55 protein-coding genes and 1 tRNA gene (2 of these 56 running past the window's edge) are annotated in these 55110 nt (G+C 71.4%); 21 read left to right on the top strand and 35 right to left on the bottom strand.

From position 1 onward, the window contains the following. The 5 genes from thiD to serA all read left to right on the top strand — a co-directional run. Positions 1-225, top strand: the end of a protein-coding gene (gene thiD, locus ACFHPP_RS02150; protein ID WP_437161611.1) for a bifunctional hydroxymethylpyrimidine kinase/phosphomethylpyrimidine kinase. The gene continues 618 nt to the left of window position 1, outside the view; 225 of the gene's 843 nt are visible here — the last part of the coding sequence; its start codon lies off the left edge, out of view; it ends in the stop codon at positions 223-225. Continuing rightward, complete coding sequence (locus ACFHPP_RS02155) at positions 204-1067, top strand: PhzF family phenazine biosynthesis protein (protein ID WP_437161612.1); 864 nt, start codon at positions 204-206, stop codon at positions 1065-1067. Before thiD ends, ACFHPP_RS02155 begins: the two co-directional genes overlap by 22 nt. Next, entirely contained in the window at positions 1064-2185 is a 1122-nt protein-coding gene (locus ACFHPP_RS02160; RefSeq protein ID WP_437161613.1) for a hypothetical protein, read from the top strand. Before ACFHPP_RS02155 ends, ACFHPP_RS02160 begins: the two co-directional genes overlap by 4 nt. A 108-nt stretch (positions 2186-2293) precedes the next feature. Continuing rightward, entirely contained in the window at positions 2294-3493 is a 1200-nt protein-coding gene (locus tag ACFHPP_RS02165; RefSeq protein ID WP_437161614.1) for a phosphoserine transaminase, read from the top strand. Further along, a complete protein-coding gene (gene serA / locus ACFHPP_RS02170; protein ID WP_437161615.1) occupies positions 3493-5082 on the top strand; it encodes a phosphoglycerate dehydrogenase in 1590 nt (529 codons plus the stop codon). The genes ACFHPP_RS02165 and serA overlap by 1 nt, the downstream gene beginning before the upstream one ends. Before the next feature lie 72 nt (positions 5083-5154). On the opposite strand, the gene ACFHPP_RS02175 is transcribed toward serA, so the two are convergent. Next, the gene (locus ACFHPP_RS02175; RefSeq protein ID WP_437161616.1) at positions 5155-5469 is read right to left on the bottom strand and encodes a hypothetical protein; all 315 of its coding nucleotides are present in this window, start codon (positions 5467-5469) and stop codon (positions 5155-5157) included. Positions 5470-5668: 199 nt separating this feature from the next. Between ACFHPP_RS02175 and ACFHPP_RS02180 the strand changes: the two genes are divergently transcribed. The 5 genes from ACFHPP_RS02180 (at position 5669) to ACFHPP_RS02200 (ending at position 10537) form a co-directional block, all read left to right on the top strand. After that, a complete protein-coding gene (locus tag ACFHPP_RS02180; protein WP_437161617.1) occupies positions 5669-6283 on the top strand; it encodes a hypothetical protein in 615 nt (204 codons plus the stop codon). A gap of 83 nt (positions 6284-6366) precedes the next feature. Continuing rightward, positions 6367-7512 carry an ATP phosphoribosyltransferase regulatory subunit gene (locus ACFHPP_RS02185; RefSeq protein WP_437161618.1) on the top strand — a complete coding sequence of 382 codons (1146 nt, stop codon included), beginning with the start codon at positions 6367-6369 and terminating at the stop codon, positions 7510-7512. 2 nt (positions 7513-7514) lie between these two features. Next, positions 7515-8804: an adenylosuccinate synthase gene (locus ACFHPP_RS02190; RefSeq protein WP_430672069.1), complete on the top strand. Its 1290-nt coding sequence runs from the start codon at positions 7515-7517 to the stop codon at positions 8802-8804. 63 nt (positions 8805-8867) lie between these two features. Next, on the top strand, positions 8868-9395 hold the full coding sequence (locus ACFHPP_RS02195) for an N-acetyltransferase family protein (protein WP_437161619.1): 528 nt from the start codon (positions 8868-8870) through the stop codon (positions 9393-9395). Continuing rightward, a complete protein-coding gene (locus tag ACFHPP_RS02200; protein WP_437161620.1) occupies positions 9392-10537 on the top strand; it encodes an MFS transporter in 1146 nt (381 codons plus the stop codon). Before ACFHPP_RS02195 ends, ACFHPP_RS02200 begins: the two co-directional genes overlap by 4 nt. On the opposite strand, the gene ACFHPP_RS02205 is transcribed toward ACFHPP_RS02200, so the two are convergent. The 3 genes from ACFHPP_RS02205 to ACFHPP_RS02215 form a co-directional block, all read right to left on the bottom strand. After that, the gene (locus tag ACFHPP_RS02205) at positions 10491-11009 is read right to left on the bottom strand and encodes a VOC family protein (RefSeq protein ID WP_437161621.1); all 519 of its coding nucleotides are present in this window, start codon (positions 11007-11009) and stop codon (positions 10491-10493) included. The genes ACFHPP_RS02200 and ACFHPP_RS02205 overlap by 47 nt on opposite strands. Positions 11010-11160: 151 nt before the next feature. Next, entirely contained in the window at positions 11161-12045 is an 885-nt protein-coding gene (rpoH, locus tag ACFHPP_RS02210; RefSeq protein ID WP_430672073.1) for an RNA polymerase sigma factor RpoH, read from the bottom strand. A 273-nt stretch (positions 12046-12318) separates the two neighbouring features. Next, complete coding sequence (locus ACFHPP_RS02215; protein WP_437161622.1) at positions 12319-13296, bottom strand: RluA family pseudouridine synthase; 978 nt, start codon at positions 13294-13296, stop codon at positions 12319-12321. A gap of 37 nt (positions 13297-13333) precedes the next feature. On the opposite strand from ACFHPP_RS02215, the gene ACFHPP_RS02220 reads away from it, so the two are divergent. From ACFHPP_RS02220 to ACFHPP_RS02230, 3 genes are all read left to right on the top strand, one after another. Beyond that, a complete protein-coding gene (locus ACFHPP_RS02220) occupies positions 13334-13615 on the top strand; it encodes a DUF6476 family protein (RefSeq protein WP_430672075.1) in 282 nt (93 codons plus the stop codon). Beyond that, positions 13615-13812 (top strand): DUF2256 domain-containing protein, encoded by a 198-nt coding sequence (locus ACFHPP_RS02225; protein WP_437161623.1) that lies wholly within the window; start codon positions 13615-13617, stop codon positions 13810-13812. Before ACFHPP_RS02220 ends, ACFHPP_RS02225 begins: the two co-directional genes overlap by 1 nt. Before the next feature lie 40 nt (positions 13813-13852). Beyond that, positions 13853-13928 (top strand) — tRNA-Glu (locus ACFHPP_RS02230). Here the strand turns inward: ACFHPP_RS02230 and ACFHPP_RS02235 are convergent. From ACFHPP_RS02235 to ACFHPP_RS02285, 11 genes are all read right to left on the bottom strand, one after another. Beyond that, positions 13888-14739 carry a sterol desaturase family protein gene (locus tag ACFHPP_RS02235; protein ID WP_437161690.1) on the bottom strand — a complete coding sequence of 284 codons (852 nt, stop codon included), beginning with the start codon at positions 14737-14739 and terminating at the stop codon, positions 13888-13890. The genes ACFHPP_RS02230 and ACFHPP_RS02235 overlap by 41 nt on opposite strands. A gap of 47 nt (positions 14740-14786) precedes the next feature. Beyond that, on the bottom strand, positions 14787-15884 hold the full coding sequence (locus tag ACFHPP_RS02240) for a YeeE/YedE thiosulfate transporter family protein (protein WP_437161624.1): 1098 nt from the start codon (positions 15882-15884) through the stop codon (positions 14787-14789). A 1-nt stretch (position 15885) separates the two neighbouring features. Then, entirely contained in the window at positions 15886-16350 is a 465-nt protein-coding gene (locus tag ACFHPP_RS02245) for a DUF302 domain-containing protein (protein ID WP_437161625.1), read from the bottom strand. A 107-nt stretch (positions 16351-16457) separates the two neighbouring features. Then, positions 16458-17249 carry a class II glutamine amidotransferase gene (locus ACFHPP_RS02250; RefSeq protein ID WP_437161626.1) on the bottom strand — a complete coding sequence of 264 codons (792 nt, stop codon included), beginning with the start codon at positions 17247-17249 and terminating at the stop codon, positions 16458-16460. A gap of 69 nt (positions 17250-17318) precedes the next feature. Next, positions 17319-18296 (bottom strand): SMP-30/gluconolactonase/LRE family protein, encoded by a 978-nt coding sequence (locus ACFHPP_RS02255; protein ID WP_437161627.1) that lies wholly within the window; start codon positions 18294-18296, stop codon positions 17319-17321. Further along, positions 18296-19582 (bottom strand): TRAP transporter large permease, encoded by a 1287-nt coding sequence (locus ACFHPP_RS02260; RefSeq protein WP_437161628.1) that lies wholly within the window; start codon positions 19580-19582, stop codon positions 18296-18298. Before ACFHPP_RS02260 ends, ACFHPP_RS02255 begins: the two co-directional genes overlap by 1 nt. After that, on the bottom strand, positions 19582-20064 hold the full coding sequence (locus ACFHPP_RS02265; protein ID WP_437161629.1) for a TRAP transporter small permease: 483 nt from the start codon (positions 20062-20064) through the stop codon (positions 19582-19584). Before ACFHPP_RS02265 ends, ACFHPP_RS02260 begins: the two co-directional genes overlap by 1 nt. 3 nt (positions 20065-20067) lie before the next feature. Beyond that, positions 20068-21081: a TRAP transporter substrate-binding protein gene (locus tag ACFHPP_RS02270; RefSeq protein WP_437161630.1), complete on the bottom strand. Its 1014-nt coding sequence runs from the start codon at positions 21079-21081 to the stop codon at positions 20068-20070. Between the two features lie 32 nt (positions 21082-21113). Continuing rightward, complete coding sequence (locus ACFHPP_RS02275) at positions 21114-22127, bottom strand: Gfo/Idh/MocA family protein (protein ID WP_437161631.1); 1014 nt, start codon at positions 22125-22127, stop codon at positions 21114-21116. Next, positions 22124-23215, bottom strand: coding sequence for an isocitrate/isopropylmalate dehydrogenase family protein (locus tag ACFHPP_RS02280; protein WP_437161632.1), 1092 nt, complete (start codon positions 23213-23215; stop codon positions 22124-22126). Before ACFHPP_RS02280 ends, ACFHPP_RS02275 begins: the two co-directional genes overlap by 4 nt. Continuing rightward, positions 23206-23892: a GntR family transcriptional regulator gene (locus ACFHPP_RS02285; protein ID WP_437161633.1), complete on the bottom strand. Its 687-nt coding sequence runs from the start codon at positions 23890-23892 to the stop codon at positions 23206-23208. Before ACFHPP_RS02285 ends, ACFHPP_RS02280 begins: the two co-directional genes overlap by 10 nt. Before the next feature lie 104 nt (positions 23893-23996). On the opposite strand from ACFHPP_RS02285, the gene ACFHPP_RS02290 reads away from it, so the two are divergent. The 4 genes from ACFHPP_RS02290 to glpD are packed head-to-tail and all read left to right on the top strand — an operon-like array spanning position 23997 to position 28537. After that, positions 23997-25460 carry a dihydrolipoyl dehydrogenase family protein gene (locus ACFHPP_RS02290; protein WP_437161634.1) on the top strand — a complete coding sequence of 488 codons (1464 nt, stop codon included), beginning with the start codon at positions 23997-23999 and terminating at the stop codon, positions 25458-25460. Next, complete coding sequence (locus ACFHPP_RS02295; RefSeq protein WP_437161635.1) at positions 25457-26167, top strand: TVP38/TMEM64 family protein; 711 nt, start codon at positions 25457-25459, stop codon at positions 26165-26167. The genes ACFHPP_RS02290 and ACFHPP_RS02295 overlap by 4 nt, the downstream gene beginning before the upstream one ends. Continuing rightward, entirely contained in the window at positions 26164-26955 is a 792-nt protein-coding gene (locus ACFHPP_RS02300) for a DUF547 domain-containing protein (protein WP_437161636.1), read from the top strand. Before ACFHPP_RS02295 ends, ACFHPP_RS02300 begins: the two co-directional genes overlap by 4 nt. Before the next feature lie 52 nt (positions 26956-27007). After that, entirely contained in the window at positions 27008-28537 is a 1530-nt protein-coding gene (gene glpD, locus ACFHPP_RS02305; RefSeq protein ID WP_437161637.1) for a glycerol-3-phosphate dehydrogenase, read from the top strand. On the opposite strand, the gene cynS is transcribed toward glpD, so the two are convergent. From cynS to ACFHPP_RS02365, 12 genes are all read right to left on the bottom strand, one after another. Beyond that, positions 28522-28968: a cyanase gene (gene cynS / locus ACFHPP_RS02310; protein WP_437161638.1), complete on the bottom strand. Its 447-nt coding sequence runs from the start codon at positions 28966-28968 to the stop codon at positions 28522-28524. The two genes, glpD and cynS, sit on opposite strands and share 16 nt — an antisense overlap. Beyond that, a complete protein-coding gene (locus tag ACFHPP_RS02315) occupies positions 28965-29819 on the bottom strand; it encodes an ABC transporter ATP-binding protein (protein WP_437161639.1) in 855 nt (284 codons plus the stop codon). Before ACFHPP_RS02315 ends, cynS begins: the two co-directional genes overlap by 4 nt. A 145-nt stretch (positions 29820-29964) precedes the next feature. Beyond that, entirely contained in the window at positions 29965-30816 is an 852-nt protein-coding gene (gene ntrB, locus ACFHPP_RS02320; protein ID WP_437161640.1) for a nitrate ABC transporter permease, read from the bottom strand. Continuing rightward, a complete protein-coding gene (locus ACFHPP_RS02325) occupies positions 30816-32171 on the bottom strand; it encodes a CmpA/NrtA family ABC transporter substrate-binding protein (RefSeq protein ID WP_437161641.1) in 1356 nt (451 codons plus the stop codon). Before ACFHPP_RS02325 ends, ntrB begins: the two co-directional genes overlap by 1 nt. A 130-nt stretch (positions 32172-32301) precedes the next feature. Then, positions 32302-32796, bottom strand: a complete 495-nt coding sequence (locus ACFHPP_RS02330) for a GAF domain-containing protein (RefSeq protein WP_437161642.1) — start codon at positions 32794-32796, stop codon at positions 32302-32304. Continuing rightward, the gene (locus ACFHPP_RS02335) at positions 32793-33695 is read right to left on the bottom strand and encodes a branched-chain amino acid ABC transporter permease (protein WP_437161643.1); all 903 of its coding nucleotides are present in this window, start codon (positions 33693-33695) and stop codon (positions 32793-32795) included. Before ACFHPP_RS02335 ends, ACFHPP_RS02330 begins: the two co-directional genes overlap by 4 nt. After that, complete coding sequence (locus tag ACFHPP_RS02340) at positions 33695-34564, bottom strand: branched-chain amino acid ABC transporter permease (protein ID WP_437161644.1); 870 nt, start codon at positions 34562-34564, stop codon at positions 33695-33697. The genes ACFHPP_RS02335 and ACFHPP_RS02340 overlap by 1 nt, the downstream gene beginning before the upstream one ends. Positions 34565-34734: 170 nt before the next feature. Next, the gene (locus ACFHPP_RS02345; protein ID WP_437161645.1) at positions 34735-35940 is read right to left on the bottom strand and encodes an ABC transporter substrate-binding protein; all 1206 of its coding nucleotides are present in this window, start codon (positions 35938-35940) and stop codon (positions 34735-34737) included. A 30-nt stretch (positions 35941-35970) separates the two neighbouring features. Continuing rightward, the gene (locus ACFHPP_RS02350) at positions 35971-36684 is read right to left on the bottom strand and encodes an ABC transporter ATP-binding protein (protein ID WP_437161646.1); all 714 of its coding nucleotides are present in this window, start codon (positions 36682-36684) and stop codon (positions 35971-35973) included. Beyond that, complete coding sequence (locus ACFHPP_RS02355) at positions 36681-37478, bottom strand: ABC transporter ATP-binding protein (protein ID WP_437161647.1); 798 nt, start codon at positions 37476-37478, stop codon at positions 36681-36683. Before ACFHPP_RS02355 ends, ACFHPP_RS02350 begins: the two co-directional genes overlap by 4 nt. A gap of 82 nt (positions 37479-37560) precedes the next feature. After that, entirely contained in the window at positions 37561-37740 is a 180-nt protein-coding gene (locus ACFHPP_RS02360; RefSeq protein ID WP_437161648.1) for a hypothetical protein, read from the bottom strand. A 141-nt stretch (positions 37741-37881) separates the two neighbouring features. Then, on the bottom strand, positions 37882-38496 hold the full coding sequence (locus ACFHPP_RS02365) for a nuclear transport factor 2 family protein (protein ID WP_437161649.1): 615 nt from the start codon (positions 38494-38496) through the stop codon (positions 37882-37884). A gap of 130 nt (positions 38497-38626) precedes the next feature. Here ACFHPP_RS02365 and ACFHPP_RS02370 point away from each other — a divergent pair, with 130 nt between their 5' ends. Beyond that, entirely contained in the window at positions 38627-39598 is a 972-nt protein-coding gene (locus tag ACFHPP_RS02370) for a Bug family tripartite tricarboxylate transporter substrate binding protein (RefSeq protein WP_437161650.1), read from the top strand. Between the two features lie 13 nt (positions 39599-39611). After that, the gene (locus tag ACFHPP_RS02375) at positions 39612-40214 is read left to right on the top strand and encodes a nitroreductase family protein (RefSeq protein WP_437161651.1); all 603 of its coding nucleotides are present in this window, start codon (positions 39612-39614) and stop codon (positions 40212-40214) included. Between the two features lie 46 nt (positions 40215-40260). Here the strand turns inward: ACFHPP_RS02375 and ACFHPP_RS02380 are convergent, their stop codons facing one another. The 4 genes from ACFHPP_RS02380 to ACFHPP_RS02395 are packed head-to-tail and all read right to left on the bottom strand — an operon-like array spanning position 40261 to position 44265. Further along, a complete protein-coding gene (locus ACFHPP_RS02380; protein ID WP_437161652.1) occupies positions 40261-40590 on the bottom strand; it encodes a DHCW motif cupin fold protein in 330 nt (109 codons plus the stop codon). Next, positions 40587-41243 carry a glutathione S-transferase family protein gene (locus ACFHPP_RS02385; protein ID WP_437161653.1) on the bottom strand — a complete coding sequence of 219 codons (657 nt, stop codon included), beginning with the start codon at positions 41241-41243 and terminating at the stop codon, positions 40587-40589. The genes ACFHPP_RS02380 and ACFHPP_RS02385 overlap by 4 nt, the downstream gene beginning before the upstream one ends. Positions 41244-41248: 5 nt before the next feature. Next, positions 41249-42463: a M24 family metallopeptidase gene (locus ACFHPP_RS02390; protein ID WP_437161654.1), complete on the bottom strand. Its 1215-nt coding sequence runs from the start codon at positions 42461-42463 to the stop codon at positions 41249-41251. Beyond that, positions 42460-44265 (bottom strand): ABC-F family ATP-binding cassette domain-containing protein, encoded by a 1806-nt coding sequence (locus tag ACFHPP_RS02395; protein WP_437161655.1) that lies wholly within the window; start codon positions 44263-44265, stop codon positions 42460-42462. The genes ACFHPP_RS02390 and ACFHPP_RS02395 overlap by 4 nt, the downstream gene beginning before the upstream one ends. Before the next feature lie 104 nt (positions 44266-44369). Between ACFHPP_RS02395 and ACFHPP_RS02400 the strand changes: the two genes are divergently transcribed. After that, positions 44370-46046: a methyltransferase domain-containing protein gene (locus tag ACFHPP_RS02400; RefSeq protein ID WP_437161656.1), complete on the top strand. Its 1677-nt coding sequence runs from the start codon at positions 44370-44372 to the stop codon at positions 46044-46046. Here ACFHPP_RS02400 and ACFHPP_RS02405 read toward each other — a convergent pair. From ACFHPP_RS02405 to ACFHPP_RS02415, 3 genes are all read right to left on the bottom strand, one after another. After that, entirely contained in the window at positions 46043-47266 is a 1224-nt protein-coding gene (locus tag ACFHPP_RS02405) for a methyltransferase domain-containing protein (protein WP_437161657.1), read from the bottom strand. The genes ACFHPP_RS02400 and ACFHPP_RS02405 overlap by 4 nt on opposite strands. Positions 47267-47390: 124 nt before the next feature. Continuing rightward, positions 47391-51257: a translocation/assembly module TamB domain-containing protein gene (locus ACFHPP_RS02410; protein ID WP_437161658.1), complete on the bottom strand. Its 3867-nt coding sequence runs from the start codon at positions 51255-51257 to the stop codon at positions 47391-47393. Beyond that, positions 51232-53085, bottom strand: coding sequence for an autotransporter assembly complex protein TamA (locus tag ACFHPP_RS02415; protein WP_437161659.1), 1854 nt, complete (start codon positions 53083-53085; stop codon positions 51232-51234). The genes ACFHPP_RS02410 and ACFHPP_RS02415 overlap by 26 nt, the downstream gene beginning before the upstream one ends. Positions 53086-53183: 98 nt before the next feature. Between ACFHPP_RS02415 and ACFHPP_RS02420 the strand changes: the two genes are divergently transcribed. Then, complete coding sequence (locus ACFHPP_RS02420) at positions 53184-54332, top strand: amidohydrolase (RefSeq protein ID WP_437161660.1); 1149 nt, start codon at positions 53184-53186, stop codon at positions 54330-54332. A gap of 58 nt (positions 54333-54390) precedes the next feature. Here the strand turns inward: ACFHPP_RS02420 and ACFHPP_RS02425 are convergent, their stop codons facing one another. Then, on the bottom strand, positions 54391-55110 hold the 3' portion of the coding sequence (locus ACFHPP_RS02425) for an alpha/beta hydrolase (RefSeq protein WP_437161661.1). 234 nt of this gene lie beyond the right edge of the window; the window shows 720 of its 954 coding nt (coding positions 235-954); its start codon lies beyond the right edge, outside the window; the stop codon is at positions 54391-54393.

Raw genomic sequence — 55110 nt, forward strand, 5'->3', positions numbered from 1 at the left:
CGCAGCACGCACGGCACAGGCTGCACCCTGGCCTCCGCCATCGCCTGCGGCCTGGCGCAGGGGCTGGCGCTGCGGGAGGCGGTGCGGCGCGGCCGCGCCTATGTCCGGGCCGCCATGCTGGCCGCGCCGGGCCTCGGGAGCGGGCATGGACCACTCGGCCATGGCGTGACATTTGACCCCGCGCGACTGCGGGAGTTGGACGGGTGCGACGCTACGACTTCGTGACGGTGGACGTGTTCACCGATCGCCGCTTCGGCGGCAATCCGCTGGCCGTCTTCCCCGATGCGCGCGGCATGACGACCGCCGAGATGCAGGCGCTGGCGGCCGAGTTCAACCTCTCCGAGACCACCTTCGTCCTGCCACCCTCGGACCCGGCCAACACCGCGCAGGTCCGCATCTTCACCCGCACGCGGGAGATGCCCTTCGCCGGCCACCCGAATGTCGGCACCGGCTTCGTGCTGGCGGATCGCGCAGTCGGTGGCGTGCTGCGTTTCGAGGAGATCGCCGGGCTGGTCGAGGTCCGGCTGCAGGATGGCGTCACCACCATCGCCGCGCCGCAGCCCCTGACCCTCGGCGCCGAATTCCCCGCCGCCACCATCGCGCTGTGTGCCGGGCTGGAGCCGTGGGAGGTGGTGACGGACCGCCACGCGCCGGTGCTGGCCTCGGTCGGCAACCCCTTCGTGCTGGCGGAGGTCGAGCCCGCCGCGCTCGGCCGCGCCGCGCCCGACTTCGCCGCCTTCCGCGCCGCGCTGGCCGCCGCGCCGGCGCTGGAGGGGCGGCTTGCCCTGTACCTCTACGCCCGCGACGGCGCCGGCGTGCGCACCCGCATGTTCGCGCCGCTCGGTGGGACGCTGGAGGACGCGGCGACCGGCAGCGCGGCGACGCCGCTCGCTGCCCTGCTGCTGCATCTGTCGGGGGATGCCGAGGGCGCCTGGGACATCACCCAGGGCGTCGAGATGGGCCGCCCCAGCCTGCTGCGCACCACTGCCCGCCGCGGTTCCGATGGTATCCGCGCCACCGTCGGCGGCGGCTGCGTGCCGGTGCTGCGCGGGGAAGCGCTGCTGTGAGCGGCACGCGCAAACCGCGCGGCGCCAAGGCCGGCTCCAAGGCGGGCGCGAAGCCGCCGAAGCAGGCTGTGGCCATCCCGGCAGAGGCCGCGCCGCTCGACCCCGGCGCCCGCCCCGCTGTCGCCATGCCGACGCCGACCCTGCCGGCGCCCGCGCCGATCGCCGCGGTTCCCGTGCCCGCCGCCCCGCCCGGCCTCGCCCACCTGCCGATGCCACTTCTGGTGCTGCCCATGGGCCTCGGCGGGGCCGGCCTCGCCTGGCGCGCGGCCGTGCCGACGCTCGGCGCGCCGGGCTTCGTGGGCGAGGCGCTGCTGCTGCTGACGGCGCTCGCCTGGGTGGTGCTGGTCGGCGCGCAGGTGCTGCGCGGCCTGCGCCATCCACAGGCGGTGCTGGCCGAGACGCGGCACCCGGTGCGCGTCGCCTTCGCCGCCGCGCCGACCATCGGCCTGATGATCCTGGCCTCCGCCGCCTTCCCCTACTGGCCCGAGCTGGGTGCCGTGCTGTGGTGCATCGCCGTGCCGCTGCACCTGGTCTTCGCGATGCTGCTGCTGCGCCGCCTGCTGGCGGGCCGTGGCGAGGCGGCAATGCTGGCGCCGCCGCTGCTGATCCCCTTCGTCGGCAGCATCCTGGCCCCGGCGCTCGGCGTGCGGATGGGCTTCGTCGAAGCCTCCTGGATGATGTTCGGCGTCGGCCTGGTGATGTGGCTGGTGCTGCTGCCGCTGCTGCTGCACCGACTGGTGGCCGGGCCGCCATTGCCGGGGCCGATGCGGCCGAGCCTCGCCATCTTCCTGGCGCCGCCGGCCGTCGGCGCGATCGCGCTGCTGGAATTGACCGGCCAGGCCAGCGGCTTCGCACTCGCCCTGGTCGGGGTGGCGCTGCTGGTGGCGGCGACGCTGCTGTCCCTGGCGCGGGAGATCGCGGCGACGCCCTTCAGCCTGTCCTGGTGGGGCGTCACCTTCCCGAGCGCGGCCTTCACGGTGATGGTGCTGGACTTCGGCTTCCACCCGCTGCTCGGCTGGCTGGCGCTGGCGCTGAACGCGGCACTGACGATCTGGGTCGCCTGGCGCACCTTGCGTGCCGCGGGGACGGGCGTCTTCCTGCGGCCCGAGGCGCCCTGACCGGGTGGCTTCACCGGGCGGCTTGCAGGTTCCGTGAGGCAGGTCTAACCCTTCCGGCGGGCCACGCCCCCCCACCGGGGCGCATCTGCTTCTGGAAGGGAGCCGCACATGACCGCCAAGCCGGACCTGCGTCCGCACAATCCCCGTCCGGCCGAAGGGCCGGCAAACCCAAGATTTTCCTCTGGTCCCTGCGCCAAGCGTCCCGGCTGGACGCTGGCGGCGCTGGAGGGCGCAGAACTCGGCCGCAGCCATCGCGCCGCCAACCCCAAGGCGCGGCTGAACGAGGTCATCACCCGGTCCAAGGCCATCCTCGGCATGCCCGCCGACTGGCGCCTCGGCATCGTCCCGGGCTCCGACACCGGCGCGGTCGAGATGGCGATGTGGTCGCTGCTGGGCGCGCGTGGCGTCGAGATCCCGGCCTGGGAATCCTTCTCCGCCGATTGGGCGGCCGATGTGGTGAAGGAGCTGAAGCTGGCCGATGCGCGGGTGCTCAAGGCGCCCTACGGCCGGTTGCCCGACCTCAAGGCCCTGGACTGGTCGCGCGACGTCGTCTTCGTCTGGAACGGCACCACCAGCGGCGTGCGCGTTCCGGACGCCGACTGGATTCCGGCGGAGCGCGCGGGCCTCGCCATCTGCGACGCCACCAGCGCCGCCTTCGCCATGGACCTGCCCTGGGACAAGCTGGATGTGGTGACCTGGTCCTGGCAGAAGGTGCTGGGCGGAGAGGCCGCGCATGGCATGCTGGCGCTGTCGCCGCGCGCCGTCGCCCGCCTCGAATCCCACACGCCGTCCTGGCCGATGCCGAAGGTGTTTCGCCTCGCCAAGGGCGGCAAGCTGGCCGAGGGCATCTTCAAGGGCGAGACCATCAACACGCCCTCCATGCTCTGCGTCGAGGATGCGCTGGACGGGCTGCGCTGGGCGGAGGGCGTCGGCGGCCTGAAGGGGCTGGTCGCACGGTCGGAAGCCAACCTCGCCGCGATCGCCGGTTGGGTCGCGAAGACGCCATGGGTGGATTTCCTGGCCGAGGATGCGGCGACGCGGTCCTGCACCTCGATCTGCCTGAAGATTACAGCACCCTGGTTCCAGGCACTGGACGCCGAAGGGCAGGCGGCGGCGGCGAAGAAGCTGTCTTCGATGCTGGAGAAGGAGGGCGTGGCGCTCGATGTCGCGAACTACCGCGACGCGCCGCCGGGCCTGCGCATCTGGGGCGGCGCCACCGTCGAGACCAGCGACATCCAGGCGCTGCTGCCCTGGCTGGACTGGGCGTTCGGCGAAGTGGAAGCCGCGCAGCCGAAGGTCGCTGCCTGATGCCACCCAAGGTCCTGATCAGCGACAAGCTCTCGCCCGCCTCCATCGCGATTTTTCGGGCGCGTGGGATCGAGGTCGACTTCAAGCCCGGCATGAAGCCTGCCGAGTTGCGGGAAATCATTGGCGGCTATGACGGCCTCGCCATCCGCAGCGCCACCAAGGTGACGCGGGAGGTGCTGGATGCCGCGCCGCGCCTGCGCGTCGTGGGCCGCGCCGGCATCGGCGTCGACAATGTCGATGTCTCCTCCGCCACCGCGCGCGGCGTCGTGGTGATGAACACGCCCTTCGGCAACGCCATCACCACCGCAGAGCATGCGATTGCCATGATGTTCGCGCTGGCCAGGCAGATCCCGGAGGCCTCGGCCTCGACCAAGGCGGGCAAGTGGGAAAAGAACCGCTTCATGGGTGTCGAGCTGTCCAGCAAGACGCTCGGCCTGGTCGGCGCCGGCAACATCGGCAGCATCGTCGCCAACCGCGCCATCGGCCTGCACATGAAGGTCATCGCCTTCGACCCCTTCCTGTCGGAGAAGCGGGCGCTGGAGATCGGCGTGGAGAAGGTCGACCTCGACGCGCTGGTGGCGCGCGCCGACTTCATCAGCATCCATGCCCCGATGACGGAGCAGACCCGGAACATCCTGTCGCGGGATCGCATCTTCGCCATGAAGAAGGGCGCGCGGCTGATCAACTGCGCCCGTGGCGGGCTGGTGGACGAGGCGGCGCTGCATGAGGCGCTGGTGCAGGGCCACCTGGCCGGCGCCGCGCTCGACGTGTTCGAGACGGAACCCGCCACGGACAGCCCGCTGTTCGCACTGGAGAACGTGGTCTGCACCCCGCATCTGGGTGCGGCCACGGCCGAGGCGCAGGAGAACGTGGCACTGCAGGTCGCCGAGCAGATGAGCGACTTTCTGCTGTCCGGCGCCGTGTCCAACGCCATCAACATGCCCTCCGTCACCGCGGAGGAAGCGCCGCGGCTGCGACCCTACATGGATCTGGCGCGGCAACTCGGCGCGCTGGCCGGGCAGCTCACGGTGGAACAGGGCGCCGCCATCAAGGCGATCCGCGTGGAGTATGAAGGCCAGGCGGCGGAGCTGAACCAGCGCCCGCTGACCGCGGCGGCGCTGGCCGGCGTGCTGACGCCGATGATGGGCGCGGTGAACATGGTGAACGCGCCGGTCGTGGCGCGGGAGCGCGGCATCGAGGTGGCGGAGACGGTGACGGAACGGCGCGGCGACTACGCCACGCTGGTCCGCGTGACGGTGGTGACGGAGGGGCTGGACCGCAGCGTCGCCGGCACGCTGGTCGGCACCGGCCGCCCGCGCCTGGTCGAGATCAAGGGCATCGCGGTGGAGGCCGATTTCGCGCCGCACATGCTGTACGTCACGAACCAGGACAAGCCCGGCTTCATCGGCCGCTTCGGCACCACGCTGTCGGAAGCCGGCATCAACATCGCCACCTTCCACCTGGGCCGCGACAAGCCGGGCGGCGATGCCATCTGCCTGGTCGGGCTGGATGCCGCCGTGCCGGATGCCGTTCTCGCCACGGTCCGCGCGCTGCCGCTGGTGGTCCGCGCCGTTCCGCTGGCCTTCTGACCGAAAGCCCTCTCCCCCCACTTTGGGGGAAGAGCGCCGTCGCAGTGCGACGTCGGGGTGAGGGGGGCCCTGTCAGGCCGCCGCGGAATTCAGCGCCTCGCCGAGCTCCTTGATCTTCTCGGCCTTGGCGCCTTCGCTGCGACCGGCCATCGTCACCGTCTCCTTGCCCAGCTTGGCGACCACCGTCTTCACCGCCTCGCCGTCGATCTCCTCGGCCTGGATCAGCTTCTTCAGGCGCTCCAGGTCGCGCACCATGGTCTTGGCGCCGGTGACCTCCAGCTTGCCGAGCGTCTCCTCCCAGCCCTCGATGTTCTTCACCGCGGCGCTGATGGTGAAGCCCTTCACGCCTTCCTTGATGTGCTTGATGGTCGCTGCGAATTGCGGCATCTGCGTTCCTCTCCGTCTGACGCGGGCTGCGTCGTCCTGCCGGGCAAAGCGCCGCGCTGCCGGGCTGGTTGCGGAAGTTTATTTCGCAACGCGCCACCTTGCGGGATGCCGGGTCGAACAACGCGAACGAACGTCACGCTTCGTGACGTGACGCGCGGCGGCGCCCGCGCGCTGATGCGCCGCAACCCGGAGGCTTCGCATGTTCCGTATCCCGCGCCGCGGCCTGATCCTCGCCGCCCCCACCCTGCTGCCCGGCCTCGCCTGCGCGCAGCCGCTGGGGCAGGGCACGCCATCGCAGACGGAGGGTCCCTACTACCCTGCCGCCATCCCCGAGGACGCCGATGCCGACCTGCGCCGCGTCGCCGGTGCGGCGCGGCAGGCGTCCGGCCGGCCGCTGCTGCTGACGGGGCTCGTGCGGAACCTGGACGGCGCGCCACTGCCCGGCGCCCGGGTCGAGATCTGGCAGGCGGACGAGGCCGGCATCTACCTGCACCCGCGCGACGGGCGCCAGGCGCAGCGCGATACCGGCTTCCAGGGCTATGGCCGTGCCACCGCCGATGCCGAGGGGCGCTACGCCTTCCGCACCATCCGGCCCGGTCGCTACCCCGGCCGCACGCCGCACATCCACCTGCGCGCCCACCCGCCGCGCGGAACCGCGCCCCTGACCACGCAGGTGTATTTCCCCGACGAGCCGCTGAACGCCCAGGACGGCCTGCTGCGCCGCGTGGCGGAGGCGCGGCGGGCCCTGCTGCTGGCGCGGCTGTCCTCCATGGATGATGGCCAGCGCGCGGAATTTGACGTCATCCTGGCCTAGGCGGCCCCACGGGTTGCCCCCCAGGGGTTGCTCCAGGGGCGCCCCCCTGCCACACACGCGCCCGTCACGCGCCCCAGAACCGAATGACCGACGATCCTCCGAATCCCGCCCTGCTGCCCGCCGGCCTCACCGATGTCCTGCCGCCCGAGGCGGAGCGGGAGGCGATGCTCGTCGAGGTGCTGGCCGAAACCTTCGCCCGGCATGGCTATGAGCGGGTGAAGCCGCCGCTGCTGGAATTCGAGGATTCGCTGCTGGCGGGTTCCGGCGCCGCCGTCGCCGACCAGACCTTCCGCCTGATGGACCCGGTCAGCCACCGCATGATGGGGCTGCGCGCCGACACCACGCCGCAGGTCGCCCGCATCGCCGCCACCCGTCTCGCCCGCATCCCCCGCCCGCTGCGCCTCAGCTATGCCGGCCAGGTGCTGCGCGTGCAGGGCACGCAACTGGCACCCGCGCGGCAATTGCCGCAGGCGGGCATCGAGCTGATCGGCCCGCAGAGCGCGGATGCGGATGCCGAGGTCGCCACCGTGGCGGCGGAGGCGCTGGCCGCCGTCGGCATCACCGAGGCCTCGCTGGACATCACCCTGCCACGCCTGGCGCCGGCGCTGCTGGATGCCGCCGGCGTGCAGGGCGAGGACCGCCGCCGCCTGGCCCGCGCGCTGGACCGCAAGGATGCCGCCGCCGTCGCCGAACATGCGACCGCCGCGGGTGGCGCCGCGCTGCTGCTGCCGGCCCTCCTGGCTGCCGCTGGTCCTGCCGATGCGGCGCTGGCGGTGCTGCATGCGGAGGCGCTGCCGGCCGTCGCCCGGACCATCGCCGACCACGCCGCCGCCGTGGTGGCCGCCATCCGCGCCCGTGCACCCGGCCTTCGCATCACGCTGGACCCGCTGGAGTTCCGCGGCCTGCGCTATCACACCGGCGTCGCCTTCACGATCTACGGCACCGGCCGCACCGGGGAACTGGCCCGCGGCGGCCGCTACCTGTCCGGCGAGGAACCCGCCACCGGCATGACGCTGTATCCGGACGCCGTGCTGCGCGCCGTGTCGCCGCTGCCGCAGCGGCTGCGCGTGTTCCTGCCGGAGGGCGCCGATGCCGCCCAGGCCGCGGCACTCCGCGCCGCCGGCCACGCCACCCTGGCGCGGCTCAGCCCCGCCGATACCGCGCACGCCCTGCGCTGCACGCATGTCATGGACGGCACCGGCGCACCGGTCCCGGTTGAGGAGCAGTAGCGATGGCCAATGTCGCCGTCATCGGCGCCCAGTGGGGCGACGAGGGCAAGGGAAAGGTCGTGGACTGGCTTGCCAGCCGGGCCGACATCGTCGTGCGCTTCCAGGGCGGCCACAATGCCGGCCACACGCTGGTGGTGGGCAACCAGACCTACAAGCTGTCGCTGCTGCCCTCCGGCGTGGTGCGCGGCAAGCTCGGCATCATCGGCAACGGGGTGGTGCTGGACCCCGACGCGCTGCTGTCCGAGATCGCCCGCGTCACTGCGCAGGGACTTTCGGTGACGCCGCAGAACCTGCGCATCGCGGAGAACGTGCCGCTGATCCTGCCGGTGCACCCGGCGCTCGACATCGCGCGGGAGAAGGCGCGCGGCGCCAGCGCCATCGGCACCACCGGGCGGGGAATCGGCCCCGCCTATGAGGACAAGGTCGCCCGCCGTGCCATCCGCCTGTCCGACCTGGCGGAGCCGGAGGTGCTGGCGCACAAGCTGGATGAGCTGCTGCTGCACCACAACACCCTGCTGCGCGGTCTCGGCGCCGAGACCTTCGAGAAGCAGGCGCTGCTCGACCGGCTGCTGGAACTGGCGCCGAAGCTGCTGCCCTTCGCCGAGCCGGTCTGGCAGTTGCTGGACGCCGCGCACCACGAGGGCAAGCGCGTGCTGTTCGAGGGCGCGCAGGCGGTGATGCTGGATGTCGACCACGGCACCTACCCCTATGTCACGTCATCGAACACCGTCGCCGGCAATGCCGCGGCGGGGGCAGGCGTCGGGCCGAAGCAGATCGGCTATGTGCTGGGCATCGCCAAGGCCTACACCACCCGCGTCGGCAGCGGCCCGTTCCCGACCGAATTGTCGGACGCGACCGGGCGCTTGCTGGGCGAGAAGGGACGGGAGTTCGGCACCGTCACCGGCCGTCCGCGCCGCTGCGGCTGGTTCGATGCCTGCATGGTCCGCCAGGCGGTGAAGGTTGGCGGCGTGGAGGGCCTGGTGCTGACCAAGCTCGACGTGCTGGACGGGCTGCCGGAGCTGCGCATCTGCACCGGCTACCGGGTGGATGGAGAATTGCTGAACCGCCTGCCGGCCTCGATCGCCGCGCAGCAGAAGGCGGTGCCGGTCTATGAGGTGCTGAACGGCTGGCCCGGCTCCACCAAGGGCGCGCGCAGCTATGCCGAGTTGCCGGCCGAAGCGGTGAAGTACGTGCGCCGCATCGAGGAACTGGTGGAGGCGCCGGTGGTGCTGCTGTCCACCAGCCCGGACCGCGACGACACCATCATGCTGCGGGATCCCTTCGCCGGGTGAGGCCACCGCTAAACGTCTAGACGTCTGGTTGTCGGACAAGCTCCAGCCTGTCGCAGTCGTGACATGCCGAAGCTCCGCGACAGCCGCCCGGACGATATTCCCGCCATCACGGCCAGCTACGGCCATTGGGTTACCCATGGCCTGGCCAGCTTCGAGCTGACGCCGCCCGGCGCGCCGGAGATGGCGCGGCGGCGGCAGGCGGTGCTGGCGGCGGGCTACCCGCACCTGGTCACGACGGACACGGACGGCCGGGTGCTCGGCTATGCCTGTGCCAGCGCCTACCGGCCCCGCCCGGCCTACCGCTTTGCCGCCGGGAACAGCGTCTGTGTGCCGCCGGATGCCGGGCGCGGCGGGATCGGCCGGGCGCTGCTGGTCTGGCTGATCGAGCGCTGCACCGCCAGCGGCCACCGGCTGATGGTCGCGGTCATCGGCGATTCGGCCAATGCGGCCTCCATCCGCCTGCACGAAGCCGCGGGCTTCACCCGGGCCGGGCTGATCCCCGCCATCGGCTGGAAGCACGAGCGCTGGGTCGACAGCGTGCTGATGGTGCGCCCGCACGGCGGGGGCGCCGCGACGCCACACCTGCCATGACCCGCATCGAGGCCGACCGCGCCTCCCGCGATGCCGCCATCGTGCTCGGCCTGACCCTGCCGGGCGATACGGTGCTGCACCTGCTGCTGCCGCTGCATGCCGCGGCCTTCAGTGTCTCGCTGGCCGAGGCTGGGCTGCTGCTGGCGGCGAACCGGCTGGTGCGGATCATCGGCTATGGCTGGGTGGCGCGCGGCTACGAGTATTTCGGACCACGCCGTGCCTGCCTGGTGGCGGTGCTGGCGGCGGCCTGCGCCACGGCGGGCTATGCGGTTTTGCCGGGGGGCTGGTGGCTGCTGCCGGCCCGCCTGCTGTGGGGTCTCGCCTTCGCCGTGATGAACATCGCCACCCAGGCGCTGGCGACGGCCTACACGGGCGGCGCCGCGCGCCGCAGCGGCACCTCCCGCGCCATCATCGCGACCGGGCCGATGCTCGGCCTGCTGGCCGGGGCTGTGCTGGTGGAATATGCCGGACCGCGCCTGGTGTTCCTGTGCCTCGGCGTGGTCTCGCTGCTGGCGCTGCCCTTCGCCTGGCGACTGCCGGACGGGGAGGGGGCGCGGCTGCGCTTCGGCGGACCGCGCTTCGCGCTGCCGAAGCCGCTGGATGTCTGGTCCTTCGTGCAGGGGCTCGCACTGGACGGGCTGTTCGTGCTCGGCCTCGCCTTCCTGGCGGCGGCCGCCCTGCCGGACGGTGCGGCACTGGCGGCCGGCGCGGCGCTGGCCGCGCGCTACCTGGCGGAGGTGCTGCTGGGCCAGCCGGCGGGACGCCTGGCGGAACGCTTCGGCGCCGCGCGCGTGCTGCTGCTGGTCTCGCTCGGCTCCGCGGTTGGTCTGACGGTGATTGGCGTCGGGTGGCTGTGGGTCGGCAGCCTGCTGGTGGTCGGGCTGCGCGTGCTGCTGCAGCCGCTGCCCGCGCCGGTGGCGGCCGCCCGCGCCCCGGTCGAGGAACGCGTGGCGGCACTGGCGCGGCTGGCGACCTGGCGGGACATCGGCGCCGGGGTCGGCCCGCTGGTCGCGGGCGTGATGCTGCCGCTGGTGCCGGCGGTGGTGCTGTATTGCGGCGCCGCCGCCCTGCTGGCGGCGGCTTCGGTCGCGGCGCTCAGCCCGCCTCGGCCAGCAGCGCCCGCAGGTCCAGGCGCTTCGTGATCATGGCCAGGGACCCGTCCGGCTGGCGCGGCCAATCGGCGCGCGGCCGGTCGCGGTACAGCTCCACCCCGTTGCCGTCCGGGTCGCGCAGATACAGCGCCTCCGACACGCCGTGGTCGGAGGCGCCTTCCAGCGGCCAGCCAGCCTCCGCCAGTTGCTTCAGGGCGCGCGCCAGGGCCGGGCGGTCCGGGTACAGCAGCGCCACATGGTAAAGGCCGGTGGTGCCGAAGCCGGGCGGGCTGCCGCCTGCGCTTTCCCAGGTGTTCAGTGCGATGTGGTGGTGGTAGCCGCCGGCCGAAAGGAACACCGCCTGGTCGCCGATGCGCTGCTGCACTTCCAGCCCGATCAGGTCGCGCCAGAACGCCAGGCTGCGCTCCAGCTCCGCCACCTTCAGGTGGACATGGCCGATGCGGGTCTCGGCGGCGATGGCGTAGGGCGCGGCGCGGGCCGGCGCGTCGATGGTGGCGGACATGGCGAGTCTCCTCGTGTTCGTGCCACCAAGATGCGGATTCTCGCCGGACGGTTCCAATCCGTGCTCCGGATGCGCCTCATGCCCCAGGCTGATGACGCGGAAAGGGCGCCCACCCTGCGGTGGACGCCCTTCCAGGTTCAGGCCAGCGCGATCAGGCGACGCCGAGGCGGCGCTCCACGATCTGCGTCTTCATGCTCTTCTGCAGCTTCTCGAAGGCGCGCACCTCGATCTGGCGCACGCGCTCGCGGCTGATGTTGTACTGCTGCGACAGCTCCTCGAGCGTGGTCGGCTCGTCCTTCAGGCGCCGCTCGATCAGGATGTGGCGTTCCCGGTCGTTCAGCGTCTTCAGCGCCTCGCCGAGAAGCTCGCGGCGGTTGGTCATGTCCTCCCGCTCGGCCAGCTCGGTTTCCTGGCTCTCGCCATCATCCACCAGCCAATCCTGCCACTCGCCGTCGCTGTCGGCGCGGACCGGCGCGTTCAGGCTGTTGTCGGGCGAGGCGAGGCGGCGATTCATGGAGATGACGTCGGCTTCCGGCACGGCCAGGACGCGGGCGATCTTCTCGACCTGCTCCGGCTTCAGGTCGCCTTCCTCCAGCGCCGCCATCTGGCCTTTGAGCCGGCGGAGGTTGAAGAACAGCTTTTTCTGAGCAGCCGTCGTCCCCATCTTCACGAGGGACCAGCTGTGCAGGATGTATTCCTGAATGGCGGCACGGATCCACCACATGGCGTAGGTCGCCAGGCGGAAGCCACGGTCCGGGTCGAAGCGTTTCACGGCCTGCATCATGCCGACATTGCCTTCGGAGATCAGCTCGCCGACCGGCAGCCCGTAGCCGCGGTAGCCCATGGCGATCTTGGCAACCAGGCGGAGGTGCGACGTGACCAGGCGGTGGGCGGAAGGCTCGTCGCCCTCGTCCTTCCAGCGCTTGGAGAGGTTGTACTCCTCATCCGGCGTCAGCATCGGGAACTTGCGGATTTCCTGCAGGTACCGGGACAGGTTGCCTTCGGGAGCCATCGGGATGGACATGGTGGAAGCCATGATGAGAACTGCCTCCTTCGTCGCCTGGTGCCCCCCGTGACGGCGGAGCCCATGGCGGCTGTGCTGTTCTGCCAACGTCGACCGGGCCCTCCCTTTCCATGGACACCCCGGTCACGACGGCGTGAGGCATGGTGGGCGCTCTCGTTCCGGATCTTGAAACCCGGGGAGCGAGGGTGCGAAGCGGCACCCGACCGATTCTGGCTTAAGCTTTTCTAGGACCAATCCGGGCCGGGATCAAGAGAAACCCGACCTGCAAGGTAGGTTTACGTTTGGTTACCTCGCTGTAACACTCGGCTCCAGGAGCCGCAGCAACGCTGCCATGTCGGGCGGCAACTCCGCCGAGAAGGATAGCGCCTCACCCGTTACCGGATGGCGAAATCCCAGGGTTGCGGCATGCAGCGCTTGCCTGGGGAATGCGAGGAGTGCTTCGCGCGGGGCCTCGGCAAGGTTACGCGCGGCGGCCGGCGTGCGGCGCAGATACACCGGGTCGCCGACCAGCGGGTGGCCCAGATGTGCCAGGTGGACACGGATCTGGTGGGTCCGCCCTGTCGCCAACCGGCAGCGCAGCAGGGCGCAGGCGGCGCCGAAGCCGCGTTCGGTGCGGTAGCGGGTCAGGGCGTGCTTGCCGTTGCGCGTCACCACCGCCATCCGCTTGCGGTCCATCGGGTGGCGGCCGATGTCGCCCTCAATCTCGCCGGCCGCCGGCGCCGGCAGGCCCCAGACCAGCGCCAGGTATTCCCGGTCCAGGTCGCGCGCGGCGAAGGCCTCCGACAGCGCCGTATGCGCCCGCTCGGATTTCGCGACGACCATCACGCCGGAGGTGTCCTTGTCCAGCCGGTGGACGATGCCCGGACGCTTCTCCCCGCCGATTCCCGTCAGATCCTCGGCCGCATGCGCCAGCACCGCGTTCACCAGCGTGCCGTCCCGGTTGCCCGGCGCGGGGTGCACGACCAGGCCGGCGGGCTTGTCCAGCACGATCAGGTGCCGGTCCTCGAACAGCACCGTCAGCGGGATGTCCTGCGGCTGCGGTACCGCATCTTCCGGCGGCGGCAGGTGCAGGGCGTACAATTCGCCCGGCCGCACCGGCTCCGCCGGGTCGTGCACCCGCACGCCGGCCCGGCTGGCCTGGCCGGCTTCGATGAGAGCCTTGACCCGGGACCGCGACAGCCCGCCTATCGCATCCGTCAGGAAGCGGTCGGCGCGCAGGCCGGCGGCCTCGGGCGGGGCGAGGATTTCGCGGGTTTCGCCCAAGGGGTGGTCCTGTGCATCGGCGGAAAGGGGAGTTTGCGTGGCGGCGCTCAAATGGTTGGTTGGCGTGATGGGGGTCCTGATCGTGCTCGGCACGGTGGGCCTGGTTTTCGTTCTCGTCCAGCGCCTGGGTGGTGCGGCGGGCGAAGTGGCGCTGCCGCCGGCCTCGCTCGGGCAGCCGGCGGGGACGCGGATGCTGTCGTTGGCGACGGTCGAGGGCCGACTCGCGGTGCTGGTGGCGCGGCCGGATGGCACGGAACGCGTGCTGCTGCTGGATGCGCGGCGCAGCCGGGTGGTGGGCGAAGTGCGGGCGGCGGATTGATGGCACACCACAAGGCGACGCTGCCCGAGAAGATCTGCGCCGCCTGCGCCCGGCCCTTCGCCTGGCGCCGGAAATGGGCGCGGGACTGGGACCAGGTCCGCTTCTGCTCCGACGCCTGCCGCAGCGGCCGCCGCGATGCGACGCTGGCCGAGAAAAGCGGCAAAGGGCGTCTTGATCCGCCGGCCCGGGGGCGCTAATCAGCCGCCTCGCGACGTTCCAACGCCGCGGGTTGTCTGGGTCCCCTTCGTCTAGAGGCCTAGGACACCGCCCTCTCACGGCGGTAACAGGGGTTCGAATCCCCTAGGGGACGCCATCCGTTTCCGATCATGATCTCGAAGTGGCTGAGTCAGCATCCGGTCAATCCGCAGTTCCCGCGGATCACGGAACTGCGCCACGCCCACCGTCATCGCCTGGTGCCCCGCGGCCGGCTGTGCCCGGTAGGTGCCGAACAACCGGTCCCAGAAGGCCAGGTTGAAGCCGAGTTTGCTATTAGTCTCTTGCGGCACCACGGAATGGTGCACCCGGTGCATGTCCGGCGTCACCAGGATCATTCGCAGCCCGCGGTCGAGCCAGGCGGGCAGGCGCAGGTTGGCGTGGTTGAACATCGAACTCGCGTTCAGCAGCACCTCGAAGATCAGCACCGCGACCGCCGGTGCGCCGAGCGCCACCACCACCATCAGCTTGATGACCATGGACAGGATGATCTCGACCGGGTGGAAGCGCAGCCCTGTCGTCACGTCGAAGTCGAGATCCGCATGGTGCATGCGATGCAGGCGCCACAGCGCCGGCACGGCGTGGAACAGCACGTGCTGGAGGTAGATGGCGAGGTCGAGCAGGATCACCGCCACCAGCACCGCGATCGGCTGCGGCAGGTTCAGCCAGGGCAGCAGGCCGAAGCCCTGTGCCTCCACCGCGAGGGCGACGCCGACCGCCGCGGTCGGGAAGAGAAGGCGGACGACCAGCGCGTCCAGGGCAACCACGCCGAGGTTGCTCGGCCAGCGCCGCAGCCGGGCGAAGGCGCGGGCCCGGCGTGGCAGGCCGGCTTCCAGCCCCGCCATCACGGCCAGCACGCCGGTGAAGACGCCGAGGCGGATCAGCGGTTCGTTGGCAAGCAATGCGTCCATGCTGCGCGTCCCGCGGCTTGATGTGAGGTGTGGCTGACGCTGTCGGTTCAGCGCAAGCCGAACAGCGGCCGCAGAAGGATACCGGCCCAGCACCCCGGAATCACGGCCAGGATCCAGACGAAGCCGTGCAGGCTGCCGGAGGACGCGCCGCCGAGGAAGGCGCCGACATTGCAGCCAAAGGACAGCCGTGCGCCCACCCCCATCAGCAGCCCGCCGAGGGCCGCACCGGCCGCGCCCCGCCATCCGATCGGCGAGCCGTGGCGCAGGCGCCCCTGCGCCGCCGCCGCCAGCAGGGCGCCCAGCACCAGGCCGATGTTGGTCAGCGAGCCGTGCAGCGCCAGCAACGGGCCCTCCAGCGCCTCCCGCGTCCAGCCGCCCGCCCAGAATTCGAAGCGTGTCAGGTCAAGGCCCAGCGCCTGCACCGCCTGCCCGCCCCACAGCGTCAGCCCCATGGTGATGCCCCAGGGCATCCCGGAGACCAGGAACAGCAGCGCCACCACGACGCCGACCGCAAGCCCGGCCAGCAGTTTCTCCCGCTGCGGCCGCGCCCCGCGCAGGATCAGCAGCGCGCCCGCCAGCAGCAGCCCCTCGGTCACGGCAAGCCCGCCCCAGGTGCCGAACAGTGCCGGCAGGTCGACCGCGCCCAGGTTTGGCAGCCGCAGCGCGGCCGGCAGCATCAGGCTGCCCAGCACGCCGCCCAGGCAGAAGAACGGCAGCGCCACCCACATGCGGCGCGACCCCTGGCCCATCGCGACCAGGGTGCCGGAGCCGCAGCCACTGGTGATCTGCATGCCGATGCCGAACAGCGCCGCGCCGACCACCAGAGGCGGCCCGATCGGCGCGACGAAGCGGCCATAGCCCTCGACCAGCGTCCCGACCGGCAGGATCACCAGCGCCGCCACCGCCGGCACGACGAAGCCGGCGCCGAGGGTGCGGCCATCCCGGTCTACCAGCAGGCTGCGGAAGCCGCCGGTGAAGCCGTAGTCCAGCACCACGAACATCGCCCCCAGCAGCATCGCCACCGCCAGCAGCGGCAGCAGCGCCACGTCATTGAGGGCCAGCATGGCCAGGGCGGTCCCGCCGAGGCCAAGCATCAAGCCCGGCACGTGCGCCCGCGGCGGAGCGGCCGCGAGCGTGCCCGCCATGCTATTCCGCCGCCTTGCGCACCAGCCCGGCCAGGAAGGTCTCGGTGTTGCGCTGGCCCTCCGGCGGCACCGTCACGCCGTGGCGCGCAAAGACCCGCGCGGCGAGGTCGGCGCCGGTGCTGCGGGTGAGGAAGGTGCGGCCCTGGTCATCCTCCCACACCAGGATGCGCATCGGCAGGTCCAGCGCCAGCGTCGGGTTGGCGACCATGCCCGGGGTGCCGGCGCGCGGGCTGCCGAACAGCAGCACGGTGCGCGGCCGCAGCGTCAGGCCGACCTCGCGGGCGGCGGCGGCGTGGTCGATCTCGGTGAAGACCTGCCAGCCGGCCTCGCGCAGCGCGGCGGCGAGGCGGTCCAGCGTGGCGCGCACCGGATGGGCGCTCGGCACCGTCACCAGGCCGTCCTGCTGCGCCAGGGCGGGCAGCGCCGGCAGGGCCAGGGCGGCGGCGAGAAGGATGCGGCGGCGCATCAGCCGGCCCGTCCCGGCGGCGCAGATGTACGGGGCGGCTTCGGCATGGTGGGGTCCTCCTCGGGATACAGGCGCTGTCGGTTGCTTCGCCACCAGCGCCGCAAAGGTTACGGCACCTCGCCCGGAACCGGCACCAGGAACGGCATCACCTCCACCGCCGCACCTGGCCGCGCCACCAGCACATGGTTCGCCGCCACCGGCTGCCAGCCGGCGTTGCGCTCATCCACCGGCTCCGAAACCACCAATACGTTGCCGACGACGCGGCGCCGGTACAGCGAAGGCGGCCTGCGGTCGGAGGACCAGCGGAAGCAGGTCAGCGTGGTGCCGTCGCTCTGCGCCGCCGCGAAGCGCAGCGGCTGGGTGCTGCCGGCCTGGCGCATCAGCGCCAGCACGCGGCCCAGCGTGCGCGACAGCGCGCCGACCGGGTCCTCCGCCAGCCCATCCGCCATGGCGGCCAGGAAGATCGCCTCCGTGTCGCCGGTGCCGAGGCGATGCTCGTACAGCCGGTCCGGGATCAGCTCCTCGATCCGCCGCTTGACGCCGGCGTAATCGCCCACCTGGCCGTTGTGCATGAACAACTGCCGGCCAAGCCCGAAGGGATGGCAATTGGCGCGGGTGGTGGAGGTGCCGGTGGAGGCGCGGACATGGGCGAAGAACAGGCGCGAGCGCACCTGCTCGCACAGCGAGCGCAGGTTCTCGTCCGACCAGGCCGGGCGGATTTCCCGGTACAGGCCGGGCTCCTCACGCTCGCCGTACCAGCCCAGGCCGAAGCCGTCGCCATTGGTCGGCGCCTTGCCCTCGTCGGCATGGATGGATTGGTGGATCAGCGAATGCGCCGGGGCGGAGACCACGTCCGACAGGAAGATGGGTTCGCCGAGATAGGCGAGGAAGCGGCACATCGTGGCGTGGTCCGGAGGGTGGCAACGACGCAGGTTGCGACCGCCCCGTGGCGGCGGCAAGGCCCCGGGTCAGCCTTGGCGCAGCGGCCAGTGCCAATGCGGCGGCGGGTGGCCGGCGACCGGCATCGGCGTGTGCATGATGCGGTCCGCCAGCAGGCAGCCCAGCCAGGCCTCCCGCCGCCCCGGCCCGGCGAAGGCGAGGGAGGAGACATTGGCGAGCGGGCTGCCGCCGGCCTCCGCCATGTCATGCGGCACCAGCGTGCCGGCGGCGCTGCCACGCGCGATGCGCGCGATGTGGTCCGGCACGCCGGCATCGAGGTGGCGGGTGACGCGGCGGGTCGCGGGGTCCACCCGCAGCAGGCGGTTGGCGACGATGGCGGTGACCCAGACCTGCCCTTCCTCGTCGAAGGCGAGGCCGTCCGGGTACTCGCCCGGCCCGAACTCCGCCACCACCTGCTTCGGGCCGAGCGTGCCGTCCGCGCCCAGCGGGAAGCGAGAGAGACGCTGCGTGTAGGTCTCGTTCACATACAGGAAACGGCCATCGGGGGAGGGCATGCATTCATTGGTGTAGCCCAGCCCATCCGCCACGATGCGGCTGCCGCGTTCGTCCTGCAGCACGATGAAGCCGGTGCAGGCCCGCGGGGTCCAGTCCAGGTGGCGCGGCGACAGGCGGGTGGAGACGGTGGCCCAGAGCCTCCCGGCCGTGTCGCGCACCGCATAGTTGGTCGGCGGCAGCGCCACGCCATCGACCTCGCGCAGCAGGGGCATTACCTGGCCATCGCGGGCCAGGCGGAACACGCCGCCCTCCGCGCTGCCGAGATGCGACAGGATGAAGGCGCCATTGGGCTCGAAGGCGATGCCGTTCGGCTTCAGGCCGTCCGGCAGCTCCGCCGTCTCGCCCCGGATGAGGCGATGCGATCCATCCGCCGCCAGCGCCGCGACGCCGCCCCGAAAATCCGCGCTGAACACCGCGCCGTCCGGCGCCACCAGCACGCATTCCGGGCGCACCAGGCCGCTCGCGTGGAAGGAGACATCCTGCATCTGCATCAGCGGAACCATGCGACGGGGGCCATGACGAAGGCGGGGAAGTAGGTGACGATGACCAGCACCAGGCAGCACAGCGCGAACATCGGGCCAAGCTCCTTGGTGATGCCCCACATGCGCGCATCGGCGATCTTCGCCGAGACGAACAGCGTGCCGCCGACCGGCGGCGTGAACAGCCCGATCGCCAGGTTGCACACCATGATGAGCCCGAGATGCACCGGGTCGATCCCGAGGTCGCGGGCCACCGGCAGCAGTAGCGGCGCCGTCAGGATCAGCGCCGGCACCGGCTCCAGGAAGATGCCGAGCAGCAGCAGCGCGATGTTCACCACCAGCAGGAATTCCCACTTGCCGAGGTCCCAGGCGCGCAGGATCGCGACCAGGTCCATCGGCACACCCTCCATCGTCATCACCCAGGCAAAGGCGGTGGTGGCGCCGATGACGAGCATGACGGTGGCGGAGGTGATGAAGCTGTCGCGCAGGATGCGCGGCACGTCGGCCAGGGCGAGTTCGTTGTAGACGAAGCGGCCGACCAGCAGTGCGTAGAACACCGCGACGGCGGCGGCCTCCGTCGGCGTGAAGACGCCGCCGAAGATGCCGCCCAGGATCACCACCGGGAACAGCAGCGCCGGAATGCAGCCCTTGAAGGAGGCGATGAGGTCTTCCGCGGAGGTGCGCTGCCCGCCCGGATCCCAGCCGCGCGCGCGGCCGACATGCATGCACCACAGGATCAGCGCGCCGCCGAACAGCAGGCCCGGCACGAAGCCGGCCAGGAACAGCTCCTTCACCGAGACATTGCCCATGAAGGCGAAGATCACCATCGGGATGGAGGGCGGGATGATGATGCCGATGGTGCCCGCCACCGCGACCAGTGCCGCGGCGAACTCCTTCGTGTAGCCGCGCTGCTTCATGCCCGGGATCATCACCGAGCCGATCGCCGCGCTGTCCGCGACCGCGGAGCCCGAGACGCCCGAGAACAGCATGGAGGAGGACACCGTCACCACGCCCAGCCCGCCACGCAGGAAACCCAGCGCCTTGGAGGCGAAGTCGATCATCCGCCGGCCAACGCCGCCGGCCACCATGATCTCGCCGGCGACGATGAACATCGGCACGGCGAGCAGGTGGAACGGCTCGACGCCGCCGATGAAGGACAGCAGCATGCCCTCCATCACGTAGAAATTGTCCGACATCTGCATGTAGGCGAAGGTCGCGATCAGCATCGCCCAGACCAGCGGCACGCCGAACATGGCGATCGCCATGAACAGCGCGAAAATCGTCAGGAACAGCGACATCAGGCGACCCTTTCCCGCACCGGGCCGCACAGCACGCGCTGCCCGATGAACAGCAGGCCGAGCACCGATCCCACCGGCATCGCGGCATAGGCCAGGCCCATCGGGATGTAGGTGACCGACAGCGTCTGCTGCATCATCTGCGCCGACAGGCTCCAGCCATAGACCAGCAGCGTCACCAGCACGCCGGCCGCCGCGGCATCGGCGATCCAGCCGAGGATGCGGCGCAGCCTCGGCCCGGCGGCATCGACCATCTCCGTGATCGAGAGATGCGCGCCGAGTTGCAGCGCCCGCGCGCCGCCGAGGAAGGTGAGCCACAGGAAGACGAACTCGCCGATCTCGTTCACCCAGGCGAGCGACAGGTTGAAGACGTAGCGGGCGATGACGTTGACCAGCACCACCAGGCACAGCCCGCCGCCGCCGATGGCGAGGAACAGGTCCAGCGCGCGCCCGAGCAGGGCACAGCCGCGGTCGAGCGCGCGCATCCCTCAGGCCCGCGCGCGCAGGGCGGCGGCTTCGGCCATGAAGGCGTCCACCTGTTCCTGCCCGTATTCCTGCCGGGCCCGCGCGATGGCGCCCTGCGAGGCATCGCGCCACGGGCCGAGCTCCGGGCGTGCGATGGTGGCGCCCTTTTCCGTCATCTGCCGCAGCAGCGCCTCGTCATTCGCCGCGACCTGCTGGCGGTTGTGCTGGCCGCTCTCGCGCCCGGCCTGCATCAGCGCCTCGCGCGCCTTTTCCGGCAGCGACTGCCAGACGCGTTCCGATGCGCAGAGCCAAAGCGGGGAGTAGATGTGGTTGGACAGGGTGATGTGCTTCGCGACCTCGTGGAAGCGCTGGCTGAAGATGGTGTCGATGGGGTTTTCCTGGCCATCCACCGTGCCCTGCTGGATCGCGAGGTAGACTTCCGTCACCGGCAGCACCACCGGATTCCAGCCCTGGCTTTCCATGATCCAGCGGATCATGTCGACCGGCGCGATGCGCAGCTTGCGGCCGCGCACCGCAGCCGGGGAGGGCAGGGCGAAGGTGGTGGAGAAGCAGCGGAAGCCGGCCTCCCAATCGCCCACCACCCGCATCCCGCGGCCGATCAGCGCCTGCTTCTGGGATGCGATGAAGCGGCTTTCGTCATACAGCCGCCAGCCCTGCTGGTAGTTCTCCGCCAGGTAGGGCAGCGCGATCAGGTTCAGCGGGCGGGTATGCGTGGCGTAGGTGACGACGCCGGTGATGGCGAGGTCGATGGAGCCCACCGCCACCTGTTCCAGGCTGCGTGCGTCGTTGGCGAGCTGTCCCGAATGGAACACCTGCACGCGGTACTGCCCCTCCGTCAGTTCCTGCACGCGACGCCCGAACAGCAGGGCCGCTTCCTGGCGCGCGCCGATGTCGGTATCCGTGTGGTTCAGGCGCAGCGTGCGGACACGTCCCTGCGCCGTGGCGATGGCGGGCGCCGCGAGCAGCCCCGCGGTGCCGAGCAGCGCGACGCGGCGCGTGGTCCTGATCTGATCCATTCTTGCTTCCTCCCCTTCTGTTGCGTGGCAGGCTAGACAGGCACGAGGCGACCCTCCGCGGCGGAGCGGTAGATGGCCTCCTCGATCTCCATGTTGCGCAGCCAGGCGCGGCCGGTGTTCGGCACCGGCGCCTGCTGCGTCACATGCCCCAGTGCGGCGCGGGATTGGCGGAACACGCAGTCTCCGCCATAGCCGCGGCGTTCCCAGGTGTAGGCGTGCTCGGCCTCCGTGCCGCCATGCGGGCGCAGGAACAGGCGGCCATGGCCATCGAGCCTGAGCTGCCCGCCAGTGCCCTCGACCATCAGCACGCCATTGGTCATGCGCGGATCATCGCTCGGGTGGTCGATTTGGCGGTTGCCGTCGACGATGCCGCTGCGGCGGGCGTCCGCGAAGCTGAACAGCACTGTCGCCGCGTCCTCGCCGACGATGGCCGGGTTCAGCGTGCGCAGCCGCGCGAAGACGCCGGCGACCTCGCCGAACAGCAGGCGGAACACGTCGATCAGGTGGATGATGGTCTCATGCACCAGGAAGCGCGGCATGGTGCGGAAGTAGGGCTGGCGCGAGAGGTAGGCGTCCGGTCCCTGTCCGTCGCCGGAGCGCAGCCGGAAGGACAGGTCCAGCGGTTCGCCGATGGCACCCGCCCGCACCAGCCGCGCGGCTTCCTCGAACCACGGCATGAACCGGAAATTCTCATGCACGATCAGCGGAATGTTGGCCTGCTCCGCCTGCTGCACGATCGCCACGGCGGTAGCGTAGTCCGGCGCCAGCGGCTTCTGGCAGATCGCCGGGATGCCGCGTTCAGCGCACAGCGCGACCAGCGCCGCATGGGTTTCGGGCGGCGTCACGATATCGACCAACCCGGGCCGCACCGCATCCAGCATCTGCGCCGCATCGGTGAAGTCGCGGGCCGGTGGAAAGCGCGCCGCCGCTTCCTCTGCCTTGGTGCCATCCCGGTCGCAAATCGCGGCAAGCTCCACCGGCAGCCGCGACCACGCATCGTGGTGGAACTGCGCGAAGTAGCCCGCCCCGATCACGGCGACCTTCATGCCGGAATCTGCGCCGCCACGGCCCTCGCCACCTCCACGGTGCCGACGCCGCCGAATTCCGCGGTGCGCAGACCGTTGGCGAAGGCGGCATCCACCGCCGCCTCCAACTCCGTCGCCGCATCGGACCACGCCTGGCCGGCACCGCGCGTGCCCAACCAGTCGAGCATCAGCGCGGCCGACAGCAACATGGCGGTGGGGTTCGCCACGCCCTGGCCGGCGATGTCCGGCCCGGTGCCGTGGCTCGGCTGGAACACGGCGTGCGTGTCGCCGATATCGGCCGAGGGCGCGTAGCCCATGCCGCCGACCAGCCCGGCGCCGAGGTCGGAGATGATGTCGCCGAACATGTTCTCCATCGGCAGCACGTCGAAATCCCAGGGCCGCCGCACCAGGTCGAGCGCCATCGCATCGATGTAGTGGTGGCCGGAGGGCACGCCGGGGAACTCGGTCGCCACTTCCTCGAAGATCCGGCGCATGAAGGCCATGCTGAGAAAGACGTTCGCCTTGTCCACCAGCGTCACCTTCTGCGGCCGCCGCAGCCGCTCCGCGCGGCGCTGCGCCAGGCGGAAGGAAAAGCGCGCCAGGCGCTCGGTTGTCGCGCGGGTGATGACCATGGTGTCGCGCGCCTCGCGATCCTCAATCATCTCGCCGCGGCCGCGCGCCCAGAACAGGCCCTCCGTGCTTTCGCGCAGGATCACCAGGTCGATCTTCTCTGCGCGCGGGTCACGCAGGGCCAGCGGTACGCCGGGAATGGCGCGGATCGGCCGCACGCCGGCATAGAGGCCTAGCCGGAAGCGCAGATCGAGCTGCGGCGCGATCTCGGTGCCGTCCGGGTAGCGGATGCCGGGCCAGCCCATGGCGCCGAGCAGGATGGCGTCCGCCGCCTCCGCCTGCCGGAACACCTCCTCCGACATCGCGGTGCCGGTGTCCTTGTAGACGAAGGCGCCGGCGGCGAGCGTTTCCGTCCGCAGGCCGAGGCCGTGGCGGCGCACCAGTTTTTCCAGCACGGCGGTGGTGGCGTCCGTCACTTCCACGCCGATGCCATCCCCCGGCATCACGGCGATGCGGACGGCGTTCGAGTTCATAGCCATGCAAGGCCGCTCCGTTCGATCAGGGCAATCAGTTCCGCACCGCCACGGCGGCGGTGCTGGCGGTACAATTCGCGGGCGCCATCGGCATCCCCGGCGCGGATCGCGACCAGCGTCGCGCGGTGTTCCGCGGTGGACCGGGCGGGCAGGGGGCGCATGTTCAGCGTGAACATCCGCGCGCGGTGGGACTGGTCCCACACCTGCATGACCATGGCCGACAGCCGCCGGTTGCCGCAGCTTTCGGCCAGGCCGAGGTGGAACGCCTCGTCCGCCCGCGCCCAGCCGGTGCGGTCCCCGGCGGCGATCGCCGCCTCCATCGCATCGCAGGCCTCCGCCAGCGGGCGCAGGGCGAGGTCGGACAGGCGGCGGCGGGCGAGCAGTTCGGCCGCCGTCGGCTCCAGGCTTTCCAGCACGTCGTAGATGTCGCGCATGTCGCCAGTCGAGATCGGCTGCACGCGCATGCCGTGGCGCGGCGTCACCGTTACCAGCCCATCCTGCTGCAGGCGCAGCATCGCCTCCCGCACCGGGGTGCGGGACAGGCCGAGCTGGACAGCCAACTCCGCCTCCAGCCGCTGCTCGCCCGGCGGCAGCAAATTGTCGAGTATCATCGCCTTCAGCCGCAGATAGGCGGTCTCGGCGGCGGTCACCTGGCGCGGGGGAGAGGCTTTGAGGGCGTTCACCCATGCATTAACGCATACGCTATTGCGTGCGGCAATAGGCATCCTGGCGCCGTAACCGCAGGCATGGCCCCGGCGAAACTCCCGCAACAGCCACAGGACTACCCATGACCAGCCAGACGGGGCATCCGCCCGCCCGACGGCCCGAACTGCGCGACGGTGTCCTGCACACCGACCTCTGCATCATCGGCGCCGGCTCCGCCGGCCTGTCGGTCGCCGCCGGCGCCGTGCAGATGGGCGCCTCCGTCGTGCTGGTCGAGAAGCACTTGATGGGCGGCGATTGCCTGAACACCGGCTGCGTGCCGTCCAAGGCGCTGCTGGCCGCCGCCCACGCCGCTTCGGTGGTGCGCGAGGGCAGCCGCTTCGGCGTCAGCGGCCATGAGCCCGCCATCGACTTCGCGGCCGTCCACGCGCATGTGCATGGCGTGATCGCCGCCATCGCGCCGCATGATTCGGTGGAGCGGTTCGAGGGCCTCGGCGTCACCGTGCTGCGCAGCGCCGCGCATTTTACCGGGCGGGACGAGCTTGAGGCCGGCGGCCAGCGCATCCGCGCGCGCCGCTTCGTCCTCGCCACCGGCTCCTCCGCCGCCGTGCCGCCGGTACCGGGCCTGGCCGAGGTGCCGTTCCTGACCAACGAGACGATCTTCGGCCTGACCGACCGGCCGGACCACCTGGTGGTGCTGGGCGGCGGCCCGATCGGCGTGGAGATGGCGCAGGCCTTCCGCCGCCTCGGTGCCGCCGTCACCCTGGTGGAGCGCGAGCACATCCTGCCCAAGGACGAGCCGGAGGCGGTCGCCATCCTGCGCGCGGCCCTGCTGCGGGAAGGTGTGGCGCTGGAGGAGAAGGCCGCCGTCACCCGCATCGACCGCGCCGGCAACGGCGTGGAACTGACGCTGGAGGGCCGCCCGCCGATCCAGGGCAGCCATTTGCTGGTCGCCGCCGGCCGCAAGCCGAACACCAGCGGGCTGGGGCTGGAGGCAGCCGGCATCGAGGCGACGCCGCGCGGCATCACCGTGGATGCCGGGCTGCGCACCAGCAATCGCCGCGTCTTTGCCATCGGCGATGTCGCGGGCGGCCCGCAATTCACCCATGTCGCCGGCTACCACGCCGGCCTGGTGATCCGCGCCGCGCTGTTCGGCCTGCCGGTGAAGACGGATTACGCCGCGCTGCCCTGGGTCACCTATGCCGACCCGGAACTCGCCCATGTCGGCCTGACCGAGGCCGAGGCGCGGCAGGCCGGGCACAGCGTCTCCATGCTGACGCAGCCGCTGTCCGGCAATGACCGCGCCCAGGCGGAGGCGGCGACGGAGGGCTTGATCAAGGTCGTGCTGGGCCGCCGCGGGCGCATCCTGGGCGCCACCATCGTGGCCCCGCGTGCGGGCGAGATGATCGGGCTATGGGGCCTGGCGATCCAGAAGAAGCTCGGCATCGGCGCCATCGCCGCCTCGCTCGCGCCCTATCCGACCATGTCGGAAATCTCCAAGCGCGCCGCCGGCGGCTACTACACGCCGAGCCTGTTCGGGCCGCGCACGCGCCGGCTGGTCGGCCTGATCCAGAGGGTGCTGCCATGACCCTGTCCCGAATCCTGGGCGACCGGCGCCTGTGGATCCTGCTGGCCGTGATCGGCGTGATCCTGGCGATCCGCGCGACCGGCCTGTCCGGGCACCTGTCGCTCGACACACTGGCCGCGCACCGGGAGACGCTGGTCGCGCTGGTGGCACGGCATGCGCTGCTGGCCGGGCTGGCCTATGTGGCCGTCTATACGGCGGCGGTGGCGTTCTCCCTGCCCGGTGCCGTGTTCCTGACGCTGGCCGGCGGCTTCCTGTTCGGCGCCGCCCTCGGCACCGCGCTGACCGTCATCGGCGCCACGCTCGGCGCCACGCTGGTCTTCCTGTTCGCACGCGCGATCTTCGGCGCCGACGCGCTGGACCGGCTGGGCGCCACCGCCCAGAAGCTGGCGGAGGGCATAAGGCGCAACGCGGCCTCCTACCTTCTCGTGCTGCGGTTGGTCCCGCTGTTTCCGTTCTGGCTGGTCAACCTGGTGCCGGCCTTCGTCGGCGTGCGGCTGCCGGTCTATGTGCTGACCACGCTGTTCGGCATCCTGCCCGGCACCGCCGTGTTCAGCCTGGCCGGCGCCGGCCTCGGCGACGTGCTGGCGGTGGGTGGGGCGTTCGAGGTGCGGTCGGTGCTGACGCCGCAGATCCTCGGTGCCCTGCTGGGCCTGGCGGCGCTGTCACTGGCCGCCATTCCCCTCAAGGCGAGGTTCGCCCGCGCATGATCACCCGCCGCTTCCTCCTCGCCACCCCCGTGCTTGTCCTTGCCCCCGCCGCCGAGGCCGCGGAGCCGGCCCTGGATGCGCTGCTCGCCCGCCATGTCGTGCCGCATCGGGATGGCGTGAACCGGGTGCGCTACGCCACCTGGAAAGCCGCGCCGGCCGACCTTGCGGCGCTCGAAGCCTGGATCGCCCAGGCCGCCGCGCGCCGGCCCTCCACCCTGCCGCGGGACGAATCCTTCGCATTCTGGGCCAACCTGTACAACGCGCTGACCCTGAAGGTGGTGCTGGAGGCCTATCCGGTGCGGTCGATCCGCGACATCCGCTCCACCGGCGTGCCCTTCGACCCGAAGGGCTGGTTCGGCCCGTGGCGCACCCGGCTGGTGACGGTGGAGGGCCGCCGCCTGTCGCTGGACGACATCGAGCATGAGGTGATGCGCCCGACCTTCCGCGACCCGCTGGTGCACTACGCCGTGAACTGTGCCTCCATCGGCTGCCCGAACCTGCCGCCGCGCGCCTGGCGGGCGGCGACGCTGGCCGCCGACCTCGCCGCCGCCGCCGACGCCTATGTGAACCACCCGCGCGGCGCCACGGTGCTGCCGGATGGGTCGCTGCGCGTCGCCTCCATCTACACCTGGTTCCGCGAGGATTTCGGCGGCACCGAGGCCGGGGTGGTGGCGCATCTGCGCCGGCATGCCGCGCCGGCGCTCGCCGCCCGGCTTCGGCCCGACGCACGGATTGCCGAGGATGCCTATGACTGGGGGTTGAACGACGCGGTCGCCTCCACCGGCTGAACCACGCGTCCGGGGGCTTGCCAGCGCCCCCGCCGCCTTACATGACAAGTCCATGTCACAAGCATTCGACCTGCTGGTCATCGGCGGCGGCATCAACGGCGCCGGCATCGCGCGGGACGCGGCGGGCCGCGGGCTGACCACCTGCCTGGTGGAGCGCGGCGACCTCGCCGGCGGCACCTCCTCCAACTCCTCCAAGCTGGTGCATGGCGGGCTGCGCTACCTGGAGCATTACGAGTTCCGCCTGGTGCGGGAGGCGCTGGCCGAGCGCGAGGTGCTGCTGCGCATCGCGCCCCACATCGTCTGGCCGATGCGCTTCGTACTGCCGCACCGGGCGGAGATGCGGCCACGCTGGCTGATCCGCGCCGGGCTGTTCCTGTACGACAACCTGGCGCGCCGGGTCAGCCTGCCGGGGGCGGAGAGCCTGGATTTCCGCCGGCACCCCTTCGGCGCGCCGCTGTCGCCGGCCATTGCCAACGGCTTCGCCTATTCGGATTGCTGGGTCGAGGATTCGCGCCTGGTGGTGCTGAACGCCAGGGACGCGCAGCGCCGCGGCGCCGAGATCCGCACCCGCACCGCCTTCATCGGCGCGGATCGCCGGCCGGATGGCTGGGATGTGCGCCTGCGGACCGACTCCGGCGCCGAGACCACCCTGCGTTGCCGTGCATTGGTCAACGCCGCCGGCCCCTGGGTGCTGGCGGCGCAGGATTCCGCGCAGGCCAGGCGGGCCGGAAGCGTACGGCTGATCCGCGGCAGCCACATCGTGCTGCTGGCGCTGTATGAGGGCGACCAGGCCTACATCCTGCAGAACGACGACCGCCGCGTGGTCTTCGTCATCCCCTACCAGGGCCGCTTCTCCCTGGTCGGCACCACCGACGTGCCGCATGAGGGTGATGCCGCGACCGCCCACTGCACGCCGGAAGAAGCGGCCTATCTCTGCGAAGCCGTGTCCCGCCAGTTCCGCAGGCCGGTGACGCCGGACCAGGTGGTGTGGTCCTATTCCGGCGTCCGGCCGCTGTACGATGATGGCTCGGACGATCCCTCCGCCATCACCCGCGACTACGTGCTGAAGCTGGACGAGGCGGCGGCGCCGCTGCTCAGCATCTATGGCGGCAAGATAACCACCTATCGCCGCCTGGCGGAGGAGGCGGTGGAGCGGATCGGCCGCGCGCTGGGGCGGGAGGCGCCGCCCTGGACCGGCAACGCGCCGCTGCCCGGCGGCGAGTTCGGCGGCCGCGACCTGCCGGGCTACGAGGCCGAGTTCGCCGCCCGCTTCCCCTGGCTGCCCGCGCCGCTGCGCGCCCGGCTGCTGCGGGCCTACGGGTCGGAGACGGCAGCGCTGCTCGGCGACGCCGCCTCGCTCGCGGACCTTGGCCGCGACTACGGCGCCGGGCTGACGCAGCGCGAACTCGACTGGCTGGTGCGGGAGGAATGGGCGCGCACCGCGGACGACGTGCTGTGGCGCCGGTCCCGCCTCGGCCTGCACATGACGCCGGCGCAGCGGGAGGCCGTGGCCGTGGCGATGGGCGAGGAACCCGGCCGCACGCCGGCGGGGCCGGGCGCCGTGGCTCAGTACCTTTTGTAGGACAGGAACTTCCCGGACATGGTGATCTTCACGCGGTCGCCCTTCTGGTCCGGCTGGCGTTCCAGAGTCATGTCGTAGTCGATGGCGGACATGATGCCGTCGCCGAATTCCTCCTGGATCATCTCCTTCCATGAGGTGCCGTAGACCAGCACCAGCTCGTAGAAGCGGTAGATCAGCGGGTCGGTCGGCGGCATCACCTGCGCGCCACGGTAGGGAATTTCGCACAGCGTCGCCGCTTCCTCCCCGTCCAGGCCCAGGATATCCGCGAGGCCTTCGGCATGGTGCGGCTCCGCGCTCATCTGGCCCATGCAGAGCGCGCAGGTCCAGGTCGGCGACATGCCGATGCGGTTGGCGAGGTCGCCCCACTTCAGGCCCTTCGCCTTCTTGATCTTCAGGATCTTCTTGCCGAGATCGGTCTTGGCGTCGTTCACGAGGCACTCTCCAAGTTTGCTGGGGCCCAGACTGGAACCGCGCGCGCGGACCATCCGGCAGGCGGCGTGCTCGCGCGGAATTCGCGGGAGCGGGTGATGAGGAAATCCAGCACGTGGTCGCGCAGCGCGTGGTAGCCGGGCATGTGGTGCAGGCTGGCGCGGGTGCGTGGCCGGGGCAGGGGGTTGCGCACGACTTCCGCGATGCGGGCACCGGGGCCGTTCGACATCAGCAGGATCCGGTCGGCGAGCAGGATCGCCTCGTCCACGTCATGCGTGATCATGAAGCCGGTCTGGCCGGACTCCGTGACCAGCCGCGCCACCTCCTCCTGCAACGCGCCGCGGGTCAGCGCATCCAGCGCGCTGAACGGCTCGTCCATCAGCAGGATCTTGGGCCGTATCGCCAAAGCGCGGGCGATGCCGACGCGCTGCTTCATGCCGCCCGAGAGCTGCGCCGGCTTGCGGTCCGCAGCATTATCCAGGCCGACGCGGGCCAGCGCGACGCGCGCCTCGGCATCGCATTGCGCGCGGGACCAGCCCGGGTTGCGACAGGACAGCGCGAAGGCGACGTTGCCGGCCGCCGTCAGCCAGGGCAGCAGCGCATGCGACTGGAAGATCACCGCGCGGTCCAGCGAGGGGCCGGACACTTCCTTCCCATCGACGATCAGCGCCCCATCATCAGGCGCGTCGAGGCCCGCCAGGATGTTCAGGATGGTGGTCTTGCCGCAGCCGGAATGCCCGACCAGGCAGACGAACTCGCCCTGGCCCACGGTGAACCACACATCCTCGAAGACGGCGGTGCCGCCGAAGCGACGCGCGATGCCCTCGACCGAGACGTCGGGGCGCGCGGTCATGGCTGAGCCCCTGTGGCGCGACCTGCGCCTGCCGAAGGCAGGCGAGCGCCCGAACGGGCGCCGCCGCTCCTGCGGCGCAGCCAAGCCCACGGATGCGGGCGCCGGCGACTGAGGGCGGATCCGCCAGGATCCGCAGGGAAAGACTTCATTCGGCCCATCCCACGGCGCGCTGCAGCACGCCCAGCAGCCGGTCCAGCAGCAGGCCGACGACGCCGATCAGCAGGATGGCGATGACGATGTCGGCGATGGACAGGTTGTTCCACTGGTTCCAGACCCAGTAGCCGATGCCGGTGCCGCCCACGAGCATCTCGGCGGCGACGATCACCAGCCAGGCAATGCCGATGGAAATGCGCATGCCGGTGACGATGGTCGGCGCCGCCGCCGGCAGGATGATCCGCGTCGCCGTGCGCCAGGCGCCGGCTTCCAGCGTGCGGCCCACATTCAGCCATTCCCGCCGCACGCTGGCGACGCCGAAGGCGGTGTTCAGCAGCATCGGCCAGATCGAGCAGATGAAGATCACGAAGACGGAGCTGATGGTGCTGTCCTTGATGGAATACAGCGCCAGCGGCATCCAGGCGAGCGGCGAGACCGGCCGCAGCACCTGGATGAAGGGGTTCAGCGCCGCGTTCAGCAGCGGCGACATGCCGATGGCGAAGCCGAGCGGGATGGCGACCAGCGCCGCGATGCCGAAGCCGACGCCGACGCGCGCCAGGGAATACGCGATCTGCACGCCGATGCCCTGGTCGTTGGTGCCGCGGACGTAGAACGGGTCCCGCGCCAGCTCGACGATGCGCCAGAAGATGGCGGTGGGCGTCGGCATCGCCGTCTGCCCACCCTGCGCCGCCGCTTGGCCGAGCAGCGCGGCATATTCAGGGTCGAGCGCCGGGCCGACGGGCCCGGTGATGGCGCGGATCGCCAGCTCCCAGGCGCCAAGGAACAGCGCCAGGATCAGCAGCGACAGCGTTGCCGATTGCCAGAACGGGACGGATTTCTGCATCAGGCGCGGATCGCGCGTTCCGTCCAGGCGGCGGGATTGGCCGGGTCGAAGACGCGGCCCATGATGGTCTCGGTCCGCATCGCGCTCGCCGGGACCGGCAGGCCGAGCTCGCGCATCGCGCGGCCGGCATCGAGTGCGAGGAACACCTGCGAAGCGACCTGCGCGTAGTCCACGTCGGTGCGCAACTGCCCCCAGCGGCGCATCTGGGTGATGATCCAGATCGCCATCGAATGCCACGGGAAGGGGTCGAAGCCGATGCGGTCCGGCACGCGCTTCACCTGGCCCAGGCCATCCGCATAGGTGCCGGTCAGCACCTGGTTCACCACCGTCTCCGGCTGGTTCAGGTAGTTCTGGCCGGAGATCGCTGCCGCGACCTCCCGCCGGTTCTCGGCCTTCTGGCTGTAGGCGGTGGCCTCGACGATGGCGCGCATCAGCGCGGCGAAGGTGTTCGGTGTCTCCGTGATCATCGCCCGCGGCACGGCGAAGGCGCAGCAGGGATGGCCCTCCCACAGATCCTTGGTCAGCAGGTGGATGAAGCCGACGCCATCGAAGACGGCGCGCTGGTTGAACGGGTCCGGGCCGAGATAGCCGTCGATGTTGTCGGCGCGCAAATTGGCGACCATCTCGGGCGGCGGGACGGAGCGGATCTGCACGTCGCGATCCGGGTCGACGCCGTTTTCCGCCAGATAGTGGCGCAGCAGGTAGTTGTGCATGGAGAAGTCGAAGGGCACGGCGAAGCGGAAGCCCTTCCAGTCGCGCGGGTTGCGCTTGTCCCTGTGCTTCGTCGCCAGTGTGATGGCCTGGCCGTTGATGTTCTCGATGGCGGCGACGGCGAAGGGAATCGGCTGCGCGACGCCGACGCCGAGCGACATGGCGACGGGCATCGGGGACAGCATGTGCGCCGCGTCGAATTCCCGCGCGATGGCGCGGTCCCGGATCACGGCCCAGCCGGCCGTGCGGATGACCTCCACGTTCAGGCCGTGGCGCTGATAGAAGCCCATCGGATGCGCCATGATGATCGGCGTGGCGCAGGTGATGGGGATGAAGCCCACCTTCAGGTCGCGCTTCTCCGGCGCCCCCGTGCCTTGCGCCATCGCCTCCTTCGCCGCGTCGATCGGGAAGACGCTGGCGACGGCGGCCAGCAGCGTCGCCGCGCCGAAGCGCTGCGCCAGCGCGCGGCGCGTGGTGGCCTCGGGGAAGACGGCGCGCAGCACGGCGGCTTCCGCGACTTCCGCCATAGCGTCCTCCGCGCCTGGCATCTCGGCCGAACAGGCGAGGGGCGAGGCGTGCCGTCCGCAACCGCAGCCCGCAAGGCTGGCGTTCGGATCGAGCGGATCGGCGGTCAGGCGGGCCATCGGATCAGTCTCCCGGTCTTGGAGACGATCCTTGCAACACCCGTGCCGCGGCCATGGCGGCCGGCCCCGCCGCCGCCGCGCCGCCGGATCGACCAAAGCTTAGGCGCGGCGGCGCAAAGCCTGGGCAGAATTACGGCTGCGCGATCACCTGCAGCACGCCCGGCACGGCGAGGGCCGCGAAATGCTGCGCCGTGGCGATGTCGCCCTCATCGTACCAGCCAGCTTCGTGCAGCAGGTTGATGGTGCCGATGCTGCTGCCGTTCCAGCGCACCGGCACGTTCAGCACGCTTTCGCAGCCGAGGCTGCGGATCAGTTCATGGTCGTAGAAGACATCGGCGATGTCGGCGTAGTCGCGGCCGATATAGGGCACGCCGTCGCTCAGCACCTTCTGGAACCAGTGCGTCGGGTTGATCGGCTTGCGACCGCCGACCGGGTATTCGGCCGGCATGTTGGAATAGTACCGCTGGCTTTGCTGGGCGCCGGGATGGACCACCAGGATGGTGAACAGCTTGTGGCCGATGGCGTGGCCCATCGCGGCATCGAGCGCGGCGAACAGCGCCTGCGGCTGGCCGGGCGCGGCACTGGCTGTGACGACGGGGGCGAAATCAGGGGTGGGGCGGTTCATGGGGTCGCCTTGGTACGGGTTTTCTCGGGGATCAGGCCCTGCGGCCGGAAGCGCAGCAGCAGGATCAGGCTCAGCGCGATGGCGCCCTCGCGCAAGGCCGCCTTCTGCACCGGGCTGACGCCGGGGATGGTGGCGGACAGGAAGCGCGTGCCTTCCAGCAGCGCGATGACGAAGATCGCGCCGACGATCGCACCGCGCATGGCGCCGACGCCGCCGGCGGTCAGCGCGAGGACGATGTAGATGGTCAGCAGCGGCGCGAAGCCATCGGGGGCGATATAGGCGTTGTAGTGCGCGTACAGCGCGCCGGCCCCGCCGAGCACCGCGGCGCCGATGGTGAAGGCGCGCACCTTGAACCACAGCACCGGCTTGCCGGCGACGGCGGCGATGTCCTCATCCTCCCGGATCGCGCGCAGCACGCGGCCGAAGGGCGAATGGGACAGCCGCGCCAGCAGCACGAAGGCCACCGCCACGGCGGACCAGACGATGCCCAGGTAGATCAGGTTGAAATCCTGCGGCGAAACCTCGCCGCGCCACGGGCCGGGGATGCCGGAGATGCCGTCCGTGCCGTTGGTCAGCCAGATCTCGTTGGCCGCGACCAGGCGGATCACCTCGGCGAAGCCGAGCGTGACGATGGCCAGGTAGTCGCCGCGCAGCCGCGCCACGATCAGGGCCATGATCCCGCCCGCCGCCGCCGCCAGCACCGCGCCGGCCGCCCAGCCCAGCGGCATCGGCCAGAACAGCTTCGTGGTCAGCAGGGCGGAGCCATAGGCGCCGACGGCGAAGAAGCCGACCAGGCCGAGGTTGACCATGCCGGTCAGCCCCCAGATCACGTTCAGCCCCAGCGCCATCAGCGCATAGATGCCGGCGAAGACCAGCATGGCGACCAGATAGGCGTCCATCAGCTACGCGCCCCGAGCAGGCCCTGCGGGCGGAACATCAGCACCAGCAGGATCGCCAGGAAGGCCGTGACGGTGCGGTAGGCGGGCGAGAGCAGCACGCCGGCAAATTCCTCCCCCACCCCCACCACCATGGCGCCCAGCGCCGCGCCGGGGATCGAGCCCAGGCCCCCAACGACGGCCGCCGCGAAGACCGACAGCACCACGCGGAAGCCGGTCAGCGGATCGATCGAGGTGTCGATGCCGATCAACATGCCGCCGCAGCCCGCCAGCCCGCCGCCGATGAAGACCGCAACGCGGGCGATGCGGTTGGGGTCCACGCCCTTGATGTCCGCCAGTACCGGATTGTCCGCCACCGCCCGCATCGCCCGGCCCAGCCGGGAGAAGCCAAGCAGAAGAAAAAGCCCGCCGGCCGCGACGATGGCATAGCCGGTATTGGTCAATTGCTGCGGGTTCACGCGGATGCCGTCGAACCGCCAGTCGCGCAGGATCGGCAGGTCGTAGCCGCGCAGATCGTTGCCGAAGCCGAACCGGATCACGTTCTCCAGCAGGATGGTCATGGCGACGGAGGCGATGGCGACCGTCAGCGGCCCGGCCGGGCGCAGCGGCCGGAAGGCCACCTCCTCCGCCGTCAGCGAGACCAGCCCCGCCACCAGGAAGGCCAGCGGCAGAGCCAGGCCCACCGGCCAGCCATAGACCACATTCGCCACCCAGCCGGCGAAGGCGCCGATGGTGGCGAAGCCGGCGATGGCGAAGTTCGGGTAGCGCAGGACGGCGAAGATGCAGTTGAAGCCGATGGCGGGCAGCATCAGCACGCTGCCCGCCATGACCCCGTTCAGCAGAACCTGCGCAAGGTCGCGCCAGTCTTCCATTCAGAAGGATGCCTTGAAAGCCCTCTCCCCCCTACAGGGGGGAGAGGGTGGGGTGAGGGGGGCGTGCGGGGGAATGGTGGGTCGTTGGACACCCGCGGGTCCCCCGCACCCCGGCGGCGCACTGCGCCGACGCTCTCCCCCATGAGAGAGGGAGAGGGCTCCACTGGTCCCTACGCCAGTTCGAGCATCCGGAAGCGCCCACCCTCCGCGATGTCGTAGCGGAACTTGGTGCCGCGGATGTCGCCGCGCTCGTCGAACTCGCAGGGGCCGGAGGCGCCCTCGAAATTCACCGGGCGCCCGGCCGCGATCAGGCGCAGGCCGTCCGTCACGTTGTCCACCTTCTCGCCGTCGCCCTGGCAGATCTTGCGGACGTTGTCGCGGATCGCGGTGCCCGTCACCTCGCCGGCTTGCGCCGCCGCCAGGATCGCCATGCTGGCGTGGTCGTGCACCTGGGCGGAGTAGGGGTCCACCTCCGTGCTGCCGAAGGCGGCCTTCAGGCGGTTGAAGGCGGGGCTGTCCAGGTCCGGGCTCGGCTGGAAGGTGGTCAGCCCGTTCGTCACCTCGTTGGGCAGGGACTGGAAGACGCTCGGCGGCGCGGCATAGGCGAAGGTGAAGCGGCGGCCGTCGAAGCCGGCGCGGAACAACTCCCGCAGCAGGATCGTCACGTCCGGCAGGTAGCCGTTCAGCATCACAGTGTCGGAACGCGAGCGCATGATCTGGTCGACCTCCGACCGGAACGCCGTCTTCTCCCGCTCATAGACGATGAAGCCGGACACGGCGCCGCCGCCGGCGCGGAAGCGCTCCGTCATCACCTCCTGGCTGGACTGCGCGAAGGGGCTCTGCGCCGCCATGTGGAAGACCCGCTTGGCACCCTTGCCGAGCAGCCAGTTGCTCGCCGTCTCGATCTGCAGGCGGCTGTTCGGCTGGGTGCGGAAGATATGGCCCTGGTGCGGCAGCAGCGTGATGCTGTCGGCACCCGAGACGGTGAACAGCGGCACCCGGTTCTCCCAGCACAGCGGGGCGACCGCTGTGGTGACGGAGGACGCCCAGGTGCCCATCAGCGCGGAAACCCGGTCCACGTCGATCAGCTTGCGCGCGCCGCGCACGCCGGCATCCGGGTTTGTCTGGTCATCCTCGAACACCAGGCGAATCTGGCGGCCCTTGATGCCACCGGCGGCATTGGCCTCTTCCACCACGCCCTGGATGGCGCGCAGCATGGCCGGGCCGTAGGGCCCGCCGGCGCCGGTCAGCGGCGGCAGTGCGCCGAACACCACCGGGTTGGACTGTGAGAACGCCTTGCCGCCGATGGCGAAGCTGGAAACCACGCCGGCCGCGCCGAGCAGGGCGCCGCGGCGCCCGATTGTGATGCCTGTCATTTCCTTGAAGCCCCCATTGTTGGTCACGAACTACCCGCCGAGAAACAACCGGCGCACCTCGGGATCGCCGGCCAACTCTGCCGCCGGCCCGGTGCGGGCGACGCGGCCATCGACCAGCACGATACCGTCCTCCGCAATCGCCAGCGCCTCCAGCGCATTCTGCTCCACCATCAGGATGGCGGTGCCTTCGGCGTGGATGGCGGCGATGCCGTCGAACAGGCTTTCGGCCGCCTTCGGGCTGAGCCCGGCGGAGGGCTCGTCCAGCAGCAGCAGCCTCGGCTCCACCATCAGCGCCATGCCCATCGCCAGGATCTGGCGCTGGCCGCCGGACAGGGTGCGCGCGGCGCGGCGGCGCTTTTCGGCCAGCATGGGGAAGCGGGTGAACAGGCCCTCCACCCGCTGGCGCACCGTGGCGCGGGGCTCCAGGTAGCCGCCCATCTCCAGGTTCTCCCGCACCGAGAGGCTCGGGAAGATGTTCGCCTCCTGCGGCACGAAGGCGACGCCGCGGGCGGCGACGCCGCGCGGCGGCAGCCCGGTCAGCAATTCGCCGGCCATCCGCACGCTGCCGGATTTCGGGCGGAGCAGCCCGGCGATGGCCTTCAGCAGCGTGGATTTTCCAGCGCCGTTCGGCCCGACGATCGCCGCCATGCGGCGCGGCGCCAGCGCCACGGTGATGCCCTTCAGGATCTCGTCCGCCGCGCCATAGCCGCCGACCAGGGCATCGACTTCGAGAAGCGCGGTCACGCGTGCACCCTGCGGCCCATATAGGCCTCCTGCACCTGCGCATCCTCCGCGACCTCGGCGAAGCTGCCCTCGACCAGCTTGCGGCCCTCCGCCATCACGATCACCGGGTCACACAGGGAGGCGACGAAATCCATGTGGTGCTCGACGATCAGCACCGTCATGCCCTCGTCGCGCAGGCTCGCGATGTGGCTGGCGATCTCGGCGGACAGGCTGGGGTTCACGCCGGCCACGGGCTCATCCAGCAGCAGCAGGCGGGGTTCCGCCATCAGCGCGCGGCCGATCTCCATCAGCTTCTTCTGCCCGCCGGACAGCGCGGCGGCCTGGTTGTCCAGCACGCGCGTCAGGTTCAGCCGCGCCGCGACCTCCATCGCCCGCTCCCGCAGCACCTCCTCCCGCGCCCGCATCTGGCCGGGGCGCAGGATGGCGGGCAGCACGGATTCGCCGGGCTGCGCCTGGCCGTACAGCAGCAGGTTCTCCAGCACCGTCAGGCGGGGGATGCCGCGGGCGATCTGGAAGCTGCGCACCAGGCCGGAGGCGGTGATGCGGTCCGGCCGGCGGCCGGTGATGTCGCGCCCGGCGAAGGTCACCTGGCCGGAATCGGGTGCGATGACGCCGGAGATGCATTGGAACGCCGTGGATTTCCCGGCGCCATTCGGCCCGATCAGCGCCGTGACGGTGCCCGGCCGCACCGCCAGGTCCAGCCCATCCAGCGCCACCACCCCGCCGAAACGCCGCCGCAGGCCCCGGACTTCGAGGATCGGCGCGCTGGTTGCGGCGGTGGGCGGGGCGTTCATCCGCGAAACGCTACACCGCGCGAAGCGGCGCCGGAAGCGGCTTGTGGCGCGGGATTATTGCGTCGCAGCAGATAACGAAAGGCTATCCAGCATGGCTGGGGGCCAGGGGCGGGTGGGCGATGATCGGGCGGCGGACCGCGGCACGCTGCTCCGCCGCGCGTGCTTCCATCACCCGCGCCAGCGCCGCCGCCTCCTCCGCCGAAACCTCCCGCAACAGGCCCGAGGCGAGCAGTCGCTCGCGCCGGAACGCCTGGTCCTCCATGACCAACCTCCAATGATCCCGAAAGGGATGACCCTCGCCCGTCCTGGGCACGCTCTTAGCTGGCCATCGCGTCAGCCATCGGGCAGGGGCATGACGTACAGGTGACAGCTTCTCGGTTAACGCCGGATGAAGCGGCGCGACCTATTCCGACCAGGCATGCGGCGCACCGGCCAGCCAGCGGCGGCCGGCGGCGTACAGCGCCTGCACGCGGTCGCCTTTCAGACCCGGCATGTCCGTCTTCACCTCGTAGCCGATGCCGGTCTGCAGGTAGGCCAGGTGGCGGTAGCCCTCCGGGAAGCGGGCCAGCAGATCGGGGTCGAGCTCCAGCTTCGCGGCCGGGTCCACGGGGTCCATGCGGTCCTTCTCGTAGATCGGCTGGCGCAGCACGATGCCCCACTTGCCGTCGCGCTGCTCGATGAAGTCGTGGAAGCGGCCGGTGCAGACCACGTCCACCAGCACGCCATGCACCTCCGCCCGCTGGCTGATCGTCATCTTGGTCTGGGCGATGGCGCGGTTGCCGGCAAGGTCCACCGCGCAGCCGCCGAGAAAATGCAGGATGGAAACACCGCGCGCCCAGCCGGCCTTCGACGCCGCGATGAAATCCGTGGCCGAGGCCTGGCACCAGGTGGCCATCATGCGCCCGTCCTCGTGCCAGCAGGTGGCGAAGCGGTCCCAATCCCCGGCGTCGCGCCACACCGCCCAGTTCTGCACGAGCTCGGAGACCTGGAGGCGGCGGAGGAACTCGGCGTCGGACATCGGGATTCCCGTTTCTTTCTCGGATTTGCGCGGCGGGTAGACCAGCCGGCGTCGCGCCGCAAGCAGGCTTGACCTGCCGCGCACCTGCCGTCAGGGAGAACGCAACAAAGCAATGCAACGGGAGAACGTCATGATGCCAGCCCTGACCCGCCGAGGCGCGCTCGGCGCTGCCCTTCTGCTGCCCATCGCCGCGCAGGCCCAGCCGGCCTGGCCCGACCGCCCGCTGCGCTTCATCCAGGGCTTCGGCGCCGGCGGCACCACGGATATCGTCGCCCGCCTGATGGCGCCGCAGATGTCGGCGGCGCTCGGCCAGCCCGTGGTGGTGGAGAACCGGCCGGGCGCCGGCGGCACGCTGGCGGCGAACACGCTGGCGCGCGCCAATGACGGGCACACGCTGATGCTGCTGAACAACGGCTTCGCCGTCGCCGCCGCGCTGTACCGCACGCTGCCCTACGATCCGCGCGCGGACATCCTGCCGGTGGCCATGGTCGCGCAGACCGGCCTGGTGATCCTGGCAGGGCCGGAGGGTCCGAAGGACATGGCCGAGCTGGTGGCGCGCGCGAAGGCGCAGCCCGGCGCCATCAACTTCGCCACCGTCGGCGTCGGCAGCACGCAGCATTTCGTGGCGGAGGCGGTGCAGACTGCCGGCGGCTTCCGCATGACCCACATCCCCTATCGCGGCACGCCCGCCGCCATCATCGCGCTGCGCAACGGGGAGGTGCAGGTGGTGGCGGAGACCGCCTCGGCCGTGCTCGGCCAGATCCGGGGCGGCGAGGTGCGGGCGCTGGCCATCACCTCCGGCACCCGGTCGCCGCTGCTGCCGGAGGTGCCGACGGTGGCCGAGGCGCTGGCCCAGCCCGGTTTCGATATCGTGACGTGGTATGCGATAGGCGTCCCGGCCGCCACGCCGCCCGCCGTCGTGGCGCGCATCACCCAGGTGGCACAGGCGATGCACGGCAATGCGGAATTGCAGGGCCGCCTCGGCGCGCTCGGCCTGACGCCGCGCGCCCCCGGCACGCCGGACGAGACCCGCACCGCCGTGCATGGCGAGATGGCCCGATGGGCCGAGATCGTCGAGCGGACCGGCATGGAACGCCAATGAAGGATATGTGCGAGTGACCGAGAAGACCGCGCCCACCGCCCACCCCATCCACCCGCTGCTGGCCGCCCGCTGGAGCCCGCGCGCCTTCACCGGCGCACCGGTGACGGCCGAGCAGGAAGCCAGCCTGCTGGAGGCTGGTCGCTGGGCCGCCTCCTGCTTCAACGAGCAGCCCTGGGTCTTCATCACCGCCCGCAAGGACGCCGAGCCGGAGGCCTTCGCGAAACTGCTGTCGCTGCTGTCGGTGAACAACCAGGGCTGGGCACCGGCCGCCGGGCTGCTGGTGATCGGCTTCGCGCGCACGAAGTTCGCGGCCAATGGCAACCCGAACGCGGTGGCGTATTACGACCTCGGGCAGGCGGTGGCGCAGATGGCGTTGCAGGCGGTGGAGCTTGGCCTCGGCAGCCACCAGATGCGCGGCTTCGACGTGGAGCGGGCACGGGTGGAACTCGCCGTGCCGGCGGACCACGACCCGGTGGTGGCGGTGGCCTTCGGCGTGACCGGCGCGCCGGACCTGCTGCCGGAGGCGCTGGCGGCACGCGAGGTGGCGCCGCGGGTGCGCAAGCCGATCACCGAATTCGCCCATGTCGGCGCCTTCGGTACACCTGTGAAGCTGTGACCAAAACCCTCTCCCCCTTGGGGGAGAGGGTAGGGTGAGGGGGTCCTCAGTCGACGATGAACAACCTGGCCCCCGTCTCCGTCCGGCTGCGGTGCGGCTCCGCGTTCTCCGCCACCTGGTAGGAACAGCCCTGGGTCATGGTGAAGACCCGCCCATCCGCCAGCTCCGTCTCCAGCGTGCCCTCCAGCACCAGCAGCACATGGCCGCGGGAGCACCAGTGGTCCGCCATGTAGCCCGGCGAATACTCCACCATCCGCACCCGGATGTTGCCGACCTCCAGCGTCCGCCACAGCGCGTGCCCGGTCTCGCCTTCGTGACGGGTTTCCGGCCAGCCGGACCAGTCGGCGACCTGGAACGGGACACCCTGGATGATCACACGGGTTCGCGGTCCCGATCCGCCATCATCCGCTTGTAGGCCGGCCGCGCATGGCAGGCGGTCAACCAGGCCTTGAGGTTCGGGGTGTCCGCGAACAGTTCCGGCGCCGGCAGGGCATAGCGCACCACCTCCGCCACGTTGATGTCGGCCACCGTGAAGCGCCCACCGACCAGGAAGCCATTTTCCGCCAGCGCCTGGTCCAGGACCGCGAAGGGCGCGCGCAGCGCGGCGATGGCCGCGTCGGCCTTCGCCGCGTCGCGCTCCGCGGGGGGCTTGCCGACGCGGTTGTACAGCACCTCGATCGTGTGCGGCTCCGCCTCCGTCGCCGCCCACAGCGCCCACATGCCCATCAGCCCGTCCTCGGCCTGGTTCGCCGGGCCGAGGTCGCCGCCATAGGCGCGGGCCAGATACAGGTTGATGGCGAGGCTTTCGTGCAGCACCAGCGCGTCATCCACCAGCGTCGGGATGTGGCCGTTCGGGTTCACCTTCAGGAACTCCGGCGACCGCGTGTGCATCGGCACATCCGCCACGGCCGGGTCGGCCAGGCGATAGGCCTGGATCACCGGCACGTGCCGGAAGTCCAGCCCCGCCTCATGCGCCAGCCAGACATTGCGCGAGGCCCGCGAGCGCAGGCAGCCATAGATCGTCAGCATCGGATTCAGTCCCTCCCGAAGGGATCATCGACGGATTTCGCCGGGGGTGTAAGCCAGGCGGCACCGGTTTCCGTGATGACGATGTGGTCCTCCAGCCGGATGCCGAACTCGCCATAGATGGCGATGGTCGGCTCGATGCTGCCGGTGACGCCGGCGGCCAGCACCTCCGTGCCGCCCTTCACGAAATAGGGCGCCTCATGCACGTCCATGCCGATGCCGTGCCCGGCGCGATGCGGCAGGCCGGGCACCTTGTGGCCGGGGCCGAAGCCGGCCGCCACCACCACGCCGCGCACCGCATCGTCGATCGCGCCGCCGGTAATGCCAGGCTTCGCCACCGCGATGCCGGCCGCCTGCGCCGCATGGTCCAGGTTCCAGATGTCGCGCTGGCGCTGGCTCGGCGTCCCGAACACATAGCTGCGCGTGATGTCGGAGACGTAGCCGTGCAGCGGCGCGCCGGTATCGATCAGCACCACGTCGCCATCGCGCAGCGTCTGCGGATAGGGCACGCCATGCGGATAGGCGCTGGCCTCGCCGAACAGCACCAGCGAGAACATCGACCCGGTGTCGAAGCCCGCCTTGCGATGCGCGGCGTCGATGAAGGCGGAAACCTCCGTCGTGGTGACGCCTTCGCGCATGCACCGCGCGGCAGCGGCCTGGATCTCCAGCGTCATGCCCATCGCCTGGCGCAGCAGCGCCACCTCATGCTCCGACTTGCGCTGGCGCAGATGCGACGTGACCGGGCCGCTGGCGATGAAGTGGTGGTTCGGCAGCGCCGCGCGCATCCCCTCCGCCACGAACATCCGCGCCATGTCGTCCAGCGCCACGGTGCCGCCGGCGACGTCGGTGGAGCGCAGGATGTCGGAGAACAGCGCGTAGGGGCTTTCATCCTCCTCCCAGCCGCGAACCTCGCCGGGGATCGCCAGCATGGTCTTCAGCTTCTCCACCTCGAATTCCGGGCAGAGATAGGTCAGCGCGCCGCGCACCGGCAGCACCGCGCCGACGGGACGTTCGGACTGGCCGTGCCGCAGCCCGGTCAGCCAGGCGAGGTTGGTGGTGCCATCCAGCCACAGAGCGGCGATGCCGAGTTCCGCCATGCGCGCCTGCGCCGCCGCGACGCGCCGTGCATGTTCCTCCGCCCCGATCGGCGGCACCGCATCCCGCTGGCTGCGGATCGCCGCGAGTTCCGTGGCGAAATCCGATCCGCCGACGCCGATGGTCATCCCTCGATCTCCTCCCGCAGCATTTCCAGGCGCAGCCAGTCTTCCTCGGCGGCGTCGCGTTCCGCCTGCTTCTTCGCCAGCAGGTTCGACCGCGCGGTGAAGCCGGGCGGGTCGCTGGTGTACAGGTTCGGGTCGGCCAGCGCCTTCTGCAGCACGGCGATCTCGCGGTCCAACTGCGTGATCCGCTTGGGCAGCGTCTCCAGCGTATGCTTGTCCTTGAAGGACATCTTCGCCCGCGCCTCGATCCGCGCACCGGCCGGCCCGCGCTCGGCAACCGCCGCCGCGGCACGCGCCTTGGCCTGCACGCCGCGGCCACGCTGCGCCACCATGTCCGAATACCCGCCGGCATAATCCTGCCAGTGGCCGTCACCTTCGGAGGCGATGATATTGGTCGCGACGCGGTCGAGGAAGTCGCGGTCGTGGCTGACCACGATGACGGTGCCGGAATACTCGGACAGCAGTTCCTGCAACAGGTCCAGCGTCTCCAGGTCCAGGTCGTTGGTCGGCTCGTCCAGCACCAGCAGGTTGGACGGTGTCGCCAGCGCGCGCGCCAGCATCAGCCGGCCGCGCTCGCCGCCCGACAGGGCGCCGACGGGCGTCCGCGCCTGCTCCGGCAGGAACAGAAAGTCCTTCATGTAGCCGACGACGTGCTTCGCCTCCCCGCCGATCCGCACCACGTCGCCGGACCCGCCGGTCAGCGCCGATTGCAGCGTCGTCGTCGGGTCCAGGCTTTCGCGGTTCTGGTCCAGCGTCACCATCTGCAGGCTGGCACCCAGCCGCACCGTGCCGGAATCCGGCGGCAGCGCGCCGGTCAGCAGGTTCAGCAGCGTGGTCTTGCCGGCGCCGTTCGGCCCGACGATGCCGACCCGGTCGCCCCGCATGATCCGCGTGGTGAAGTCGCGCACCACCGGCTCGGCCCCTGGATAGCCCTTGGTCACACCCTCCAGCGCCGCGACCAGGCTGCCGGAGGCATCGCCCTCGCTCGCCGCCATGCGCACGGTGCCCGGCGCCGTCACCCGTTCCTTGCGCCGCTTGCGGAGGTCATGCAGCCCGGCCAGCCGCTTCACGTTGCGCTTGCGCCGCGCCGTCACGCCGTAGCGCAGCCAATGCTCCTCCCGCACGATCTTGCGCGAGAGCTTGTGCGCCTGGGTTTCCTCTTCCTCCAGCACCTGGTCCCGCCAGGCCTCGAACTGGCCGAAACCCTGTTCCAGGCGGCGGGTGGTGCCGCGATCCAGCCAGACCATCGCCTTCGACAGCCGCTCCAGGAAGCGCCGGTCGTGGCTGATCAGCACCAGCGCGCTGCGCAGCGGGCCGAGTGCCTGTTCCAGCCATTCGATCGCCGGCAGGTCCAGGTGGTTCGTCGGCTCGTCCAGCAGCAGGATGTCGGGCTCCGGCGCCAGGGCGCGGGCCAGCGCCGCCCGGCGGGTCTCGCCGCCCGAGAGGTTCTCCGGCTGCTCCTCCCCGGTCAGGCCCAGGCCTTCGAGCAGCACCCGCGCCCGGTGCGGGTCGTCGCCCGGGCCGAGGCCGGCGGCGACATAGGCGCCGGTGGTGGCGAAGCCGGAAATGTCCGGCTCCTGCGCCAGGTAGCGGATGGTGGCGCCGGGCTGGATGAAGACGCTGCCGGCATCGGCCTCGATGATCCCGGCCGCGATCTTCAGCAGCGTGGATTTGCCCGAGCCGTTGCGCCCGACCAGCGCCAGCCGGTCCCCGGCCGAGACGGCGATTTCGGCGCCGTCCAGCAACTGGGTGGAACCGAGGCGCAGGCGAATGTCACGCAGGTGCAGCAGAGGGGGGAGGGCCATGGTCTGGGGATTGGGGGCGGCCGGGTCCGGCGTCAAGCCGGCATGGCTTGCCCGCCGGCCGCATCGCGTGTCCCTTCGGACGGCGATCGCAACGGACCTGATGGATGACGCAAGCGGATTACGGCGCCGGGGCCAATCCGGACCTGCTGTCCCGCATCCCCCTGGATGCGCGGCTGGTCCTCGATGTCGGCTGCGGCGCCGGCGGGCTGGGCGGGGCGTTCCGGCGCCGCAATCCGGCGACGCGCCTGCTGGGGATCGAGCCCGATCCGGCGCTCGCCGACCGCGCCGCCGCGCATTACGACGAGATTTACCGCCTGGACATCGAGGCGACGCCGCCGCCGGTCGCACCCGGCAGCCTGGATGCAATGCTGTTCGGCGACGTGCTGGAACACCTGCGCGATCCCTGGGCCGTGCTGGCGCGCGATGCGCCGCTGCTGGCCGAGGACGGCGTGCTGCTGGCCTGCGTGCCGAACCTGGAGCACTGGTCCTTCACCGCGCGGCTGCTGACCGGCCAGTGGCGCTACGAGCCGACCGGACTGTTCGACCGCACCCACCTGCGCTGGTTCACCCGCGACGGCATGCGGCAGGCGCTGGAGGGCGCCGGGCTGATCCCGCTCGACTGCACGCCGCGAATCTTCGGCCCCGACAAGGCCGAGGCGTTCGCCCGCCGCATGGAGCCGGCGCTGGCCGCGATGGGCGTGACGCGGGAGGATTGGCTGCGCCGCTCCGCGCCGCTGCAATATGTCTGGCGCGCCACGCGGCGCCCGCCGCGGACGCTGCTGCTGGCGGCGCGCACGCTGCGGCCGGTCGGCGGCGTCAACGATGTGCGCGTGCTGCAACCCCTTGCGGCGCTGGCGACCCGGCCTGGCGTGGCGGCCCTTGCCGGCCCGAACGTGCAACTGCCGCAGGCCGTGGTTCCGCGCGTGCTGATCCTGCAACGCCGCCTCCTCGACAGCCCGGAGAGCCTCGCCTGGCTGCGCGCGCTGCGCGCCACCGGCGCGGTGCTGGTGCAGGAATTCGACGACGACCCCGCGCGCTGGCCCTCCATCGCCGGCAATGGCGACCTGGCCTTCCGTGGGGTCCACGCCGTGCAGACCTCCACCGCGCCGCTGCGCGACCTGCTGGCGCCGTTCAACGACGAGATCGCCATCTTCCCCAACGCCCTGGCCGCGCTGCCCCAGCCCGTGAACTTCGCCGATCCGGGCCGCCTGACGCTGTTCTTCGGCGCGCTGAACCGGGAGGCCGACATGGCGCCCTTCCTGCCGGTGCTGAACCAGGTGCTGGCCGAGGCCGGCGGGCGCCTGGCGGTGGAGGTGGTGCATGACCGCCGCAGCCATGATGCGCTGGAGACGCCGCACAAGCGCTTCACCCCGACCGCCGACTATGCCGGCTACCGCGCCGTGATGGTGCGCTGCGAACTCGCCTTCCTGCCGCTGGCCGAGACGCGCTTCAACCGGATGAAGTCGGACCTGAAGGCGGTGGAGGCCGCCGGGCATCGCCTGTGCTGCCTGGCCAGCCCCGTGGTCTATGCCGGCAGCCTGCGGCACGGCGAGACCGGCCTGATCGTGCCGGACCCGCAGGCGCTCGGTGCCGAACTGCGCGGCCTGCTGGCCGAGCCGGCGCGGGCGCTGGTGATGGCGGAGGCCGCGCGCGGCTGGGTCCGTGCGGAGCGCCTGCTGGCGCGCCAGGTGGCGCCGCGGCTGGACTGGTACCGAAGCCTCTGGGCGCGACGCGCGTCGCTGGACGCGGCGCTGCTGAAGCGGGTCCCGGCGCTTGCCTAATCCCGCAGGGCGGTGAGGATGGTGAAGTCGCTGCCGATGGTGCCGTTCGCCATCATCTCGTCCTCGAGGTCGAAGAACCGACGCAGATGGGCGACATCCTCCGCATTGTTCACGTCGAAGTTCTGCGCGATCTCGGCCAGGCCCATATGCAGCAGGGTGCCGCCATACGGGCGCTCCTCGATGATGGTGAAATGCCGGCCGAGAACCTCCCGGATGTCGGCGGAGCGGACCGCTTCGGTCGGGTCCATGGCCAGCATGTGTTCGATGCTGGGTCGCACGACCGGATATTTCCGGCCGGCGGGTGTCTGCCTCAAATGATCGGGCAGGGAGTCCAGGTAGCCGTTGATCAACCGTAGCTGGTCGTCGGTCCACTGGAACCGGTTCGGGCCGACATATTCGTTCAGGTGGAACAGGCCGCCCGGGCGCAGGGCGCGCCGCACGGTGGCGAACAGCTCGTCCAGCCGCTCGACATGGTGGACCGAGCTGTGGGCGAACACCACGTCATGGCTCGCCTCCCCGAGATCCCGGGTCTCCAGGTCGGCGACGTGGTAGCGGATCCAGCCGCAGCCGGCTTCCTCGGCCAGCCGCCGCGCCTCCCGGATCGCGCCGTCCGCCAGGTCGTAGGCATCCATCGCCGCGATCATGCCGCGGCTGGCGAGATCACGCTCCAGGCTTCCGAAGCCGCAGCCGAGCGACAGGGCGCGCTTGATCGGGATCGTCTCCCCGCGCTCCCGGAGCAGTTCCGCGAGGCGTGCATAGCCATCTACCGTGGGCCTGCCGGAGACGAGGATGTTGATCCTTTCGCGCACCATCGGATGCGCCATCCAGTACCAGCCCGCGGCCTCGGCCTTCGCCTCGGGCGAGACCGACCAGACCTCGTTGACCTTGTCGTGGCGGGTGTCGGCAGCGGGCGCGATGGCGCGGCTGCGCGTCCCGCGAACCGAAGCCAGCAGGCGCCGCAGGGGGCCGGTGACCCGCCAGCTCGTGCTGTTCCGGACCGCCTGCAGCTGCGCTGCCGTCGCCTCGAGCTTCTCGCGGTACTCCGCAACCGTCGCGGCGGCCTGCGCAAGCTGCCTGGCGTAATCCTCGTTGCGCATTGCAAGCTGCTGGACCTGGCGCTGGAGAGCCTGGATGTCCTGCGCCGCACCGGAAGCGCCGTGCAGCGCAGACCCATCCGTAGCGGAGCCAGGGTTCCGCACAACCGAATCCCGCTCGGGCATTGGCCAGAAGTCCTTCAGCGCTGGATCAATTGGGCAGGTGCCAAATCCGTGCCGGATCGGATTAGACCAGTTCAGCCCCTGCACGCCACTGCCGGGTCATTTCCGGACCGTGTTTTGCGCTTTACTAGCGACCCCACTGGAATTCATAGGACAGGCCCAGCCGCTCGCCCGCCTCGCGATCCCCGGTCTCGGCTTCCAGCTTCAGGCGCGGCGTGAGGTCCACCCGGACGCCGACGCGGGATGAGCCGGATTCGGTGCCCTGCCGCACGCCGACATAGACGCCATCGGCGACGTAGCTGCCCGCCTCCAGGCTCGGCCCCGCCCGTTCCCGGGCTGCCGTGCCGCGCCCCGCGGATTCGCCGCCGCCGCCGACCGCAAGTCGGTCCAGACCCAGCCCCTGCCGCACCCGGTCCAGCACGCCCGTCGCGCCACCGCCGACCAGGCCCGTGGCGCCGGCGATGGCCTGGGCGATCTGGGCGATCTCGAAGGGCGAAAGCTCGCTCACCGGCCGGTCGAACAGCAGCCGCGCCAGCACCTCGTCCTGCGGCAGCTCGGGCGTGGAGGAGAAGGTGATGACCGGCTGGCTCGGCGGGCCGCTGACATTCGCGCGCACGGTGGTGCCGCCGGTCTGGCTGGTCGCTTCGAAATCCAGGTCGGGGATCAGGCCACCGGTGAAGTCCAGCCGGCCGCGGCTGAAGGTCAGCCGGCGGGCCAGGATCTGGAACTCGCCGCGGATCAGGGCGAGACCGCCGGTGATATCCGGCGCGTTCAGCGTGCCGCCGATCTGCAGGTTGCCGCCCAGTTCCGCATCCAGCCCGCGGCCACGCACGAAGACGCCGCGCGGCGCTTCCAGCCGCAGGTCGAGGGCGATGGGGGCCGAGGGGCTGGCGGTGGCGGGCTGCGCCGCCGGACGTGGCGCGGCGGCACGGCGCGGCGCCGGCCTGCCGGGTGCGCGACCGACTTCCGTCACCTGGCCCAGGCTGCGGACCGAAGTCGGCAGCTGTTCCGGCACGCGGATATCGGCCCGACGCAGCCGCACCACGCCGCCGAGGCGGGCGCCGGTGCCGATGGCGCCGGTCAGCGCCAGCTCGGCATCGACCGTCGCCCGCACCAGGTCGGAGGACACCGGCTGCGCGCCATCCGCCCGCAGCGCCAGGTCCACCGGGATGCCGGCCGTCAGCGGGTCCACCGTGCCGGTCAGCGCGATGCGCCCCTGGCCGCCGGTCTGCCCGGTCAGGTTCACCCGCAGCCGAGGTCCTTCCGCCGAGAGCGTCCCCGCAAGTTGCGACAGCGCCACGCCGAGCACGGCATTGCGATAGGATCCATTTGCAAGCCGTGCCTGCCCGCCCAGCACCGGCGTCGCCACCGTACCGGTGGCCCGCAACGCGACGTCCAGGCGCCCCGTCACGCGGTCCGCGCCCGCCGCCAGCAGCGGCGCGGTCAGCGCGCCAAGGTCCGCCTGGCCATCCAGGGCGCCCTCCAGCGGACCATCCGGCCCGCGCGGCAGGTTCGCGGTGGCAGTCAGGCGGGTGGCGGCGCCGGCATTGGCGGTGGCGCGTCCGGTGATGGCGCCATCGCCGGCGCGGCGCCCCTCCGCCTGGATGTCCAGCGCCGGCAGCCCGCGCGCCCAGGCGGCGGAGGAGCGCAGTTGCGTGGCGCTCAGCGTCGCCGCGATTTCGGGCGCGGTGCCCGGGCCGGTGATGCGCGCCTCCGCCGTCACCCGGCCGGTCGGCGCCACATCCGGCAGCAGCGGCGCCAGCCCGGCGAGGTCGGGCAGCGAGAGATTGGCGCGCAAATCGGCCCGCGCGCTGGACCAGCTTCCGGCGACGGTCAGGTTGCCGCCGCGGCCGCTGGTCAAGGCCAGTTGTTCCACCTGCACCGCGCCATCGGCCCGAAACACCACGCGGGCCGGCGCCGTCAGGCGGATGCTCTCGCCCTGGCCACTGGCGCGCAGCGTGGCGAGGTCGAGCCGCCGGGCGCCCTCGGGCTGGTCGGCCAGGCTGCCGCGCGCCTCGATCTCGTTGCCCGCCACCAGGCCGGTGAGGGCAAAGTTCAGCGCCGCCAGGCTGCCCTCGACCGTGGCCGCGATGTTGCGCAGCTCGGTGCCGGAGGCGACCAGCCGCGGCGTGGTGAGCCTGATATCGGCGCGCTGCTGACCCTCCCGCCCTTCCAGCGTCGCCTCCAGCCGCAGCGAACCGGCGAGCGGCGTGCCGGCGATGGCCGAAAGCGGCGCCAGGTTCGGCACCGCCAGGCGCGCGGCGCCATCGAAGAGGGTGGTCGCGGGGTCGAGCACGCCCTCCGCCTGCAATTCGGCCGGGCCGAGGCGGGCGGTCGCGGCTTCCAGCCTGATCAGCCCATCCGGCTGCGGACCGCCGCGCACGTCGAGCGCCAAGGGCAGCCCCTGGAAGCGCCCCTCGGCCTGGGCATTCACGGCCGGCGCGCTGGCCGGATTGGCGATGCGGGCGGTCAGCGACAGCGCCTCCAGCACCTGGCCTGCCATTTCCAGCCGTTCGGATCGCGCATCCAGCGTCAGCGTCGGGTCGGCGACCGGGCCGCTGGCGGTGCCGGTCAGGCGCAGCGCGCCGGAAAGCCCCGGCGCGGCGCCTTCGACGGAGGCGAGATCGACGGCGAAGCGCAGGTCGAGCGTATCGGCGACACGGCCTTCCGCCTGCGCCTGGATCGCCGCGCCGGTCAGCGCGACCTGCTCGATCCGGTCGGGCGCGGTGGCGCGGAGCGTCAGGCGCGGCGTGGCGCCGAGTACCGCCATCAGCGGATGCTGGTCGGACCGGAAGCCGCGCGCGGCGAGCGTCGCTTCGATGCGCGGCGCCGTCAGCGGGCCATCCACCGCAGCGCGCAGGTCGAGCCCGTCCCACCCGACGACGCCCGGCGGCAGCAGCGCCGCGAAGGTCTCCGAGCCGGCCAGCGCCGCCTCGGCGCGCAGGGAGGCGGTGGCGAAGTCGGCGGCGATGCGCCCGCTGGCGTCGACCTGCCCGGCGAGGCCGGAGATGCGCAGGGCGCGCAGATCGAAGAAGCCATCCGGCATCCGCTGCGCGTCGAGCGCCAGCTCCAGCGGCCCGGCCAGCGGCGCCAGCGGGCCCTCCATCAGGCCGGAGGCATCCGCGGTGCCGCGCAGATCGGCGCCCAGGCGTTCCATATCCGGCGCCCGCACCGTGCCGGCGACATCCAGCGCGAGGCCTTCGCCCGCCGCGGCGCGCAGAGTCAGCGCCGCCGAATCGGGCGGGCCGTCCAGCGTCAGGTCCAGCGACAGCGGCCGGTCCGGCAGCCCCAGCAGCCGTGGCAGCGGGCCGCCGGCGGCATCACGAAGCTGGATCTCGGCCGATAGCCGGCCGGTTTCGGGCCGCAGCGCCGCCTGCAGGGCCACCGCCGTGGCGCCCTCCGGGGCGCGCAGGTCGAGCGAGGTGGTCAGGCCGGCGGCGTCCAGCAGCGCCATGCCTTCCGCCCGCAAAATCGCGGCCTCGCCCAGCACCGGCTGGCCGAGCTCGATCCGCGCCACCTCCAACCGGTCCAGCCGCAGCGCCACCGGCAGGTTGGGCAGTTCGGGCAGCAGCGGCCCGCCGGGTTCCGGCGGCGGCTGGTCGGGGGAGCCGGGCGGCAGGCGGTGCAGCGCCAGGCGTTCGGCGGACAGCAGGTTGATGTGCGCCTCCCGCCGCAGCAGCGCGCGCGGGTCCCACTCCAGCCGGGCGTTGTCGATTTCCAGCCAGATGCCCTGGTCATCCGCCAGCGCGATGCGCCCGATCGCCAGGCGACCAGGCAGCGGGCCGGTGAGGCCTTCCAGCGTCAGGCCCGGGACGAAGGATTCCGCCAGACCGGCCAGCCTGGCCCGCCCGCCCTCCGTATTGGCATAGAGCAGCGCCCCGCCGACCAGCAGCGGCGGCAGCAGCAGCAGCACGAGCACCAGGCCAAGCAGGACCTTCGGCCAGCGCCGCCGCCGCGGGGCGCGCGGCTCAGAAGGCTTGGCCAAGTCCGACATACAATCCGTATCCGTCGTCACCGTCCTGCCGCTGCAGCGGCAAGGCGACATCAAGTCGCAGCGGCCCGATGGCCGTCGCGTAGCGCACGCCGAGCCCGGCGCCGTAGCGCACCTCGTCCAGGCTCGGCGTCTCGGTCTGCCCGACCGACCCGGCATCGAGGAAGGCGACCATGCCGATATTGCCGGTGACGCGCTGGCGCAACTCGATCGAGCCCTCCACCAGGCTCGACCCGCCATCCGGCCTTCCCTGCGCATCGCGCGGCCCGATCGACTGGTAGGCATAGCCGCGCACGGACCCGCCGCCGCCGGCGTAGAAGCGCTTGTCCAGCGGCACGCCGCGATCCGCGCCCACCAGGCTGCCGACGGAGCCGCGCAGCGCCAGCACGGTGCCGCCGCCGCCGGTCAGGTCGAAGTAGCTGCGCAGCGTGCCCACGGTGCGGACGAAGCCGCCGCCCTCCGCGATGTCGGCATAGGGCACCACGATCAGGCTGGCGCGGTAGCCGCTGCGCGGATCGAGCGAGGCGTTGGTGGTGTCGAAGCGCGCGCCCATGACGAAGCCGGCCAGGGTGAAGGGATCGAAATTGCCGTCGCGGCCGATCTGGCCGGTCTCGAAGGTCGGCCCCGCCTGCAAGACCCAGCGCTCGCCGAAGGGGCGTTCCAGCAGGGCGGAGGTGGTGACGGCGTCGCGGTCATAGGCATCCAGCCTTTCGCGCACCGTCGCCACGTCCAGCACCAGCGTGGTCCGGCCATCGATCAGGCCAGGGCGGCGCAGATTGGCGCCGAGCCGCAGGTTGGCCTCGTCCGTATCCGCGCCGAGCCGGGAGGCGACCAGTTCCAGCCGCAGCAGCTCCGCATGGCCGAACAGGTTGCGCCGTTCGTAGTACAGGCTGGTGGAGGGGCCGTAGTTGGTCTCATACGCCACGGTGGCGCCGAGTGCATTGCGCGGCCGGTCGGAGACGGTGAAGGTCACCGGCAATTGGCCGGCCTCGTCCAGCCGGTCTCCGGCGCGGGCGCGGACGCTGTCGAAGACGCTCAGGCGCAGCAACTCCCGCCGGGTGCGCTCCAGCGCCTCCGGCGCATAGGGCTCGCCCGCCAGGCGGTTGGTGATGCGCGCCAGCAGGCGCTGGCTGACGGCGGTATCGCCGGCGATCTCGGGTTGGGCGAAGCGGGCGGCGGGGCCGGGGGCGAGGGTCCAGGTGACGTCCATCGCCTGGTCCTCGTGGTTCACCAGCACCTCCCGGTCCACCACGCTGGCCAGCGGGAAGCCGGCGATGCGCAGCCGGCCCAGCAGCGCCGTCTCGGCATCCAGCACGGGACCGGCGCGGGCCGGGTCGCCCGCCGCGATGCCGGGCGGGTCGCCCAGCGCCCGCACCGCCTCCGCACCCTCCGCCGTGTTGGGGCGCAGGGTGATGCGGCGGTAGCTGTAGCGCGGGCCGGGGGTGACCCGGACCTCGACCGGAACCTCCGTGCCAGGGGGCACGGTGGTGGCCAGGCGCTGCGCCAGACCCGGCGTGTCGGCGGGTTCGCCGGCGATGCGGACGGCGATCTGCCCGGCCCAGTAGCCCTCGGCGCGCAGCACCTCATCCAGAAGCGGCGCCTCGCCGAGTGCGCGGGAGACCAGGCCGAAGGCATCCACCGGCGCCTCGCCGGCCAGGCGCCGCAGGCGGGAGGCTTCCGCGAGCGGGCCGTCCAGCGCCTCCACCTCCGTCGGCAGGATGGTGGTGGCGTAGGGCAGGGTGCCCGGCGCCCGGTCGGCCTGCTGCGCCCAGGATGGGGGCGCAAGCACCAGGGCCAGCAGCAGGAGGAAAAGTCGCAGTGTCTGTTTCACCTGACGGTAAAGTCCTGGGTGCGGGAGAAAGTTGCATCTTCGTGTGCGATCTTCCGGCGGGCATGGAGCCATCCGGCCGGATGCGCTAGTCTCCTGCCATGGACACAGTCTTTGCCGAAACGCTGACGCGTTGGCGCCGCCACCTGCACGCCCATCCTGGCCTGACCCTGCATGAGGGCGCCACCGCCGCCTTCGTGGTGGAAAGACTGCGGGAGATGGGCGTCACCGAGATCGCCGAGGGTGTCGGCGGCCATGGCGTGGTGGCGACCCTGCGGCGCGGCGGCGGCAACCGCAGCGTCGGCCTGCGTGGCGACATGGACGCGCTGCCGATCCAGGAGGTGAACGCCGACCTGCCCCATGCCAGCACGGTTCCCGGCGTGATGCACGCCTGCGGCCATGACGGCCACACCACCGCGCTGCTCGGCGCCGCGCGGCTGCTGCTGGACGACAAGGGCTGGAACGGCACGGTGCATCTGGTGTTCCAGCCGGCGGAGGAGGGTGGCGGGGGCGCCCGCAGCATGATCGCGGAGGGGCTGTTCAGCCGCTTCCCGATGGACCGCATCTTTGGCTGGCATAATTGGCCCGGTCTGCCCGCCGGCACCGTCGCGGTTCATGACAAGGCCGTGATGGCGGCCGGCGCCCGCTTCGACATCACCTTCGAGGGCCACGCCGCCCATGCCGCCCTGCCGCATTTGTCGCAGGACCCGATGGTGGCCGCCGGGCATTGCATCGTGGCTTTGCAGAGCATCGTCGCCCGCAACCTGGACCCGCTGGCCGGCGGCGTGGTCAGCGTGACCATGGTGCAGGGCGGCGAGGCGCAGAACCAGATCCCCTCCCAGGTCGTGCTGAAGGGCACGGCCCGCTGGCTGGCCGATTCGGCCGGGGAGGCGATCCGGGAGGGCCTGCACCGCGTGGCGGAGGGTATCGCCGCGGCCTGTGGCGTGCGCGTGCTGGCGAACTGGCGCCAGGGCGTCGAGGTGACCGCGAACCACCCCGCCGAGCGCGACCTGGCCGCCGCCGCCGCGGATGCCGTCGCCCCGCTGCGCCACGACGTGCCGCCGGCGATGACAGGCGAGGATTTCTCCTGGTTCCTGAAGGAAGTGCCGGGTGCCTTCGTCTGGATCGGCAATGGCCCCGCCGAGGGCGGGCGCGAGCTGCACAACCCGCATTACGACTTCAACGACGCGGTGCTGCCGACCGCCAGTGGCTTCCTGGCGGAGGTCGCGAAGCGGGCGCTGGCCGGCTGAAGCATTTTCAAGTCAGGCGGCAGCGCCTGACGACTCGGAAAATGCGCCAAATCAACAGCTAGCCAAGCACCCGCCCCAGCCAGGCACCGCCTTCGGCTGCCGCCCGGCGAGCGGCGGCCACATGGTTGACCGAGCGCAGGAAGCCATGCGCCGTGCCCGGGAAGGTCGCCTGCTGCACCGCGACACCAGCGGCGCGCAGCCGGTCGCCCATGGCGAAGTTCTCAGAACTCAGCACGTCCAGCTCCGCCACATGCAGGAGGCAGGGCGGCAGGCCGCCCAGGTCGGCGCGGAGCGGGCTGCACAGCGGGTTCAGCCGGTCCGCCGGGCGCGGGGCGTAGCAGTCCCAGTAGAAGCGCATCTTGTCGCGGGTCAGGAAGTAGCCGTCGGCGAATTCGCGGTAGGACGCCGTATCGAGATCGGCGTCGAACACCCCGTAGTTCAGCAACAGGCCGCGCAGCTTCAACTGTGGATCGGTCTCACGCAGCAGCAGCGCCACGCCCATCGCCAGGTTCGCCCCGGCGCTGTCGCCACCGAGCACGATGCGGGACGGGTCCAGACCCCATTGCGCGCCCTGCGTCGCCACCCAGCGCACCACCGCCGCGCATTCCTCCAGCGCCTGCGGAAACGGCGCCTCCGGGCTCAGCGCGTAGTCGGGGCCGACCACGGCGCAGCCGGCACCGGCGGCATATTCGCGCATCAGGCGGTCATGCGTGTCGATGCTGTTCCAGACCCAGCCGCCGCCATGGATATAGACCAGCACGGGCAGGGTCCCCGAGGT

The organism is Falsiroseomonas sp. E2-1-a20, assembly GCF_051433195.1.
Taxonomy (GTDB): domain Bacteria; phylum Pseudomonadota; class Alphaproteobacteria; order Acetobacterales; family Acetobacteraceae; genus Falsiroseomonas.

Excerpts from the sequence above, each read along its gene's own strand:
- ACFHPP_RS02370 (WP_437161650.1), top strand. The coding sequence starts at position 38,627 with ATGATGCCAGCCCTGACCCGCCGAGGCGCGCTCGGCGCTGCCCTTCTG.
- ACFHPP_RS02365 (WP_437161649.1), bottom strand. The coding sequence starts at position 38,496 with ATGTCCGACGCCGAGTTCCTCCGCCGCCTCCAGGTCTCCGAGCTCGTG.
- ACFHPP_RS02330 (WP_437161642.1), bottom strand. The coding sequence starts at position 32,796 with ATGAACCGCCCCACCCCTGATTTCGCCCCCGTCGTCACAGCCAGTGCC.
- ACFHPP_RS02420 (WP_437161660.1), top strand. The coding sequence starts at position 53,184 with ATGGACACAGTCTTTGCCGAAACGCTGACGCGTTGGCGCCGCCACCTG.
- ACFHPP_RS02300 (WP_437161636.1), top strand. The coding sequence starts at position 26,164 with ATGATCACCCGCCGCTTCCTCCTCGCCACCCCCGTGCTTGTCCTTGCC.
- ACFHPP_RS02200 (WP_437161620.1), top strand. The coding sequence starts at position 9,392 with ATGACCCGCATCGAGGCCGACCGCGCCTCCCGCGATGCCGCCATCGTG.
- ACFHPP_RS02165 (WP_437161614.1), top strand. The coding sequence starts at position 2,294 with ATGACCGCCAAGCCGGACCTGCGTCCGCACAATCCCCGTCCGGCCGAA.
- ACFHPP_RS02255 (WP_437161627.1), bottom strand. The coding sequence starts at position 18,296 with ATGCAGATGCAGGATGTCTCCTTCCACGCGAGCGGCCTGGTGCGCCCG.
- ACFHPP_RS02260 (WP_437161628.1), bottom strand. The coding sequence starts at position 19,582 with ATGTCGCTGTTCCTGACGATTTTCGCGCTGTTCATGGCGATCGCCATG.
- ACFHPP_RS02390 (WP_437161654.1), bottom strand. The coding sequence starts at position 42,463 with ATGACCATCGGCGTCGGCGGATCGGATTTCGCCACGGAACTCGCGGCG.
- ACFHPP_RS02250 (WP_437161626.1), bottom strand. The coding sequence starts at position 17,249 with ATGTGCCGCTTCCTCGCCTATCTCGGCGAACCCATCTTCCTGTCGGAC.
- ACFHPP_RS02400 (WP_437161656.1), top strand. The coding sequence starts at position 44,370 with ATGACGCAAGCGGATTACGGCGCCGGGGCCAATCCGGACCTGCTGTCC.
- ACFHPP_RS02355 (WP_437161647.1), bottom strand. The coding sequence starts at position 37,478 with ATGAACGCCCCGCCCACCGCCGCAACCAGCGCGCCGATCCTCGAAGTC.
- ntrB (WP_437161640.1), bottom strand. The coding sequence starts at position 30,816 with ATGCAGAAATCCGTCCCGTTCTGGCAATCGGCAACGCTGTCGCTGCTG.
- ACFHPP_RS02340 (WP_437161644.1), bottom strand. The coding sequence starts at position 34,564 with ATGGAAGACTGGCGCGACCTTGCGCAGGTTCTGCTGAACGGGGTCATG.
- ACFHPP_RS02275 (WP_437161631.1), bottom strand. The coding sequence starts at position 22,127 with ATGAAGGTCGCCGTGATCGGGGCGGGCTACTTCGCGCAGTTCCACCAC.
- ACFHPP_RS02245 (WP_437161625.1), bottom strand. The coding sequence starts at position 16,350 with ATGCGCCGCCGCATCCTTCTCGCCGCCGCCCTGGCCCTGCCGGCGCTG.
- ACFHPP_RS02225 (WP_437161623.1), top strand. The coding sequence starts at position 13,615 with ATGGCACACCACAAGGCGACGCTGCCCGAGAAGATCTGCGCCGCCTGC.
- ACFHPP_RS02315 (WP_437161639.1), bottom strand. The coding sequence starts at position 29,819 with ATGACCGCGCGCCCCGACGTCTCGGTCGAGGGCATCGCGCGTCGCTTC.
- serA (WP_437161615.1), top strand. The coding sequence starts at position 3,493 with ATGCCACCCAAGGTCCTGATCAGCGACAAGCTCTCGCCCGCCTCCATC.
- ACFHPP_RS02185 (WP_437161618.1), top strand. The coding sequence starts at position 6,367 with ATGACCGACGATCCTCCGAATCCCGCCCTGCTGCCCGCCGGCCTCACC.
- glpD (WP_437161637.1), top strand. The coding sequence starts at position 27,008 with ATGTCACAAGCATTCGACCTGCTGGTCATCGGCGGCGGCATCAACGGC.
- ACFHPP_RS02360 (WP_437161648.1), bottom strand. The coding sequence starts at position 37,740 with ATGGAGGACCAGGCGTTCCGGCGCGAGCGACTGCTCGCCTCGGGCCTG.
- ACFHPP_RS02290 (WP_437161634.1), top strand. The coding sequence starts at position 23,997 with ATGACCAGCCAGACGGGGCATCCGCCCGCCCGACGGCCCGAACTGCGC.
- ACFHPP_RS02335 (WP_437161643.1), bottom strand. The coding sequence starts at position 33,695 with ATGGACGCCTATCTGGTCGCCATGCTGGTCTTCGCCGGCATCTATGCG.
- ACFHPP_RS02180 (WP_437161617.1), top strand. The coding sequence starts at position 5,669 with ATGTTCCGTATCCCGCGCCGCGGCCTGATCCTCGCCGCCCCCACCCTG.
- ACFHPP_RS02205 (WP_437161621.1), bottom strand. The coding sequence starts at position 11,009 with ATGTCCGCCACCATCGACGCGCCGGCCCGCGCCGCGCCCTACGCCATC.
- ACFHPP_RS02270 (WP_437161630.1), bottom strand. The coding sequence starts at position 21,081 with ATGGATCAGATCAGGACCACGCGCCGCGTCGCGCTGCTCGGCACCGCG.
- ACFHPP_RS02405 (WP_437161657.1), bottom strand. The coding sequence starts at position 47,266 with ATGCCCGAGCGGGATTCGGTTGTGCGGAACCCTGGCTCCGCTACGGAT.
- ACFHPP_RS02410 (WP_437161658.1), bottom strand. The coding sequence starts at position 51,257 with ATGTCGGACTTGGCCAAGCCTTCTGAGCCGCGCGCCCCGCGGCGGCGG.
- ACFHPP_RS02190 (WP_430672069.1), top strand. The coding sequence starts at position 7,515 with ATGGCCAATGTCGCCGTCATCGGCGCCCAGTGGGGCGACGAGGGCAAG.
- ACFHPP_RS02385 (WP_437161653.1), bottom strand. The coding sequence starts at position 41,243 with ATGCTGACGATCTATGGCTGCCTGCGCTCGCGGGCCTCGCGCAATGTC.
- rpoH (WP_430672073.1), bottom strand. The coding sequence starts at position 12,045 with ATGGCTTCCACCATGTCCATCCCGATGGCTCCCGAAGGCAACCTGTCC.
- ACFHPP_RS02345 (WP_437161645.1), bottom strand. The coding sequence starts at position 35,940 with ATGACAGGCATCACAATCGGGCGCCGCGGCGCCCTGCTCGGCGCGGCC.
- ACFHPP_RS02175 (WP_437161616.1), bottom strand. The coding sequence starts at position 5,469 with ATGCCGCAATTCGCAGCGACCATCAAGCACATCAAGGAAGGCGTGAAG.
- ACFHPP_RS02280 (WP_437161632.1), bottom strand. The coding sequence starts at position 23,215 with ATGGCTATGAACTCGAACGCCGTCCGCATCGCCGTGATGCCGGGGGAT.
- ACFHPP_RS02325 (WP_437161641.1), bottom strand. The coding sequence starts at position 32,171 with ATGGCCCGCCTGACCGCCGATCCGCTCGATCCGAACGCCAGCCTTGCG.
- ACFHPP_RS02235 (WP_437161690.1), bottom strand. The coding sequence starts at position 14,739 with ATGGACGCATTGCTTGCCAACGAACCGCTGATCCGCCTCGGCGTCTTC.
- ACFHPP_RS02395 (WP_437161655.1), bottom strand. The coding sequence starts at position 44,265 with ATGGCCCTCCCCCCTCTGCTGCACCTGCGTGACATTCGCCTGCGCCTC.
- ACFHPP_RS02240 (WP_437161624.1), bottom strand. The coding sequence starts at position 15,884 with ATGGCGGGCACGCTCGCGGCCGCTCCGCCGCGGGCGCACGTGCCGGGC.
- ACFHPP_RS02195 (WP_437161619.1), top strand. The coding sequence starts at position 8,868 with ATGCCGAAGCTCCGCGACAGCCGCCCGGACGATATTCCCGCCATCACG.
- ACFHPP_RS02265 (WP_437161629.1), bottom strand. The coding sequence starts at position 20,064 with ATGCGCGCGCTCGACCGCGGCTGTGCCCTGCTCGGGCGCGCGCTGGAC.
- ACFHPP_RS02295 (WP_437161635.1), top strand. The coding sequence starts at position 25,457 with ATGACCCTGTCCCGAATCCTGGGCGACCGGCGCCTGTGGATCCTGCTG.